The sequence below is a fragment of the Shewanella sp. DAU305 genome (assembly GCF_026802235.1).
GTDB classification, from domain to species: domain Bacteria; phylum Pseudomonadota; class Gammaproteobacteria; order Enterobacterales; family Shewanellaceae; genus Shewanella; species Shewanella baltica.
The window spans coordinates 4,207,738-4,265,408 of sequence record NZ_CP113808.1 but is presented as its reverse complement, the minus strand read 5'-3'; the positions used below and the strand labels follow the sequence as shown (position 1 = coordinate 4,265,408).

The following is a 57,671-nucleotide window of genomic DNA, read 5'->3' as shown; positions in this document are numbered from 1 at the left end:
TCATTCTAATGGGCCAAAAGTTAAAGTCAACCGCACAAGTCGTTACCTATGTTTTTGTTTAAATTTAGATTTTAATTAAATGTTAACATTATGATGCTACTTAGGTCTGTGTATGGTTGTTGGACTGCTTGATGAATTTATGTGCAGTGGCTTGTTGTTGATTTGTTTGTTTTATGGGCGTTGGCTGTAATGCTGCCTCTATGAGGTGTCTTTTAGTGGTATCGGATATCGGGCATTGGGTATTGATATATCGGGGCTCGGATATTGATGCGTCGATTAAGTTTGGCTAACACCTTATCTCAAATGGATTATTTGGCATTGATGCGCATCGGGTATACCCTTGTAGTGTCTGTACCTGTGAGTCAAGGTGATCATTCAGACAGGTTCAGACAGGTTCAGACAGGTCGCCGTATTCAGATTTGGAGGTATTAAGCCGTGGCATACAATATCGATGTTGATGAGTTGGACTCCATAGCTGTGGCTGTTGAGCATAATGACATCGCCCAGATGAGAGTCGCCAATATCAAGATCGCCAGTATCAATCTGTTTAACTTTATAGAGCCGCCTTTGGCTTACTACGATTTTGAAAATATCTATAGCCATGGTCAGTGGCAGAAAAAGTGCCAATGGCTGAGTGAGTTTCTCGCCCATCGTCAGCCTGATATTGTCGGATTTCAAGAAGTGTTTAGTCCAGAACCGCTCAAACGAATCGCCAGCGAGCAAGGGCTAGTGCATTTTGCTGTCATTGATGCGCCAACTCTTATCAGTGATTACATTTATCGCAGCCCTGTGGTCGCGCTTGCCTCCCGTTATCCCATAGTGAAAATCAGCAGTGTCGAACCTGATGCGCGCTTAGTGGCGGCGATGGGATTATCGAGTGAATTTACCTTTAGCCGTAAGGTGCTGCGCGCAACCGTTGAGGTGCCGCATATTGGTAAGTGTGATTTTTATGTGGTGCACTTTAAATCAAAACGCGCCGGATTAGCGCTCGAACCTAAGCTATTTGAACATCAGCCACTTGAACCTAAGCGATTTGAAAATCAGCCCCTAGGATTCGATAACTCGGCGCCCGCAGCGAGCATGAAACTGCATTCAGAAACCCAATTACTCACAGAGCAAGCCTTAGGCCGCTGGGCATCAACCATTCAGCGCGGCGCGGAAGCTGCGTTATTATTCAATGGCATATTAGTACGCAGGCAAGCATCTAAACATCCCGTCATAGTGATGGGTGACTTTAATGACAGTCTGACGATGGGCGCCTTAGATGCATTAACGATTCAGGGCGAGAGCCTTCACAGTAATGATATTAAAGCCGCTGGCCTTGGGCATTTATCGGATGCGGCGTTAGCGGCGGTGTTTGCTCAGTATCAACTTAAAGATGCCTATGAGTTATTTATTGAAGCGAACTTGAGGGACAGTTTGACGGGTAATACCGCTTACCATAGGGAACACAGAGCGGCGACCCATTACTATGGCCCCAAAGGTTCTGTGCTGGATTATATTTTGCTTTCGAGTGAGTTTGATGCGAGCCATGGCCGCAGTTTAGCGCAAGTGGTGGATTATCAAACCTGCGACAGGCACTTAGTCAGACCCGAATATGAGCGTGATGCCTACAGTACTGACCATGCGCCAGTGATTGTTGAGTTGGCGCTGCGGAGTTAATTACTCATTCAGTTGAGCTCGCTAAATCAAGCCAAATAAAACAACTTAAACTCACTCAAGTTTATTCACTTTAAATCTGGCTAACACTCAATCCCTCAAACCGATTTGTGCATTATGCGATGTCGCGGATAAGCCCCATTTGAAACCAAGCTTGCAGTGCCTGCAGCACTTGCATCGGCGCCTGCGCGTCGCTATAAAATGCTAACATCATTTCGCATTGTTCGGCAAAGGTGGCACCGCCGATAAATCCCAGCAGCAGGGCGAGTTGATATTCGGATAGGGAAATAAACTCAGTTAATCGGCTTTCGCCGCGCCAAAGTAACCAAGCTCGTTTGCCTTGATAATCGGGACTTGGCGGTGATTCTTGCTGTTTTAATGCTTGCCAAGTTTCAACTGCATTACTGTTGCATTGGAATAGCTGCACGCTGGGGTGAAAACGCAGTTGGCAACTCGGCCATTGCTCGGCAGGCAGTGCTTGCAGGCGCGCAAAAGTGGCGCGCTCGGTATCAAAAGCATCGAAGGCATTCAATAAACGCCGCTCGAAGCGAGCAATATCGGCAATGATCGGATACTGACTGAAAAACGCATCTTGGGTTAAGTAGTCGGGCAGGGCATCGGCAAAACTGCGCAGTGAGGTAAACGCCGATGGCTGACTGGCAATATAACCTTTGGCCATGCGTTCAAAGAGTTCATCACCCAGATAGATGCCAAGCATTTCGTGGTCGGTTTCGAGGGTTTCGGTTAAACGAATGCGATAGGCATTGGCATAGATCTGCATCCGAATATCGGCATTAATGCCGCCTTGCTCGGCAATCTTATCTTTGAAGGTTTGCGTGGTTTTCTCAAGGGTTGACGGCGTATCTACCGCCGCACTCGCCAGCAGATAATCCATAAATGCGTGTTGTAGCTGCTGAAGTTGGCTCATGCGATAACCTTTCCTTCATGCATGTTCTTTCTACCTTTGGCGGCGTTGAGTGGATGTACCTCACCTAAGGTATCGCGGGCGATATTTCTGGCAATCGTGAGTTCGGCTTCGAGGGCGGAAAACTCGGGGATATTGGCGTCGCGCTCTATCATAGTGCTGATGCCGCCAAAACGTTTCAGTGCTGCACAGTAGAGGTCCCACACGCTGCTCGTTACATCATGGTCGTGCGTGTCTATCACATAGTCGCCATAGTCGCTGTGTCCGGCGAGGTGGAATTGCTGCACCCGTTTGGGATTGATTTTATTCAAATAGTCCAACGGATTGAAATTATGATTGCGGGCACTGACGTAAATATTATTGATATCTAACAAGATTAAACAGTCTGTTGCCTCAGCAACGGCATTAACGAATTCCCATTCGTCCATGCTGGAATCTTGATAGGACAAATAGCTAGAAACGTTTTCCATCAAAATGCGGCGACCTAAAAAGTCTTGGACGGTTTTAATCCGCTGCGCCACATGCTTAACGGTTTCTTCGGTATAGGGCAGTGGCAGGAGATCATGGCTGTTCACCCCGTGAATTGAGGTCCAGCAGATATGATCGGAAATCCATTGGGGCTGCACATCGTTGGCGAGCTGCTTTAAGGCTTTAAGGTAATCCATATTGAGCGGATCGGTACTGCCAATCGACAGGGAAACACCGTGCATGACTAAGGGATAACGCTCGCCAATTTCCTTGAGGTAATAGCGGGGTTTGCCGCCGGCAACCATGTAGTTTTCCGAGAGCACTTCAAACCAATCGATATCGGGCTCGGTATTGAGCACGGCATCAAAATGCTGTGTCCTCAGACCTAAGCCAAAACCTAATGGTGCTTGCGTGATGACATCTTGCGCCACATTGACTCCTTATCCTTAAGTCTTCTGCTGAATGTGTGGTAAACAGGGGGATAAACGTGACCAGCACAAACTGGTCACGATTTTTAATCAGCATATTGGCGTTTAAGCGCCTGCTTTGCCGCCGATATCACCGCAGGATTTTGCCGGTGCTGCGACAAAACCACTGCCTTTACAGCTGGCGTGGCCTGCACAGGCATTGTCGGCAGTTTTACAATCGTTATGGCCTTTACAGGTGTTAACGCCATAGCAGTGAACCAATTCGGCGTTGGCAATTTTGCCCACCCAATCATCAGCGACTTTACCGCCGACATCACCACAGCTTTTTGATGGCATAGCCACAAAACCACTGCCTTTGCAGCTGGCGTGTCCGGCACAGGCGTTATCGGCGGTTTTGCAATCGTTATGGCCTTTACAGGTATTCACGCCATAACAATGTACGAGATCGGTACTGTCGGCGCCAGCCATAGGTTCGGCGGCATTGGCATAACCCGCCATGCTTGCCATTGCCATCGCTAATGCGGCGCCAGTCAGTGCAGTTTGTGTTTTCTTATACATGGTTCTAATCCTTTTGAGTGTGACTGCTAATGAGTAATCTTGATTTGGTTGCTTTGATAACGACTGCTGTAAATCGACGACTTATAAAGCATTGACTAATAAACACAGGAGTAAGCCTAGTTGTTATCGAGCGATTCGTTTGAATATCTTGTGCGCGGGCTAAACGAGCCTTTCGAATGCGCAGAGCTTTTTCCTGTTGCGATAATGAGACCCGCACTTAGACCAATAACTTTCAACTTAAGTTAAAATGATGTTGTGAAAATCGAGACCAGCGCGATCGAGAGAGCAGAGAAATTGCCCAATTTATGGAAAAAATGGCGTTTCTTGCGCAGGTTTCGTGGCGCAAATAAGGTATGATCGGCAACCCGTGGATGATGGCAAATAAGCGCTGCGGCGCGTTCGGTACTCGCACTCAGGTGACATTGGGTATATCATCCGTTTCCAATTTTTTAGACTGCAGCCATTTTTTAGTGGCGGCACTATTTTTAAGGCAACTATGGCTATCAGAATCAAACTTAAACCCGGCCGCGAGAAGTCGCTCGAGCGTCGCCATCCTTGGGTATTTTCCAATGCTATTCATAACATTAAGGGAAAACCAGAAGCCGGTGAAACAGTCGATGTGGTCGCGCATGATGGTCATTGGTTAGGTCGTGGTGCTTGGTCGCCTGAGTCGCAAATCCAAGTGCGGATTTGGACTTTTGATCGCGAAGAAGAAATTGATCGCGAGTTTTTTGCCAGACGTTTACAGCGGGCGCAAATTGGCCGTAATGATTTAATCCGCGAGCAAGGCTTAACGGGTTATCGATTAGTGGCTGCTGAGTCCGATGGTTTACCTGGGATCACCATCGACAGATATGCCAATGTGTTGGTGTGCCAGTTACTGAGCACAGGTGCTGATTTATGGCGTGATACCTTAGTTGAGTTATTGGCTGAGCAATATCCTGATTGCGCTATCTATGAGCGCTCCGATGTTGATTCCCGTAAGAAAGAAGGCCTGCTGCCTGTTACGGGTTTACTACACGGCACGCTGCCAGAAATGCCGGTGATTATCGAAGAAAACGGCATCAAGATCGCCGTCGATGTGATTAAAGGCCATAAAACAGGTTTCTATCTCGATCAACGTGATAACCGCGCCATTGCCGCCCGTTTTGTGAAAGATAAATCGGTATTGAACTGTTTCTGCTACACAGGCACCTTTGGTTTGTACGCCGCGAAAGCAGGCGCTGCCAGCATAGAAAACGTCGATGTGTCTTCTTTAGCATTAGCGACGGCGCGTCTAAACATGCAAGTGAACGGTTTGAGTGATGACAATGTGCATTACAACGAAGCCGATGTGTTCAAGTTGCTGCGTCTATACCGTGATGAAGGCAAAACCTTCGATGTGATCGTGCTCGACCCGCCTAAGTTTGCCGATAACAAGGCACAGTTAAACGGGGCATGCCGTGGTTATAAAGACATCAACATGATTGCATTGCAGTTGTTGAATCCAGGTGGGGTGTTATTGACTTTCTCTTGCTCGGGATTAATGCCTGCGGATCTGTTCCAAAAAATCGTAGCCGATGCAGCGCTGGACGCAAAACGCGAAATCCAGTTTATCGAACGCTTAAGCCAAGCGAGCGATCACCCAATCGGTAGCGCCTTCCCAGAAGGATTCTACTTAAAAGGCTTAGTCGCAAGAGCTTGGTAAGAGTCGCCAGAGCTTGGTAGATAGTCGCTAGAGCTTAAGCTAAGCGCTTGATATAAGTTGCCTGCGATGTGGGTTTAGTTAGAGAATAGGCCTTAGTTAGGGAATAGGCGGCTTAGTCAGAGAATAGATGGCTTAGTCAGATAACATTTAACCCTAAAAAGAACCATAAAAAATGCCAGCCCTTGAATAAAGTGGCTGGCATTTTTGTCGCGTATTTTAACCGTGTTTTTTACATCTGCAGCCGTGTGACTGGGATGTAAGTGTTAACGCTTAACTTATTCGGCGGTAAAGGTTTTTACACCATCAGGGGTGCCGACTAACAACACATCTGCGCCGCGTTTAGCGAACAGACCGTTAGTGACGACACCGACGATCTCATTGATCTGACTTTCCAATTCTTTTGGATTAAGGATCTTAAGATTGTACACATCGAGGATCACGTTGCCGTTATCGGTCACAACGCCTTCACGGTACACAGGATCGCCGCCTAGCTTAACTAACTGACGTGCCACATAAGAGCGCGCCATAGGGATGACTTCAACTGGCAGTGGGAATTCACCTAGGATGTCGACTTGCTTAGTGTTATCCACGATACAGATAAACTTTTCAGCCACAGCCGCGACAATTTTCTCACGAGTTAACGCCGCGCCGCCGCCTTTGATCATATCCATACGGTCGTTGATTTCATCGGCACCGTCCACATAGACAGATAAACGATCAACGCTGTTTAAGTCATAAACGGGAATACCCAGCGCTTTCATTTTCTGAGTTGATGCCTCAGAGCTAGAGACTGCGCCTTCGATATCAGCTTTCATGGTCGCCAGTGCATCAATAAAGTGATTCACAGTCGAACCAGTACCAACACCAACAATACTGTCTCTTTCAACGTACTTGAGTGCGGCCCAACCGGCAGCTTTTTTCATTTCATCTTGAGTCATGTTGACATCCTGTAACGGCAAATGAGTAAAAAATTCTGCCCTTAGTATACTCTTTTCCGATAAATAATGTGGCGCAATTCCGCCTTAGGTGTGATCTAGATTGCAGGCTTGTCGACATGAGTCAGTGATCCCAATAACCTAAGTAACTGAAGCAGTTAAGTTAGAAAGCATTTCGCTATACGCCACTAATCTAACTAAGCTACTATGGCAAAAGCAGAATGGTTTATAGATGATTGGTAGAGGGATTTAGCATGGCTGGCGCAAGTTTATTAACCTTACTTGACGATATCGCATCGATTTTGGATGACGTAGCGGTAATGAGTAAAGTGGCGGCAAAGAAAACCGCGGGTGTGCTTGGGGACGATTTAGCCCTCAATGCCCAGCAAGTCACAGGCGTGAGTGCCGAGCGTGAATTACCTGTCGTTTGGGCGGTAGCTAAGGGATCGTTTCGTAATAAATGCATTTTAGTGCCCGCAGCCCTGCTGATCAGCGCCTTTATTCCTTGGGCGGTAACACCGTTATTGATGTTTGGTGGACTGTTTTTATGTTACGAAGGGTTCGAAAAACTGCACCACAGCTATAGCCACAGAAAAGGCCAGCCACACAGCGAAACGCAGGAGGAAAGCGAACTCCCAGACATCAAAGATTTAGCCGCTTACGAGGCTGAAAAGGTCAAAGGCGCGATTCGCACCGACTTTGTGTTATCGGCGGAGATTATCGCGATTACCTTAGGCATAGTGGCGGACAAATCCCTGTCGACGCAGTTTTTCACCTTATCCGTTATCGGGATCATCATGACCATAGGTGTGTATGGTTTAGTGGCCGCGATTGTGAAAATGGACGATGCGGGTTTGTACTTGAGTCAGCGTGAAGGCGAGTCGGCATTAACGCAAATGAACCGTAAACTGGGTTTTGGTTTATTGAGCGCCGCACCTGTGCTGATGAAAAGTTTAACCATTATCGGCACTGCGGCCATGTTTATGGTGGGCGGCGGGATTTTAACCCATGGCTTACACATGATTGGCGAGCAAATTCACCATGCTGAGCAAGCAGTCGCGGCGATGAGTTTTGTCGGACCTGTGCTTGCCGTGCTGACGCCAAGTGTGCTCAATGGCCTATTTGGCGTCGTTGCTGGCGCAGTCGCACTCGCTGTGATGACAGGGATACAGAAACTGCGTGGCGAGTGAGGTGCGCGCATCGACAATCGAGGATTAACTCAACAAGGAAGGGCGACGATGAAGTTAATGAAATACTGTATCTCCCCGAGTAAGTTGGCTTGGTTACGCAAAGAATTGGGTAAAGATGCCAACGGCTTGATTGCGGCAATGGATGCTGCGGGCACAGCTTATCTCGGTAAGCTCAATGCATCGACCGAGGCGTTAGAGGGAGAGCCGCTAGAAGGTGAGGTGGTGGCCGAGACTGACACGTCCACCAATGCGAAGACTCAGACTCAGCGGCAAGCGCAGCGTCAGTTGGCGTATTTGTGGTTGCAGCAGCGGATTGCCTTAGCGACTCGCATCGATGATGCTGACATGGCGGCATTAGCGGCCTTTGAATTTCAACAGTTCCACATTGAGGTGGTTCAACCATCGGAGTTTGATGCGGTTGTCGCGCGATTACAGGCTGAGCAAGTCTTAGGTTTTGATACTGAAACCCGTGCGAGTTTTGAGCGCGGCGTACAACATCCCCTGAGCCTTATCCAAATCGCGACGGCGGATGCTTGTTATCTATTTCAACATGCCATTTTAGGTGAGCAATTTGCACAGCTAAAAAGCTTGTTAGAAGATGAAAGCATACTCAAAGTCGGCGTCGGCTTACGCGGTGATATGCGAGCGCTTAAGCGGCAATGGGGCATCAATGTCACTTCAAAGTTAGATTTAAACTGGGCGCTGGCGCAACTTGGGGCGGAGAAAGAAATGGGGACGCGCCAGTTGGTGGCGACTCTGCTGGGCACTCGTATCGATAAACCGAAAAAAATCACCCTATCGAATTGGCAGCATGTGCCATTATCTGGCGCGCAAATCGATTATGCCGCCGCCGATGCCTTGGCGGCACTCATGTGTTTCAATGCGTTAATCACTCAGCTGACGCCTTTTTATCATGCATCGAGTGCCACAAAAGCCGCGCCGTTAATCCCATCAAGCTTAGTGGTACCATTAGCGAAATATTTTAAGGATGTTGAATGAAGTGCAAAACCCAAGATGCCGCAAAGGAAAACATCAGGCCATCACACTCGGATATGAGCTCGCAGGGCACCAGTACTTTAGGTTTGATTTACCGCGTGCTGGGCATGTTGATCCTGTTAGCGATGATCACCCTTGGGGTGAATGCTTGTGCTTAGTGATTTTGTGAGCATCAGTGCCAGCAGGCAAGAATAAAGGAGAACGCTATGTTAGATGCCATTTGTGAACTCGAAACAGAGGATCATTTAACAGCGAGAACCACTTACAGTGTTTTTAAGTTTCAACAATTATCCGATGACGATATCGAGCGTTTGCGGCAATGGTTAATTTGCCCTGCGTGCGGCGGTAAAGCGTATTTTCGTAAAGCTTCAAAGGATGGCAAAGCCGCCTGTTTCGGCTCGCGTTATCACCAAGTCGATTGCATTGAATTTAAACCCTCGGCGCAAAAGTCCCGCGAGGAGCAAGATGCCATCGAAGTGCATCAGCAGCTGGTGGACGCCGATGCGTTAATGATCGATTTTAGTCGCAAGCCCCGCCGCCATTCTCCCGCAAACAAAGCGCCCACCGCGCCATCGGAAAGTAATACAGCGCCAACGTCTAAGTTGTCTTCTATATCTGAGTCATCTGCTATATCTGAGTCGCCACCAGTACCTGTTGCATCGTCAGCGGACGGTCAAGTGCAAGAGTCGAAAACAGACTATCAAGTTAACACTGCTGCGCGCACAACCGAGAAACGGGTGCCAAGCCAAGGGCTCGAAAAGTTACTGCACAGTTTATTGCGCGGTACAGATTTGGCGAAATCTGATCTCTGGGTATACACAGACACTGAGCGTAAATACCGTTGGCGGGCGAAGAACCTGTTCGTCAACTTTGCCGATGCCGACCCGCTCGATAACAAACCCCACATGTATTGGGGCACTATCTCCCACACTGATCCGACCATGAGCTGGCTTAATCCCGCTGACAGTAAAGATATCGGCATTCCTATCGATGGGATAAAACAGCCATTATTGGCGCAATTTGAAATAGAAGATAAACGCGATCTAGAAGGGGCGGGATTGATTTTATTTGGCAAATGTTTTTGGAATAAAGAAAAGACCCGCAAAATTATTCAGCTGTGGAATAACGATTTGCAGCGGATTTTTATCTCGAAGCTGGAAGATTAGCTTTGGGCAGAAACTAGAATTGGGGAGAGAAAAGGGGCTATTCCCGACGTACAAAAACGTCACGGCAAAAGTCCCTATCTATTTTTCGCTGATTAAAGCGCTTACTTGCCGCAGCACTTCTTGAATTTTTGACCGCTACCACAAGCGCAAGGCTCGTTACGATTCGGTTTTTTCTCGAACGTTGTGGTCTTAGGCTTATTCAATAAACCTTCTAACTCAAGGATATCTTCAGCCACATCGGCATTGACTTCGATATTAGCAAACAGTTGGTGTTCGGCAACAATCGCAGCAACTTCGAGTTTACGCGCTTCATCTGCAACGATTAATTGCAGAGGTAAGGCTTCTGTACCCGGTTTAGCGGCACGCTTAGTGTTGTAGCCAAAGCTCTCATGCTTTGGCTTAGGTGTTTTACGACCTTTGAAGAAAAATTTGTCAGACATCTTGGTTCCGTCGAGCAGTGTATGAAATTGACGATGCTTATACTATAAAACGCCGATTTTATAAATCGAACTCAGATCTTTTTTCGATAAATGCGTGGCTTTTACCCTTAAGCGGCCCAAAAATTGCCGAAACAGCCATATCCGTCGAATTTATTGCAGCGATTTGCCTTGGAACATTTGGGCGCTAACTCTCTTGATAATGTATCCATTAAAACATTAAGCCCAATATGCGGCGGCTTTTTAATCTCAGTGGTAATTAATTCAACAGTAACTGGCTAACTTGTTTGAAAAACCTTCAGTTAATGAGTTTTGTCATAAAAAGTACTTTACCTTTGGAAGTGCTTTTAGCATAATGCCCCACGTCAACAGGGGTGTAGTTCCAATTGGTAGAACAGCGGTCTCCAAAACCGATGGTTGCGGGTTCGAGTCCTGCCACCCCTGCCAAATTCTAGAAGGCCTAGCAGAAATGCTAGGCCTTTGTCTTTTCTCTGTTTCTAATTTTTTATTCAACATTCCGGTCCATATTCCGACTCTGACCTTACTCTGCAATATCCCATTTATCCCGTTGAAGATCGAGCGCCTTATCTCTCCTGTCTTTTTCAATTTACCTTCCTTGAGTAACATCTTTCCATAAACCTATTTACCCTGTTTTCCCTTTATTCCTTCTGGCTCGTTTGCGCTATCTTGATGCAGTCAGCTGGAGGGAATGCGCGATATTAGGGCGGGAAACGCCAACTATCACAATTTAGAATAAATTTTAATCCATTTTGAAACATGAATTTACCCTATATTTACCCATTATTGTGCAAATTGGTGTGGAAAACGTTTACCCTTGGTGTTATAAATTAGCCCCAGATGGATACATCTAATTAACAAAATGGTTGTCACGCTCTCTACTCTACACAAATGAATGTTCAGAGAATGGATAAGATAATGAAAAATAATAAATTCAAGCTCAGCAAAGTCGCAATTGCATTGCTCCCTTTATGCTATGTAACCCATGGCTTTGCTGCGGAAGATGAAACTAAAAAAGACACCACGCCAGTTGCGGCTACTGCCGAAGAAAAAGTTGAGGTGATAGAAGTTAGGGGATTTGCCTCAACCCTAAAACAATCGCTGTTTAGCAAGCGTACTTCATCGCAAACGGTGGAAACGATTTCTACCGATGATCTTGGCAATATGCCTGATGTGACCATTACCGATGCACTTGCTCGTCTGCCTGGGGTGGCAGCCGATCGCGATCGCGGTAACCCAAGTCGTATTTCAATTCGTGGTATGGGACCACGTTTGAATATGGCAACGATGAATGGCCGTGAAATTGTTAGCGGTGAACCAAGCCGTGATGTGCGCTACGAACAATTTCCCGCAGAACTGATTAATGCGGTACAAGTTTATAAAAGTCCGACGGCAAGTAATATCGAAGGCGGTATTTCTGGCTTAGTGAATATGGACTTTGTGAGTCCATTAGCGCAAAGCGAACGTAAAGTGACCTTGAGTGCCAATGGCATGTATTACGATCTGGCCGATGAATTGCCGGACGGACAAACTACAGGCTCTAAATTGAGCTTTAGTATGGTTGATAAAATCACCGATGATTTAGGCTATGCCTTTGGTATTGCTTATCAAGATCAGCCTTCTGTGCAACGTGGAACTAAGAGCTGGAATTACAATAATGGCGCAGATAGAGGCGACATTAATGGTAATGGCATCCAAGAGTCTGCGCCTTGGGGCGGGCAATCTGGCACTAAAATCGGTAATAACAAACGCTTAGGCACTATGGGGATCCTAGAGTGGCAAGCAAGCGATAAGCTAAAACTCAAATACGATCTGTTTTACTCTAAGTTTAAAATTGAAGAACATGAAGATCAGATGTACTTCAATAATTTAGGTAACTATCAAAGCGGCCAAAATTGGAACTACAACCATTCTGCAGCTCAGCCTGACATCATTACCAAAGCCGATGGCAGCGAGCAGTTAGTGGGAGGTGGATTGGCTTATGCCAGTCACGAAGTGCATAACGCGACTTGGTTCCAAGAAAACCAATTGCTGAGCACAGGTTTGAATGCCGTATGGGAAGGGGACGTTTGGCGAATTAAGGCCGATGTCGGTTTTTCTAAGGCGCAAATCGATTCTGTCTGGGTCGATATCATCTCTAGCTACAACGGCCCAAGCTATGACTTAGGTTGGAGTGTGGCCGATGGTAATAGTTTTAGCGCAGAAGTACTTGATAATCCTGCGGAAGGATTAAGCGCGATAGACATAGCTAACCCAGATTATTACACCTTAGGTGCAATGAAATGGGTGGAAACCACACCAGGTGTTTGGGAAGAGCAAAACATTGGCATGATCGGGGATAACGACCGTGATCTGTCGGATAAAATGGTCAATACCCGTTTAGACTTCGAGCGTTATGTCGATTGGGGAGTTTTCGATCAGCTGAGCTTTGGTGTGCGTTATTCGGATAGAGATAAACAAAACCGTGTTGTCGATTGGCAAAAAGCCGTTATCGCGGGCAATGGTTTAAGCAACTATGGCAGCAGTTATACCCTTGGAGGCGATTATAAAGTCCCTAACCTTTATGCTCTGAAGGATTGGGATAATGTGGCGAGTGTTGCCTTTGGTGGTCGAGGCACAGCGGATTACTCACTGCAAAACAATGCTGACAAACTTGCTTCTTGGGGGCTGACTGAAAAGAACAGTGCTGCTTATGCCATGTTGAACATCAACAGTGAATGGGGTGATATGCCTTATTCGGGCAATATCGGCATTCGCGTTGTCAACACGCGTTCAACCTCAGAAGGCTATGAGCAGTTGCTCGATGGCTCTCTCGCCCCAGCAAGTGTCGATCATGAATACACTGAGGTGCTGCCGTCACTTAACTTGCTGTTTAATGTGACTGATGATTCGCAAATCCGTTTTGGCCTAGCTCGTACTATGTCACGTCCTCCATTGATTGAGATGCGCACCGGTTTCTCCATCGATACCACAGTGACGCCCAATACCGCTTCTGGCGGTAATCCTGAGTTAGACCCATATATTGCCAATCAGGTTGACCTTGGTTACGAGTATTACTTCTCTGACAGTGGCGCCATGACAGTGTCTTTCTTCTACAAAGACATGCAAAGCCATATAGGTATCGCGACCAGCACTAAAACCTTAGAAGGTGTCGATTATGAATATAGCGGCCCAATTAATGGTGATGGTGGAGCGATTAAAGGTTTTGAAGTCTTGTATCAACAAAGCTTTGATTTCTTACCTGCGCCCTTCGATGGTTTAGGTGTTTATGCCAACTACTCCTATACAGATTCTGCCGTGGAAGAGTTCACGCCACAGGATAATCCATACACTTTGGCGGGTTTGTCTAAAAATGTGGGCAACGTGACCTTATGGTATTACAAAGAAGGATTTGAAGCTCGAGTGGGCTACGACTACCGCAGTGAATACACTGGTATCAATAGCTGGGATCCGAGTCAAATCTCTTTATATGATGCTCAAGGTACGGTTGATGCGAGTATTTCTTATCAGTTCACCGATAACTTTAAAGTGATGTTGCAGGGCCAAAACCTGACCAACGAAGCGTCAACAAGTTACTGGGACAACGATAAAACCCGTCTAGCAGAAAATGTGGAATGGGGTCGCCGTTACGTGCTGGGCTTTACGCTCGCGATGTAATGGTCACTGGGGCGCCCGCCGAGGCGGGCGCCTTATTTCATATTGTTTCCCTTACGGGATTTCTGGTTATTCCGTCAATAAGGTACCTTGGTATGTATTTCAAGTTGTTGTTTGCAATAGCATTGCTGTGTATCTCCAGCGTGCAAGTGCAGGCTTCGCCACAGGCGCAGACTGCCATCAAACTGTCGTTCAACGAAGATTGGCAATTCCAAAAGTCACCCGCCCACGCTACCGCGTTTCAGCCTGAGGCTAAAGCATGGGAAAAAGTGAGCTTACCCCATACACCAAAGCTTGAACCCCTACTGGTCAATGACCAATGGCAGGGTATTGCCCTGTATCAAAAGCAATTTAATGCTCCTAAATCTTGGCAAGGACAGCGTCTTTACCTGCGTTTTGAAGGTGCAATGAACCACACTAAAGTCTGGTTAAACGATAAACCTGTGGGTGAACATTTAGGCGGATACCTTCCTTTCAGCATTGATATTTCAGCTGCGGTTAATTATGGTGCGGACAACCAGTTACGGGTGGCGTTAGACAATAACGACAATCCAATTACCGGTCCTAAACCACTACATTTACTCGACTTTAATACCTATGGTGGTTTGTACCGCGACGTTAATTTATTCATTAAAGCACCGCTGCACATCAGCGATGAGATGCTGACGAATTTACCGAACCGTGGTGGTTTAGTGATTTCGAGCAAGATCGACGATAAGGCTAAGGCGAGTGTGGCCGTTCAGGCCGATATCCGTAATCAAGGCAGCAAAGCGGCTCAGTTCACCTTAAAACAGGTGCTTGAGTTCGACGGTAAAGCGATTGCAACAACAGCGCAAAGCTTCACTTTGGCAGCTAATAGCCAGCAAGTTTTCAGCCAGAACTTAACGGTAAAACAACCAAAGTTATGGCATCCAACCCATCCGAATCTTTATCAATTGCAGACTGAACTCTGGCAAGGCAACACCTTGCTCGAGCGAAGCAGTAATAAGGTCGGTATCCGTGAATTTGCCTTCAATGCCAAACATGAATTGTTGATTAACGGCGAACCCTATTTCCTGCGCGGTATAAATCGTCATCAAGATTATCCCCATGTCGGTTATGCCACCTCAAAACAAGCCGATTACCGTGATGCCATCAAGATCAAAGAAGCCGGATTTGATTATGTTCGCTTATCTCACTATCCCCATTCGCCCGCCTTTATGGACGCCGCCGATGAAGTTGGGCTAGTGCTGATTGATGCCGTATTAGGTTGGCAGTATTTCTCACCTGAGCCTGAGTTTGCTGAGCATGTGTATCAGTCTTGCAGAGATCTACTGCGCCGCGATCGTAACCACGCCAGCGTGTTAGCGTGGGAATGCTCGCTCAATGAAACTCCAATGCCAGTGGCCTTTATCGACAACCTGAAAGCCATCATTCAGGCGGAACTTCCTGGTGCAATGTCTGCAGGTTGGCAAACGCAATACGATATCTATCTGCAAGCTCGTCAACATAGAATGCAGCATTATCAAACACCGACTCAGCCATACAATGTGTCTGAATACGGCGATTGGGAATACTACGCCCAAAATGCAGGCCTAAACCAACAGGCGTGGGCCGATCTTAAGGATGATGAACGCACCAGTCGCCAGTTACTCGGTGCCGGTGAAAAGCGTTTACTACAACAGGCAATGAACCTACAGGAAGCCCATAACGATAATTTGCACACGCCCGCGTTTGCCGACGGTTATTGGGTGATGTTTGACTATAACCGTGGCTATGCGAATGACTTAGAGTCCTCGGGCATTATGAGCATTTATCGTCAACCTAAGTTCAGCTATTACCTGTTCCAAAGCCAGCGTGATCCCGCATTAACGTCAACCCAATACAATGCCGGACCTATGGTGTATATCGCCTCAGATTGGCAAGCGGACTCTTCGCCAAATGTTCGGGTGTTCAGTAACGCGGATGCCGTCGAGTTATGGCTAAACGGCAAATTAATTGCCCGTCAAATACCCGATAACGGCGCGAATACCGACAAGCTGCCCCATCCACCTTTTACTTTCCATCTGCCCAGTTTTGAGGCGGGAGAGCTAAGTGCTAAAGCCTTTATTGGCAATCAGTTAGTCGCGACGCACAGCGTTCGTACTCCCCAAGCGATTCATGCGCTTGAGATTTCACTCGATACCGCAGGTGTGCCGATTAATTCCGCCGGCAGCGATGTGCTATTTGTGAATGTCAGATTGGTTGATGCCAATGGCACCACAGTGCCAGTTAATGACAAGGTGGTGAGTTTTGAAGTCAATGGCGCGATTCAAGTGCTCAATCCGGATGCGATAGTGACAGAAAAGGGCGTTGCCAGCGCATTGGTGCGAGTGCATAACGGTGCAAAAGGCGCGCACTTAAAAGCCTCTTTTGCGGCAGAAAACACAGCTGCGCCGTTAACTGCTGAGCTGAAATTCTAATTTCCATGAATGAGTTGAGTAATATCATGAACACTGAATTTGATCCGACTGAACATCCTCATCGCCGCTTTAATCCGCTGCTCGGGGAATGGGTTTTAGTGTCGCCCCACAGGGCAAAACGTCCTTGGCAAGGCCAAGTGGAAGCGGTCGATGACGCGCCAAAACCGAGTCATGATCCAAACTGTTTTTTATGCGCAGGTAATACGCGTATTAATGGTGAGGTGAATCCGAACTACGCAGATACGTTTGTATTTACCAATGATTTTGCGGCATTAAAAGCGGATACACCTAAAGCGCAGCAGGATTCTCCGCTGTTTCGCATGCGTACCGAACAAGGTGAGAGTCGCGTCATTTGCTTTTCGCCCGACCATGCGAAAACCTTGCCTGAGCTATCAGTCGATTCAATCATTAAGGTGATTGGCACATGGCAGCGTCAGTGCGCCGATTTATCCCTGCGTTATATTTGGGTGCAAGTGTTTGAAAATAAAGGTGCCGTTATGGGCTGTTCTAATCCGCATCCCCATGGTCAAATTTGGGCACAAACCCAATTACCCACGCTGGTTGCGCGTAAACAACAGAGCCAGAGCGAGTACTTCAAACAACAGGGTAAAGCTTTGCTTGCCGATTATGTTGAGCAAGAAGTCGCTAGCGGTGATCGTTTAGTGGTGAGCAATGAAGATTGGGCTGTGGTGGTGCCTTATTGGGCCGCTTGGCCATTCGAAACCCTGTTATTGCCGCGCTTTGCGATTCAACGTATGACGGAATTGACCGCCAGCCAGCAGGCGAGTTTGGCCGATATTCTCAGCCAAATCACTATTCGTTATGACAATTTATTCCAGTGTTCATTCCCGTATTCCATGGGGTGGCACGGCGCGCCCTTTGATGGCGAACCACACGATGAATGGCAATTACATGCCAGTTTCTTCCCACCACTGCTGCGCAGCGCTTCAGTACGTAAGTTTATGGTGGGCTACGAAATGCTCGCCGAAACCCAGCGCGATCTCACCCCTGAGCAGGCCGCCGAGCGCCTACGTCAGTTGTCACCCGTTCACTATAAAATGAAGCCCTAAACATGAATCAAGATACGTTGAACCTTACTCAACATAGTGCTAACGATATTAATACCCATGCTATGAGCCAATCCGTGACTAAGTCAGATATTCTCGTCCAGCTTGAACAGGCGTTTGTACAACACTTTGGCTATACGCCCCAGCAAGTTTGCCATGCGCCAGGTCGAGTCAATTTGATAGGTGACCATACTGATTACAACGGCGGTTTTGTATTACCCGCTGCGATCAATTTTGGTACTTGGGTGGCGGGTCATACTCGAAACGACCGCATTATCAATGTGGTGGCGTTGGATTGTGCTGGCGAGCGCGTCAGCTTTTCCCTCGATGACATCAGCTTTGATGAGGTTTCACCTTGGAGCAACTATGTCCGCGGCAGCTTAATCGCATTAGCCAAAGCCTTGCCTGACTTTGGCGGCGCCGATTTAGTGGTGAAGGGTAATGTGCCTCGCGGTGCGGGATTAAGCTCATCGGCCTCATTTGAAGTGGTGATCTTAAAGACCATGGCAGCACTTTACGACTTGCCCTTGTCCGGCGTGCAAGCGGCGCTGATGGGGCAGCAAGCAGAGAATGAGTTTGTGGGGTGTAACTGCGGCATTATGGACCAAATGATTTCTGCCATGGGTAAACAGCACAACGCTATGTTACTTGATTGTCGCAGCCTCGAAATCCAATACGCCCGCATGCCTGCAGATCTCGCCATCATCATAGTTAACTCCAATGTGAAGCGCGGTTTAGTCGATAGCGAATACAACACGCGCCGTGGTCAATGTGAACAAGTGGCGGCCTTTTTAGGAAAAGCCTCACTGCGTGATGTGACTTTGGCTGAGCTTAATGCCGCTAAAGCCGAACTTGAACCTGTGCTTTATCGCCGCGCCCACCATGTGATCAGTGAAAGTATTCGTACTTGCGACATGTTAGCCGCACTGAATCGCCACGACATGGCAGAGATCAGTACGCTGATGGCGCAGTCCCATCGTTCACTCAAAAATGATTTCGAAGTCACAACCTCACAGTTAGACATTCTAGTGTCCTTGTTGGCCGACAAGCTCGGCGAACATGGCGGTGCTCGCATGACAGGTGGTGGTTTCGGTGGTTGTGTGGTCGCGCTGACTGAGCGTAGCCATGTGGATAAGGTGCTTGCCACATTAGCCGAGGACTATCACGCGGCGGCAGGGCTTAAGGCCGATATCTATTTATGCCATGCGGTCGATGGGGCCTTCGTTGCTGTTTAGCGTATCAACATAAGATAAAACAATAATAAGAGTACAGAATATGAAGCTCGCCACACTCGATATAGCCATCATAGCCATTTACGCCATTGGTCTGTTGTTGGTCGCGTTATGGATTTCACGCTCGGAGAAAAATCACGAACGTAATACGGAAGATTACTTCCTCGCCAGTAAAGCCTTACCTTGGTGGGCGATTGGTGCCTCGTTAATTGCTTCAAACATCTCGGCCGAGCAGATCATCGGCATGTCAGGTTCAGGTTATGCCATAGGTTTGGCCATTGCCTCCTATGAATGGATGGCGGCGATTACCTTGCTATTGGTCGGCAAGTATATGTTGCCTATCTTTTTGAAAAACAAGATTTTCACTATGCCGCAGTACTTAGAGCAGTGCTTCGATAGCCGAGTGAAGACAGTGCTGGCACTATTCTGGCTTGCCGTGTATGTGTTTGTAAACTTAACCGCTGTGCTGTGGCTCGGTGGTTTGGCGATTCAAACGGTCACGGGAATCGATTGGTTTACGGGCATGATGATGCTGGCAATCTTTTCAACGGCATACTCGCTATATGGTGGCTTAAAAGCCGTTGCCTACACCGATATCATCCAAGTGGTGTTATTGGTGTTTGGTGGATTGATATTAAGTTATTTGGCCTTAGATGCGGTGTCCGATGGTGCGGGTGTGATAGCCGGTTTTGGTGTGCTGACCGAGAAGTTACCTGAACATTTCGACATGATCTTAAGCAGTGATAATCCAGCTTACATGAGCTTACCCGGCATTTCTGTGCTGGTGGGCGGTATGTGGATCATGAACTTAAGCTATTGGGGCTTTAACCAATATATTATTCAACGCGCATTGGCGGCGAAAGATATCCGCGAAGCCCAAAAAGGCATGGCGTTTGCGGCTTATTTAAAGCTACTGGTACCGGTTATTGTGGTGTTGCCTGGTATCGCCGCTGTTGTGTTATATCCTAATCTTTCAGCGCCGGATCAAGCTTATCCGTCGATGATAGAGCTGATGCCCGTTGGGATTAAGGGATTAGTGTTTGCGGCGCTAGTGGCGGCAATTGTTTCGTCATTAGCCTCGATGACCAACAGTATTTCAACCATTTTCACTATGGATATCTATCGTCACCTCAAACCAGCTAAATCACAAACTCACTATGTGTTTGTGGGCCGCGCGGCTACCTTAGTTAGTCTAGTTATTGCGATGATCATGGCTGAGCCGCTACTGGGTAAATTTGACCAAGCCTTCCAATATATTCAGGAATTTACTGGCGTATTTACGCCGGGTATTGTGGTGATTTTCTTACTGGGCATGTTCTGGCGTAAAGCGTCACCTGCGGGCGCCATTGCGGCGGCTCTCGGATCTGCCGTGGGTTCATTTTTGCTTAAGTTTACTTGGCCGACATTGCCTTTTATGGATCGCATGAGCGTGGTGTTCCTTTTGTGTTTAGGACTCGGTGTGTTGGTGTCTTTACTGCGCCCAAGATCGCAGCCAAGCAAGACGGTGGATTTAAGCCAAGTGTCTTTTGCGACCACGCCATCCTTTAATCTGCATACTGCGATTATCGCGATTATCTTAATCGCACTGTACACAACTTGGTGGTAACACGATGAAAGTATTAGTGACAGGTGGCGCTGGCTACATAGGTTCGCATACCGTGTTGGCATTATTACAACAGGACCACCAAGTGGTGGTGTTTGATAATTTGTGTAATGCCAGTGAGGTGCCGTTAGCACGAATCGAAGCGATGACGGGTAAACACATCGAGTTTTTCCGTGGTGATATTCGTGATGTCGCGGCATTAGATGCCGTGTTCGGGGCGCATCAATTTGATGCTGTGATCCATTTCGCCGCGCTCAAAGCGGTTGGCGAATCGACACAAAAACCGCTGGCCTATTATCAAACCAATGTACACGGCAGTGTGTGTTTGCTTGAGGCCATGCAGCGCCATCAAGTCACTGATTTTATTTTTAGTTCATCGGCAACTGTCTATGGTGAGCAGGCAAGCGTGCCTTATCTTGAGTCAATGCCGCTAGGGTCTCCTTCGAGTCCCTACGGTGCGACTAAGGTGATGGTCGAGCGCATTATGGCCGATTATGCGGCCGCTAACCCTGAATTCAGGGGCGTATCCCTACGTTATTTCAATCCTATCGGTGCTCACGAAAGCGGTAACTTAGGCGAAGATCCTAAGGGGATCCCGAATAATTTATTACCTTATTTAGCCCAAGTCGCAGTGGGTCGCCGCGCCCATTTAAGTGTCTTTGGTGGTGATTATCCAACGCAAGATGGCACCTGTTTACGGGATTATCTGCATGTGATGGATTTAGCCGAAGGCCATACGGCGGCGCTTAATTGGTTGGCAGACCATCCACAGCAGCGTGGCATTGAAGCGTTCAACTTAGGAACGGGTCAAGGTGTGTCAGTGCTGGACATTATCGCTGCCTTTGAACAGGCGAGTGGTGTGCCCGTTCCCTATGAGATCTCACCACGTCGCGCGGGCGATCTCGCTGCATTTTGGGCCAATGCCGATAAAGCCAGCACTGTGCTAGGTTGGCAAGCTAAACGCAATCTCACCCAGATGATGCAGGATACTTGGCGTTGGCAAAGTCAAAATCCTTCGGGCTACAGTGAAGAATAAAAGGAATTGTGCATGAAATTACTCACCAAATTAGCAGCAGTACTTGCGTTATCACCTTTGTTACCGTTATTGAGCGCGAGTGTGTTTGCGGCTGATGCGAAGGTTGAAGACGGAGTGTTATACCTAGACGATGGCAGTGAAGTGCGTAACTTTGGCGTGAATTACTCTGCGCCATTTGCCTTTACCTACCGTGCAATGGTTAAAAGCGGTGTTGATATGCACGCCGCTATCGACATGGATGTGGCGCATCTTAAGCGTCTTGGTGTGACGGGCTATCGCGTGCACGTTTTTGACAGAGAAGTTTCCGATGCAAAAGGGAACTTAGTCGATAATGTTCATCTAGAACTGCTGGATTATTTACTGAATAAGCTTGCCGCTAATGGTATTCGCGCCATTATTACCCCGATTGCGTGGTGGGGTAATGGTTATCCAGCGCCGGATACAGAGACTCAAGGATTTGCTAATGGCTTTACTAAAGCGCAGATGAATACTGAGCCTAAGGCTATTGCGGCGACGCATACTTATCTGAAACAATTCTTTGCCCATAAGAACCGTTATAGCGGTGTGACCTATGGTCAGGATGCCAACATTATTGCCTTTGAATTGTTTAACGAGCCGAGTCACCATGGCGATGTTTATCAGAGTCAAAACTATATCAATGGCTTAATTAAGGTGAGCCATGAGAGTGGCGTAACGAAACCGCTGTTTTATAACATTAGCGAGCAGGGCGACAACCCAGCCTTTGCAAAAGCGGTATGCGATTCTAATATCGATGGAGTTGCCTATCAGTGGTATCCGACTGGGCTGGTAAAAATGAGCCGGATTAACAGTAATACTCTGGTCAATGTTGCCCATTACACTAATCCTTTCGCCGATATTGAAGCTTGTAAGACGAAGGCGAAAATGATTTATGAGTTTGATGCTGCAGATGTCACGGGCAGTGTCATGTATCCGGCAATGGCACGCAGTTTCCGTGAGGCAGGTTTCCAATGGGCGACCCAGTTTGCCTACGATTCAGCTGTGATTGCTAACAGTAATGCTGAGTACAACACCCATTTTCTCAATCTGCTGTATACCCCATCCAAAGCCATCAGTTTTTTGATTGCAGGTGAGGTATTCAGGCAAGTTCCCCGCGGTTTTGAGGGCGGTGCTTATCCGCAAAGTAACCATTTTGCTGATGTGACTTTAGATTATGGCCACGATGTCAGTGTATTAAATCAGCCAGCGCGTTTTTATTACAGTAATAGCACAGATGAAAAGCCACAAGCGCCTACAAAACTTGAGCATATCGCTGGCGTTGGCAGTTCTGCGATCGTTAATTATGACGGCAATGGTAGCTACTTTTTAGATAAGCTCAGCGATGGGTTATGGCAATTAGAAGTGTATCCCGATGCCTTAGCCCTAACCGATCCACATCAGAACTCGAGTTTAAAGCGTGAAGCTGTGCGTTTGTATCAAGCTTCGCGGCATTTTAATCTGGCTCTGTCGGATTTAGGCCAACAATATTGGCTGCAAGGTGTCAATCAAGGTAATCGCGCTTCGCTACAAGCCAGCAAAGGCACAGTGCAGTTAACGCCGGGCAAGTATTTAGTCGCTAAAAATAAATCCTTACTTGCTTCAACTCAGTCCAAGATTGATGACCATTATTATCTGCCGCCTATGCCGCATCAAACCTTAGCCTTAGTGCACCAAAATCTGCAGGCGCTGAATCAAGGTGATGCACTCACCTTTAGCGCTAGCGTGATGGATGCCAAAGCCATAGATAAAGTTGAGCTTTATGTTCGCTATCTTGGTGATAGTGAGTTTAAGGTTTATCCGATGGAGGCCCATGGCAGTGTCTATCGTCAAACCCTCACTGATGTCAAAAACTGGCAGCGAACAGGGGCGATTGAGTATGCCTTTGTAGTGACTCAACAAGCCTCTGGTCAAACAAGCCTCCCCGGTAATGCCGAGGGAAATCCGAATGAGTGGGATTTTGTGAAGAGTAGCGGTGCAGCTTTTTATCAATTTGAGTGGCGCGCGAAAGGCACTCCGGTGAGCTTGTTTAATGCTTCGCTCGATAGGGACAATTTAATCTACCCACAAAATGCCCGTAGTGAATGGCGTTTCCAAAGTGGTGTGCGAGATCAAGGGCTTGGGTTGCAACTTTATATCCCAAGTCTAGTGACATCTGCTACAGGTTCAGAGGCGGACAATGTGCTCGTGCGTATCTCACCCGCTAAGGATAATGCGCTGTCACAACGCAACCTTAAGGGATACGATGCCGTGCAACTACGTATCTATGCCGACCAAGCTAATGAGCTTGTGTCTGTCGCACTGTTAAATGAGCATGGGCTCGCCTATGGCACGGTTGTGACATTGCAGGCTGGATGGCAATCCATTACCATGCCTGTAGCCGATTTATCACCCATGCCGACTGTATTAACAAAGGCTTATCCTATGTTTATGCCGATGAATTATCCTCATTCTGAACCCTATACGTTCGACGCTGAGGCGCTGAGCAAATTACAGGGCGTGCAGTTGGGGTTTGTGGCAAAGGATTATGAAATCAAGGCGAGGGATAAAGGCCATAATCTCGTCTTATCTGAAATAAATTTAATTAAGAGGTAAGGGCTATATCGATAAGCCACGCGAATAAGGCTAACAGGGCTCCGCGAGAAGATAACTCTGCGAGTGATGCCGTAAGTCATAGCCTAGATTTAGCGCCTAAAAAGCACCTGCAATGGGTGCTTGGTGCAGGCTTTTTCGCGGCATTTATCGCCCAGCAAGGGTTAGTCGCGTTAGCCTTACCCTATTATCAAATGCTGCGTGGCTTAGATCCCTTACTCTTAGGCGCTTTGCTGAGTTTACCTATCGTCTGTGGTGCCACGCTTTCGGGGCGAATTATGTCGTTGTTGCAGCGACAATTGTGGACCGAACGGCGGATAATATTAACCTGTGGTTGGGTAACCGCCGTGTTATTTGGCTTCTTGTGGATGGTCCCAGCAGATTGGCCTATGGCTTGGCAGTGGTCTGTGTTAGTGGCGTTGTGTTTGTGCTACAGCCTTTCAATGACAGTGCTGATCCTCACCTTAAAGCTATTAGCCTTTCGTTTGGCTTTGATGAGCGGCGATGGGCAAGGGGTGTTTAGTCACATTACCTTGTTCGAAAAGATTGCCGCCGTTTTGTACTTTTGGTTATTCCCATTAACTCAGCTGGCCTTTTTTACTGATGCAACGAGCGGTGTACGAATAATAGGTTGGCTGGTGGGCTTAGGCTTAATCGGCAGTTTATGTACTTTAGTCGCTTGGCAATTCGCCCCTGAGCGGGTGCGATTAGGCGATAGCCGGATGAAGATCGCAACAGAGATGGCGCCAACCTTGAGCGCGCATACTCAAAGGCAGGTCAACCGATTACTGTGGATCTCGGCATTGCAATTTGGCGCCGTGGGGATTTGCATCAGTTTTGATTATTACTTACTGGTGTATTTTGTGGCTGCAGGTGACGTGACCGAAGGCTCAACGCTTAAGGGCGCGTTATCGAGTGGCTATGCGATAGCGGGAGCCTTGTATTTACCTTTGCTCGCCCGTGGTGTTAAGCAGTGGGGCGCGGTGACGACATTACAAAAAGTATTCGTATTTACGGTTTTAGGCAGTTTGCTCAAATGGTATGTGTATACGCCGTATGGTTATTGGGCATTGTGGATAGATGCTGTGATTGGTGCCGCTATTTGGACGGCGATGACCAGTATTATCCCCAATATGCTCACCGAACTGGGTCGCGATACAGGACAAGATATCAGTCCTTATTTAGTCAGTCGTCACCACACAGTGATCAGCATGAGCTTAGTGCTGGCAATGCTAGGGTCTGGTGAGCTACTTAATTTAGTTGGTTTTGATGCCAGTTTAGCGGGCAATCAAACGGATAGTACCTTGTTTGCTATGCGTTTATTATTGTCTTTCGGCAGTTTTATTTTTACCCTTGGTGCCCTAATGATCTTGTCTCGATACAAGGCCGATAGGTTAATTAATTCATAGTACGATTTCCGGTTAAAGGGGATAAATTGGCTACCATAAAAGATGTCGCGAGAGTGGCGGGTGTCTCAATTGCAACTGTATCACGGGTTGTTAACGGTCAGGGCAAGGTTGGCGCCCAGTGCCGCACACGGGTGCAGAAGGTGATAGAACAACTTAACTATCGCCCAAACTCGAACGCTAAAGCGCTTGTTAAACGCAGTACTAATACGATTGGTATCGTCACGCCGAATTTATCTATGTCGTTTTTTAGCAGCTTAGCCTGCGGCGCGGAACGTGCTGCCCGTGAGCGTGGTTATGGCTTGATTATGCGTAACTCGCTTTATGAGACTCAGTCTGAAATCGATGCGATTGAATCCCTGCGCGATCAAAACTGTGACGCTATTATTCTCCACAGTGAGTATTCGGATGAGTCGACCTTAATCGGCCTCACTGAGCAAATCCCCGGCCTTGTGATCATCAACCGCTTTATCCCTAAAATTGCCGATCGCTGCGTTTGGCTCGACAATGTGACCAGTGCCCAAGAGGCGACTAATTACTTACTCGACCGCGGCCATAAAGATTTCGCTGTGATCACCAGTATTTACCAAAACCGCGATCCTGCTTCACGCATATTGGGGGTACGCCAAGCTCTGTTGTTGCGGGATATGAAGTTGCCATTGGATGCTATCGAAGAGTCCACCGCCAATATGGAAGGTGGCGAAGCCGCAGTACAAGCCTTACTCGCAAGAGGCACACCATTCACGGCCATCTTAGCTTATAACGACTTAATGGCGATTGGTGCGATTCATGCCTTATTCGCGGCGGGAATTAGGGTGCCAGAAGATGTCTCTGTGATTGGTTTTGATGACTTATCCATTGCCCGTGCTTGCCGTCCTCGATTGACGACCATGCATTACCCGATTGAGGAAATGGCCAATTACGCTACAGATTTAGCCATTAAGTTAGCCTCAAATGCCACGGCGGAATCACGCAATACTCACCTATTTTTATCCAACTTAGTCGAGCGAGACTCGGTTGCGGCCTTAGTTTAAACACGCCCTCGCTATTTTTTTGATGGCGGAGTCAGGCTCGAATCCTCCCTCATAAGGCGAAGCGACCTGACTCTATGATGCTGTGATGAGGTGCTTAGAGTGATTTCGCTCCAACAAAGCCTTTCAACGAACTCCTTCAACAAACTGTCGTATACCTCTTGTAACATTTAAGCCCTGCGGCTTAGGTAAATCGGTTTGCAACTTTAGTTGTGCTTAACATACAATCGCCTGCCAAATTATTTGAGGAAGTATGGTTTGAATAGTGTGATGCAAACAAGACGCACCCTAGCGATATGGCTTGCTGCCATGTTGGTGCTATTGTCTGTGGCCATTGCTGTTCACAGTATTTCCCATGCCAATGAAGACCCTAAGTCCCATTGTTCGCTGTGCTTACATCAGCACCAGTTGCAACATGCGATAACCAGTACGCCCTTTCATTTTCAATTGGCTCAGCAGAGTTATATCTCGGTTGAGTTCCAAGCCATTTCCTTTAAACGACCTTTTAGTCGTTTCTTCAATAGTCGTGCTCCGCCCATAACAGCATAAGTTACTGTTTATTCAATTTATCTTAATTAACTTTGAGCGCCTTGGCTTAGCTAAGGCGCCGATGCTGTTTATTTTCGGAGTGAAAATGACCTCTTTTTATATTCCCAAGCGCGTTGCGCTTTTGCTGGGCGCCTTGTTTGCGCTCAATCCTATTTCAATGTTGTTGGCTGCGGAGGATGCTCAATCTGGTAATGCTATTTTAGAGACTGACATTGAGCGTTTAAGTATCCACTATCGCCAAGCTTACCGTGGCAATGTGTCTGCAACTGAGCTTCCCCAAGCGATCAGTGTGTTAGATGAGCAATTGATCAAAGATGCAGGGCTGACGCGGTTTCAAGATGTACTGGATTATTCCGCCAGTGTGGCGCGGCAAAACAATGGCGGCGGTTTGTGGGATAGCTTTTCCCTGCGCGGCTTTCCGGGCAACGAAAACATGCCATCGGGCTATTTAATTAATGGTTTTAATGGCGGTCGAGGTTTTAGTGGTCATAGAGATTTATCGAATGTGGCCTACGTGGAGATCTTAAAAGGCCCTGGTTCGGCGCTTTATGGTCGCTCTGAGCCCGGCGGTACAGTCAATATTGTGACTAAGAAACCTCAGTATCAAACCAGCGGTTATTTAAAGGCATCGGCAGGAAGTTTCGATCAATATCGATTAGAGGGGGATGTGACTTCCGGCTTGACCGACAATGTGGCATTTCGAATTAACGGCGCGTGGCAGGAACACGATAGTTTTCGCGATTATGTGTTCAGCGATAAAAAAATCGTCACGCCGTCAGTGCGTTGGCAGATTTCCGATAAAGCCTCGTTACTTTATGAAATGGAATACCTCAAGCAAGAACAGTTATTCGATCGCGGCATTATTGTGCTTAACAATACTATCAATACTGTGCCACGGTCGCGTTATTTAGGTGAACCTAATGATGGCGCAACGGAGGTGAATGCCACAGGGCATCAGCTGACCTATGACTATGAATTAAATGATGATTGGTCATTAACTGCTGGCTATAACTACCGAGACTCTAGCTTGAAGGGGTATTCGTCTGATGCCGAGTTGGCAAAGGGGCGGCAATCACTATTTGATGATGGTCGCACGCTTACCAGACAGCACAGATACCGAGATTATGCCTCCGAGGATAATTCACTGCGTCTAGAGTTAAGTGGGCATGTGGATACGGGTTTTATTCGCCACAATTTGCTGCTCGGCGCCGATGCCTATCACTACAGTTTAAAGACAGGCTTGTATCGCTATCGCGGCAAAAAGGGCGAATATGCCATTGATATTTATGAGCCGCAATATGGTGGGCCTCAGCCAGAGGTGAGTTTGTTGTATGAGAATAACGAAACCCAAAAGGCGTGGGGCACATACCTGCAAGATCAAATGGATCTTACTGAAAAGTGGAAGTTGCACCTTGGGTTAAGGTTCGATAGCTATCAGCAAGATATCAGTGAAGTCGCGAAAGACACGCTATCAGAGCAAACCGATAGTAGGGTTAGCCCCAAGGTGGGTCTGGTGTATTTATGGTCCGATGCCCTAAGTTTCTATAGTTCTTATTCTGAAGGCTTTTTACCGCTTTCGGGAACCGACTTTGCGGGTAAACCCTTCGAAGCCGAAGAGAGCAAATCGGTTGAACTAGGAATAAAGTTTAATGGTACTTGGCTAAACGATCTTCCTATAAACGGTAGTTTAGCCGTGTTCGATGCGCAAAAGAGCAATATTTTGACCTCAGATCCTATCAATGTTGGTTTTTCTGCCACCTTAGGTAAAGCCAAAAGTAGCGGGGTTGAACTCGATGTAGCCGCCGAGCTGACGGAGGATTTACAAGCAAAATTATCCTACGCCTATTTAAATACCCGCACCGCCAACGATAGCTTGAACCCCGACTGGGGCGTGCTTATCCCTGCGGGAAGTCCTCTGGTTAATGTGCCAAAACATACTGCGAGCGTGATGCTGAAGCGGGATTTGAATGCATTTTCTATTGATGGACATTTAGGCATGAGTTGGCGTTATGTGGATTCTCGTCTGGGTGATTCTGCCGATCCGAGTTTCCAATTACCGTCGTATCAGTTAGTTGGACTGTTTATGAATACTCACCTGAGCGATAACTTCATCTTTGGCGTCAATCTGGACAACTTATTGGATGAAGATTACATCGCCAGCAGTTATTCAGCGCTCTGGGCTGTGCCGGGTGAGCCACGTAGCATTAAAGTGAGTGTTAGCTATGAGTTCTAATATCAGTTCGAATTCTGCGCTGTCAGTCCATTTTTCGGAACAAGCATCGGCCCACACATCGGAACAAGTATCGGAACAATCATCAAATCGGGCGCTTGGTCGAAGCCGTATCAATAGTATCGATATGATGCGCGGCCTGGTGATGCTCATCATGCTGCTCGACCATGTGCGGGAACGGTTTTTCCTGCATATGCAGGTGAGCGATCCTATGGATTTGAGTTCGACCTCTTGGGGACTGTTTCTAAGCCGCTTTGCCGCGCATTTTTGTGCGCCAGTGTTTGTGTTTCTAACGGGTGTTTCAGCATGGCTTTATGCCAATCGCAGTCATGGCGAGCCGCGTTCAGCGCGGGCGTTTTTGATTAAACGTGGTTTGTTTTTAATCGCGCTCGAAATTGTAGTGATTAACATCTCTTGGATGGGTAACTACCACACGCTTTGGTTGCAGGTCATTTGGGTGATCGGCCTGAGCATGTTAACGCTGGCGGCGCTGATAAATCTGCCTAGAGCTTGGATGGCACTTTTAGGCTTTGCGATTGTTTTTGGCCATAATCTGTTGACGCCAATTCATTTTCAACCCAATGAGTGGGCTTACGGCCTGTGGACCCTATTGCACGATCGTGGATATCTTGTCAGTGAAGGGGTATTAAAGATCAAAGTGAGTTATCCCGCGCTGCCTTGGATGGGCGTGATATTACTGGGCTATGTCGCTGGGCCCATTTTCAGCAATAAATCGAATAACAACTTGCTTGAAGCATCGCAGCGCCAGCAAACACTGTTGCAGTTAGGGATAAGCTGTTGGGTACTTTTTGCTGTGCTACGCGGGTTTAACCTCTATGGCGAAACCTTGCCTTGGCAGGCGGGGGCACATTTGGGTGAAACCTTAATGTCGGTATTCAACTTAACCAAATACCCACCATCATTAAGCTTTTTACTGGTGACCTTAGGCGGCATGTTCTTTAGCTTAGTGGCGTTTGAGCGGTATTTTGCATCAAGTGGCAAAGTTGGAGGGAGATTAGCGCGAGTCGGCCACGGGTTGTCTGTGTTTGGCTCAGTCCCTATGTTCTTCTATATCTTACATTTGTACGTTCTGTTACTGCTTTATCGCTTAGCGAAATTCATCTTTGGCGCAAACCATGGTGAGTACTTTGGGGTGAATAGTATGGGATGGATTTGGTTCATCACGGGCATGTTAGTTATTGCGCTGTATTATCCCGTTAAGTGGTTTAGTGAATATAAAAAGCACAGTACTCAGGCTTGGATTAAGTACCTCTAAATTTAAGTGCCTCTAATTTAAGTGCCTCTAAATCTAAGCACTTCTAAACTTGAGTGATATCGCTTTAAAGGAAAAGTCGCCAAGCGTAACCGCTTGGCGACTTTTTTGTTTTGGTTAGCGAAATAATACGGCTAGCGAATTATTCCGTTAATAAGCTGCGTAGCATCCAGGCATTTTTTTCATGCAGCTGGATACGTTGGGTAAGCAGATCCGCAGTCGCTTCGTCATTGGCTTGATTCACCAGTGGATATAGGGCTCTGGCGTTACGGATCACTAACTCTTGATCGTTTAACAGTTCGCGGATCATGGTTTCGGCTTTGGTGACGCCCTGATCTTCTTTAATTTCAGTCAGCGCGGCATAGGCCGAATAGGACCCTAGCGCTCTGGCGCCTAGTGCACGCACCCGCTCTGCGATAAGGTCAACCGCAAGGGCAAGCTCGGTATACTGCTGTTCAAATAGCAAATGCAGGCTAGTGAACATGGGGCCGGTAACATTCCAGTGAAAGCTGTGGGTTTTAAGATACAGGCTGTAGCTGTCGGCCAAGAGTTGGTTGAGGCCAGCGGCGATTTCTTCTCTGTTGGCTTGATTGATACCTATGTTTATCATGGCGTTCTCCTGCTATTGTCTTACTGAGTGTGTTCAGTCTAATCTTCTGATATTAAATGTAAAATGAGTAAATTAGATTTTATACATCTATAAATCCGATTGAACTTTCCTGCGTTAAACGCCGTAATGGTGCTGTCATTAATCGGCTTGATATCAGCTCCATTAGCCGCGTGGCAGTAACAATGCCTAGGCAGAACTGCTATCCTAGCGGCATATTGTGAGTCGATACTTGAATTGAATAAAACTGACCCTAATGAATAAATCAGCCTATTTAACCGCCATGAATGTGACAACTTGGCGAGTGCGCGACAGTAAGGTGAAACCTTATTTAGTGATTTGGGATGAAAACGGTGAGTTACCCGAGGCTGAACCGCTTATCGAAGCTGTGCTAAAGCTTATCGACGTCAAACGCGAAGAGTGTGATTTTGATTGTGAGCCCCATACGGGTAAACAGATTGTCTGGGATTTGCGACGCCATAAAGTCAGGCCACGCACCGCATGGTTAGTATCTGAACCCTTAGCCGATTTATTAGTGGGTTGGCAGGCTAAAAGCGCACTCTGGCAGCAGATTTACCAATGGCGCGAGCAAGTTAGCGGCCAAGCTCCAAGCAAGTCTTGATCTTTACTCGTAAATATCATTAATAACCAATACTTTGGAATACCAGCGTTGAACATCCCACCAGAAGATAGTCTATTCACAACACCCTTCGCAGCACAATTGACAGCAGGTTTGCCTGTTGAGCTTGTGGCACTCACGCTTAAAGATGTTCCTCAAATGGCGCAGCTTGAATCTATGGCCCATAGCCACCCCATGAGTGAGGGCAATCTTGCTGATTGTTTCGGGCATTTATACCGAGTTCTAGGTTTAAAGCAGGCGAAACCTAACGCAGCTTCAGTTTCGGATTCGGTTGATGGCCTTTTAGGCTTTGCAATAGTGCAGCAAATTGTTGATGAAGTGACTTTATTGGATATTTGCCTATTACCAAGCCAGCAGGGTAAAGGCTACGGCAAGTTATTACTGAATGCTGTGGTGGCTTCGGCCAAGGCATCAGCCGCCGTGGTGCTTATGCTAGAAGTGCGAGAGTCCAATCTTGCCGCTCGCGCTTTATATCAAAAGGCCGGCTTTATTGAATCAGGACGCCGCAAAGGTTACTACCCAATAGCAGGCGGTAAAGAAGACGCTATCTTGATGGATTTAGCGATAACCCAAGAATAAGCTGAGCATTTGCATTCATGTCGTAAAACGATAGCAATGCTAACAGTTTTTATAAACGGCAGTCATAAAAAATTCCATAAAAAAAACAGCGCTTAAGCGCTGTTTTTTATTTGGATAACCCTGAACTCTATATCACTTAAATTCAGCATCACCTGAAGTTTGCATCAAGGTTATCCGCATCTAAGTCAGAAGGTTATTTCACTTCTTTACCTTGGGCTTGCAAGTCTGCATGGTAGCTTGAGCGCACTAATGGGCCACAGGCTGCATGGGTAAAACCTAGCTCATCGGCTAAGGCTTTAAGCTCGTCAAACTCTGCTGGTGGCACATAACGTTCAACTGGCAAGTGGAACTTAGACGGCTGTAGGTATTGGCCTAAGGTCAGCATTTCAACCTTGTGCTCACGCAGATCACGTAGCACTTGGGCGATTTCTTCGTTGGTTTCACCTAAACCCATCATCAGGCCAGATTTAGTCGGCACATTGGGATGACGTTCTTTAAAGCGTTTTAGCAGATCGAGCGACCATTGGTAATTTGCACCCGGGCGCGCTTTACGATAATGCATTGGCGCTGTTTCTAAGTTGTGGTTGAACACATCAGGCGGCTCAGTCGATAAAATATCTAAGGCGGCATCGATACGACCACGGAAATCAGGCACTAAGGTTTCGATCTTGATATCTGGATTCAGTTTACGAATTTCGCGGATACAATCGGCAAAATGCTGGGCACCACCATCACGTAAATCGTCACGATCTACCGAGGTAATGACCACGTATTTCAGCTTCATATCGCGGATTGTTTGCGCCAATTTAACCGGCTCTTCGGCGTCAGGCTTAAGCGGACGACCATGGGCTACGTCGCAGAATGGGCAACGACGGGTACAAATCGCACCCAAAATCATAAAGGTCGCTGTGCCGTGGTTAAAGCATTCGGCGAGGTTAGGGCAAGAAGCCTCTTCACAGACCGAGTGCAGGCCATTTTTACGCAGTGCTTGCTTGATATCTAAAATGCGTTGATTCGATGCCGGCAGTTTAACCCGTAACCAATCGGGTTTACGCAACATAGTGTCGCGCTCTGAGGGGACGATTTTGACCGGAATACGAGACACTTTATCGGCATCTCTTAATTTGACTCCGGGTTGTAAACGTTCAGGCCTATTCATGACGCTGCTAATCCTTGATGATGAACTAGGTGTTGATAGCCCAGTAATTGGCTAAAAGTAATGGTGAGTTGCTCGCCTGCTTCAATCACGGTTTGTGGTCCGCCAAGCGCTTTGCATTGCACCATTTCAAGACCGGCATAACCACAAGGGTTGATGCGGCGAAATGGCGCCAGATCCATGTCGACATTGAGGGCTAATCCATGGAATGAACAGCCTTTACGAATGCGTAATCCTAGGGAGGCGATTTTGCGTTCATCCACATATACGCCCGGCGCATCGGCCTTGGCATAAGCGTTAATGTCGTACTTGGCGAGCATATCGACAATGCTTTGCTCTATATGGGTGACGAGTTGACGTACGCCGACTTTACTACGTTTTATATCGAGAAGAGGATATACCACTAGTTGGCCTGGGCCGTGGTAAGTGACTTGACCGCCGCGGTCCACTTGGATAACCGGAATATCGCCAGCATTTAAAATATGCTCGCTTTTGCCGGCTTGGCCTTGGGTAAACACGGGCGGATGCTCGACAATCCACAGTTCATCATGGCTTTCGCTGTCGCGCGTATCAGTGTAATGCTGCATCGCATGCCACACTGATTCGTAATCTTGTTTTCCAAGATGTCGAATGTGCAAAGTCGTGTCTTGCAAGGGCAACCTCTCCCCTTAGAAATGAGTGGGCTATTATACGCTTATTGGCCATAAATGTAAGACAGATCACATTTCATGGCCTTGAGGAATATTTATAGTACGCGGCGTACACCTTCGATGGCGGCAAGTTCAGTGTACAAAATCTCGATATGATCTTTGCTGGTGACTGTCACGCGAATCGTGATGGAGTGATAGCTACCTTTGCTCGACGTTTTGGTCGACGGAGAGTAATCACCTGGTGCATGTTTCTGTACCACAGCCACAACTTTGTCAGTTAACGTTTCATGGGCTTCACCGACGACCTTAAAAGGAAATGCGCAGGGGAAATCCATCAGTTCATCAAATTTAGTGTCTAACATACTCAGTACTCTTAGCGGCTATATTGGGATATATATGGTGACGATTATACCCGATTCAAGGGCGATGCACTCCCCAAAAAAATAAAGCCACCCGAAGGTGGCTTTATTTATGTGACTTAGCTTAGCTAAACCATCCAGAAAACATCTGCTTAAAGTAATCTACTAATTTACTAAACCAGCTGCCTTCGTTGACTTCTTGCAACGTCACCAGTGGGAACTGGGCGATGTCTTTACCATCAAGTTGGAAGAATAGACGGCCAACAGTTTCACCTTTCTTTAAAGGTGCATCTAATGGTTTAGTCAGCTCGAAGTTAGCTTTCAAGTCTTTACCACGGCCACGGCTGATGGTGATAGGTGTGTCAGTTGCCACGCCTAAATCAACCGTGCTCTTGTCGCCGTACCAAATTTGCTGAGTGATAAAGCTATCGCCCGCCTTGTATGGTGTTACGGTTTCGAAGAAACGGAAGCCATAGGTCAGTAATTTCTTACTTTCAGCTTTACGGGCAGATTCACTTTGAGTACCCATCACCACTGAAATTAAACGCATGCCATCTTTGGTTGCTGATGCTACTAAGTTGTAGCCTGCACCTGAGGTGTGACCGGTTTTGATGCCGTCCACGTCCATGCTGTTATCCCACAATAAACCATTACGGTTGTATTGTTTGATACCATTGAATGTATAGAATTTTTCGCTATAGATGTGGTATTCATCTGGCACGTCGCGGATTAACGCTGCGCCCAGTAATGCCATATCATAGGCGGTTGATTTGTGGTTTTCTGCATCTAAACCGTGGGCGTTTTCGAAGTAGCTATCACGCATTCCCAGTTGCTTCGCCCATGAGTTCATCATGTCAACGAAGGCGCCTTCAGTACCGGCAATGTGCTCGGCCATCGCCACACACGCATCGTTACCCGATTGAATGATGATACCGCGGTTTAGATCGCCCACTTTAACCGTAGTGCCCACTTCAATGAACATCTTAGAAGAGTCAGAGAAGTTTTTAGACCAAGCATTTTTACTGATAGTCACATCATCATCAACGGAGACATTGCCCGCTTTGATTTCTTGACCGATCACGTAACTGGTCATCATCTTAGTTAAACTGGCTGGGTTAAGGCTTTCGTAAGCGTTACTTTCAGCAATAATCTGACCCGAATTATAATCCATCAATACGAACGCCTTGGCGGCTACTGAAGGTGCATCAGGTGTAATAATAGGCTGCGCAGCATAAACGGGGAGAGAGGCACTGGAAATTAGCAGCAATGTTTTAATGGGACTTTTTACAAAATTCATCATTAACTTGGCACGTCTTTTAGTTGTATGAAATGGAAAGGATTCGAGAAGATCTTCAACAGTGTACCACTTTCCGACAGTGGGTTTTAGTGAAGGTTCCTTCATCTCTATTTTTAAATCAATTCTGATCAGAGCAAACGGTCATTATTCATGGACGATATAGCCCTCAGGAAAACCGTTTTGCTTGACGTTATTGAGTAGCTTGTCGGCTAACTCTGGCTGGCCTATGGGGCCGAGCTGTAGTCTAAACATATTGTTTGCCGCTTGTACACGGGTCTTGACCTGATATTTCTGTTCAAGCTCTTTCGCCATGGCATTGAGTTTGGCCCTATCTTTGGAGGCAACTAACTGAATGTAATGATTGCCCGTATCTTGCGCGCTGACTACGCCAGAATTAGTGGCTGCAACACTGCCAACATAAACCACATCCAGTTTGATCCGCGCTGTGCCTTTGCCGAGCATACCGAGTTTATAGGCGGCGGCGTAGGAGACATCGAGAATACGATCTGAGTGGAATGGTCCACGGTCGTTGATGCGAATGATCACTTGCTTATTGTTATCTAAGTTAGTGATCCGAGCGTAACTTGGCAGTGGCAGTGTCTTATGGGCGCCTGACATGGAATACATGTCATAGGGCTCGCCATTAGAAGTCTCGTAGCCATGGAATTTCTCTCCATACCAAGAGGCGCGGCCGGTTTCACTAAAGCCTTGGCCTGTGTTCATCACAGTATAAGACTCACCGTAAACCGTATAGGGCTTGTTGCCACGGCGGCTATAAGGCTCGTACTTAGGCGTCGCGTTCGGCACATTATCCACATTCGGTGGATTCAGCGGCAGCTTGTCATTCTTCAGCGAATAACGGCCCTTGTTCGGGTCCATGTTTTTCTTGCTGGCGTTGTTTGGGCTTGAAGAACACGCCGCAAGGGCGAAGCACATAACCAAGGCGGCAAGCTGTAAAAGATTATTTTTTAGAGGCATGCTGTTCTTTTAATTGTTGGCTAAATTGATAAACGGCCATTGAATACAAAGGGCTACGATTATAGCGAGTGATAACATAAAAGTTATTTAAGCCAAGCCAGTAGTCACTGTGATCCGCTTGTTCAAGCTCAATCAGTAAGCCTTTTTGCGAAACATCTAAGTCCCGCGCATCGGCTAAGGCTAAGGTCGGCGTTAAAATATCTGCAACTTTATAGTTCAGCTTTTCACCTGCCCACACTTTCGCTTTAGGTGCAGTTTTGCTGTTATTCACTAACGGTAAAGCGACCGGCGCATTGGCTTGCCAACCGTGTTCGTGGAAATAATTGGCCACACTGCCGATGGCATCCTCAGGACTTTGTAATAAATCGCGGTTGCCGCTGCCATCGAAATCAACCGCGTAATGGCGGTAACTTGAGGGGATAAACTGGCCATAACCCATAGCACCTGCATAGGAGCCCTTGAGGGTATCGATATCTAAATGTTCTTCTTTCACTAACTTCATTAACTCGCCAAATTCCTTACGGAAAAAGGTGGCGCGCGGCGGATAGTGAAACCCTAAGGTATAGAGGGCATCAATCACAGGATAATTGCCCGTGTATTGGCCGTAGAAGGTTTCAATACCGATAATGGCGACAATAATCTGTGGGTCAACTTTGTACTTGGCCGCGGCTTTTGCGATGGTTTTCTCGTGTTTTTTCCAAAAGGCGAGACCAGCGTCGAGGCGTTTCTCGGTTAAGAAGATGGGATAATACACATGCCAAGGTTTTGCTTCCCATGGACGGGTCATCGCATCGATAACCCCTTGGTTGTATTTTGCCTTGTCGAGAAAAGCGAGCACTTCTGCACGAGTAAAACCTTGTTTTACTTGAGCTTGGATAAACTCTTCTTTGAGTTCAGCGGGAATTGTGGGCGCGACTTCAGCGGCCGGAGCCACTGGCGTGCTTGGAACGGGTGCCTGCGCGGGTGTCGGTTCGTTCGCCGTGGTACAGGCGACTAACAATGAGCTAAAACACAGTAAACCGAGTGGAGCTAGAAAAGCTCGGAGAGTAGGCATGAAAAGTCCCTAAAAATTATCTATCTACGAAACGTCTATGGGTATGAATGCTCATAAGAATGCCAAACCCTGTCATCAATGTCAGCATGGAGGTTCCACCATAACTGACAAGGGGCAGTGGTACACCTACCACGGGCAGGATACCTGAAACCATGCCAATATTCACAAAAACATAAACGAAAAAAGTTAGCGTGATACTACCGGCCAGTAGTCGAGCGAAGCTGGTTTGGGCGCGTGAAGCGATGACTAAGCCGCGGCCAATAATATAGAGGTACATAATTAACAGTAAGATACTGCCAATTAAGCCAAATTCTTCACCGATCACCGCAAAGATAAAATCGGTATGACGTTCAGGGATAAATTCAAGCTGTGACTGAGTGCCGTCGAGCCAACCTTTGCCCCAGAGTCCACCAGAGCCAATAGCGATTTTCGACTGAATAATGTGATAACCCGCGCCGAGGGGATCTTGCTCAGGATCGAGCAGGGTTAATACCCGCGTTCTTTGGTAATCGTGCATCAAGAAATACCAAAGGATAGGCAGGAAGGCGAGCACTGCGGCGATAAAGCCGCCAACAATGAGCCAGCTCATGCCCGATAAAAACAGCACGAAAATGCCCGATGCGGCCACCAGAATCGATGTGCCGAGGTCGGGTTGTTTAGCGATAAGTAGAGTCGGCACCAGCAAGATCACCGCCGCACCCGCAAGATAGCGTTTCTTCGGCGGCAGAGGGAACTTACTGATATACCAAGCCATAGTGATAGGGAAGGCGAGTTTAATCAGCTCTGAGGGTTGAAACTCCATAAAGCCTAAGTTCAACCAGCGCTGTGCGCCTTTGTTGATTTCACCGAAAAAGTGCACCCCAAGCAGCAAGACAATCCCTGCCAGATAAATGGGTAAGGCCCAGCGTTTAAGCGCTTCAGGATTGATTTGCGCCATAGTGAACATGATGCCGAGCGACAACACCATACGGAACAACTGCCGCTCCATCATCTCTAAATCTTCGCCGCTGGCAGAATAGATGACGAACAGGCCAAAGCCCATCACAGCCAATAGGCCGAGCAATAATGGCAAGTCTATGTGTAAGCGTTGCCAGATGTTTTGATATTGGCTATGGGTACTCATGGTTGCGGTTTCCAAGTATCTCTAAGCATATATTCATCGAGCATGGCGCGAGCGACGGGGCCAGCATTTGCGCCACCCCAACCTGCGTTTTCCATCACGACTGCGAGGACGATTTTAGGATCTTCGAAGGGCGCATAGGCCACAACTAAGGCATTATCGCGGAAATGTTCGGCAATTTTACTCGCATCGTATTTGGTATTTTCTGCTACGCCAATAACCTGCGCCGTACCTGTTTTCATCGCGGCGGTGTAAGTGGCATCGGTAAAGCGTGATTTATTCGCCGTCTGGCGCATCGCTTCGTTGATGATATTCCAGTTACGGGGACTATTAAGCTCAATCGGCGGTAACTCATTAATCGGTGAGTCAATCTTGGCCGTATTGTCTTTAATGGACTTCAGCAGATGCGGCGGAAAACGACGGCCTTTGTTAGCCATGATCCCAACGGCATTCGCCAGTTGTAATGGGGTTGCTGTCCAATAACCTTGGCCAATACCGACGGAAATGGTATCGCCTATGTACCAAGCTTGATTGTACTTTAAGCGTTTCCATTCTTTGGATGGCATGTTGCCGGAGGATTCTTCAAAGATATCGATTCCGGTATTTTGACCAAAGCCAAATTGCTCCATAAAGCGGGCAATATGGTCTACCCCAACTTTGTAGGCGAGTTCGTAGAAGAAGGTATCGCAGGATTCGGTAATGGCACTGTAAACGTTAACCCAGCCGTGTCCCCAGCGTCTCCAGTCACGGTACTTACGTTCGACACCGGGAATTTGCCAAAAACCTGGGTCCCACACACGGGTGCTCTCGGTAATGACTTTTTCATCTAAACCTAAGAGTGCGAGATGGGGCTTGATGGTTGATGCGGGCGCATATTGACCTTGGGTTGCGCGGTTGATCAAGGGGCGTGATTTATCGTTGAGTAAGGCGCTGTAATCTTTGTTATTAATTCCTTGTACAAATTGGTTTGGATCATAGCTTGGGCTCGACACCATAGCTAAAACGCCACCGTCACGGGGATCGATTGCAACAATAGAACCGCGCAGACCTGTGAGTAGCTCAACCGCTTTTTGCTGCAGCTTCAGATCTAACGTCAGGTAAATATCTTGCCCCGGCTCTGGCGGCACAATTTTTAAGGTGCGAATCGCGCGGCCTCGGTTGTTCACTTCTTCTTCTAAGTGACCCGGTTTGCCATGCAGTAGGGATTCATAAAATTTTTCAATGCCTTGCTTACCAATGTCTTTGGTAGCCGCATAGTTTTTCCACAGATCGCTGCGCTCTAACTGGGCGCGATCTCGGGTGTTAATCTTGCCAACATAACCCAGCACATGGGTGATTTGCGCGCCATAGGGATAATTACGCTTCAGGCCAGCTTCTACGGAAATGCCTGGAAATTTATGTTGGTTAACACTGAAAATCGCCACTTGCTCTTCGGTGAGCTGGTTTTTCAGCGTCAGTGGCTTGAAGCGGCGATGAAATTTCAGCGCTTCGGTAAAGGTTTCGCGCTCATCCTCACTGATCTCAATTAACTTGCCGAGCTCATCTAAGGTCTCTGACATGTTACTGATTTTTTCGGGAACTAGATCGAGGGAATAGAAGGGTAAGTTTTCAGCTAATAGCACGCCGTTACGATCGTAAATAAGACCACGGCTCGGGGCAATTGGGACAACGCGGATACGGTTATCATTCGAGCGAGTTTCATAATCCTTATAGGATTCAACCTGTAAATGATAAAGGTTGGTAACTAACACGCTTAATAGGGCGAAAACGCAAAAAAAGGTGAATAGCGCTCGGCGCTTAAAAAGAGACGCCTCGGCGGCGTGATCATGCATTGTTATCCGCTTTTTTGGCGACACTTATGCTATCTCCGGCTGATCCCATGACGGGTGGTTGACACTCGTTAACATCAAGATCCCGCTATTCTCTATGGTAGGGGTGATTCGTGTTCACGCTCCACGCGCGGTACAAACTTTCGGCGACCACAACCCGTACTAGGGGATGAGGTAAGGTTAATGCCGACAGGCACCAACTTTGGTTTGCCGCTTCTTTGCAAGCTGGCGCTAATCCTTCCGGTCCGCCAATCAGTAAACTGACATCGCGACCATCCAGTTGCCATTTAGTCAACGCGGTTGCTAGCTCGGGGGTCGTCCAGTTTTTGCCGGGGAGATCTAAGCTAACAATATGATTGCCTTTGGGAATAGCCGCCAACATTTGTTCGCCTTCCTTTTGAAGGATCCGGACAATGTCGGCATTTTTCCCCCGCTTTCCAGCGGGTATTTCGATGAGCTCCAGCGCCATATCACGGGGAAAACGGCGCTGGTATTCTTCGAAACCACGGGTAACCCAATCGGGCATCCGTGTTCCTACTGCGATGAGCTGTAACTTCATCAGTCTTGCTTTTCTGACCAGAGCTTTTCAAGCTGGTAGAAATCACGGGTTTGATCTTGCATAACGTGCAGGATCACATCGCCCATGTCCACAAGAACCCATTCGCTGCTTTCGCGGCCTTCAACACCTAAAGGTGGAATACCGGCTTTTTTCGCTTCAACCACAAGGTTTTCAGCGATAGCTTTAACGTGAGTCTTTGATGTACCTGAACATATGACCATGTAGTCAGTGATGTTAGATTGCTTGCTGACATCCAGAACAACAACGTCTCTGGCTTTCAAGTCGTCGATCTTGTCGACAACAAACTGTTTTAATTCCGCGCTCTGCACGCTGGCGTACCTCATTAATTTTAAATAGCGCGGTAGTATACCAGTGTTGCTGCTGGGAATACATTGCCATTGGCAGTTGAGTTGGCGATATCTGCTTACGGTTCGAGCTAAGGTAAGTAAAGTCGTTGATTTTGGATGTAATCTAGCGTGATGGGCATGAGTAAATCGGCGGGAATTTCGCCTTTTGCCAGTTGTTCGCGGATTTGAGTCGAGGAAATATCCTGTGGCGTAATTGTCACAGGGAAAATCTGCCCACTGTTTTTATGGGTATTTTTAGCATGCCCTTCGTGTGTTTCTTGGTGCGCGTGACTGCGGGCCGTCAATATCTGCTGCATAGGATGCGCAGCATCGAGCTGCCAACCGGGGCGCTGGCAGACAACGAGGTGGGCAAAGTCGAATAGGCGTTGCCACTCATACCAGCTTTTTAATTGGAGGAAAGAGTCCATCCCCATGATAAAAAACAGCTCATCTTCAGGATGTAAGCTTTTCAGTTGCTCAAGGGTGACCACTGTGTAGGAAGGCGTGTCGCGTTTAGCTTCGATATCGCACAGCTCAAAGCCATCAAGCTGCGAGCAGACATCGGCAACCATCTTGAGCCGCTGCGCTGTGGTTAAGTTAGGCTGATGTTTATGGGGCGGAATATGGTTCGGCATCAGCAGGATTTTATCCAAGGCTAATGCGTGTTTCACTTCAATCGCCGGACGGATATGACCATAGTGTATCGGGTCGAAGGTGCCGCCTAAAATACCAATGCGCATATCAACTCTTTGGTTAACCTATGATTAGTCTATGGCTATATGTGCCAGATGCCGATGGGCTCGAGGATCAAATAACAGACACAGGTGGCTCAGCCCAGTCCAGTCCTCTTTACCCTGCTGCTTTAAGTTGAGCTCAAGTTTCGAGGCAAGGGCGAGCATGTGTTCGAGCTGTTCGAGGCTGAGCCGTTGCAGCGCCGCTTGATAAAGAGGCTTACGTTTATCCCAAATTCGATGTTTACTCCAGAGCGCACTCAGCGCGACGCCTTGGGCTTGCTCGCATTTCAAATTGAATAACAAGCCGAGCTCTTTAAACAAGGCCCACAGCAGGATAGGTAAGGCTGTGCCTTCGCCATTGAGCTGGGCCAGCATGTGCTGCGCGCTATCCTGTTTATTATTCAGTAATGCATCCGTGAGTTGGAATACGGTGAAGCGCGACTGATCCTCAAAATAGTGGCTCAGTTCATCGGCACTGACGGGATTTGTTGGACTCAGGAGTTGCAGCAACTGCATGGCTTGATCGGCAGCCAGTAAATTGCCTTCATAAAGCGAATGCAACATAGCGCGGGCATCCGGCTGCAGATTGAGCTTAAAGTGCTTGATGCGGCCATCAAGCCAGCGCATAAACTGATCGCCCTCTGGCGTGGCGCAGGGCAGATACATGCCATGGGCATCTAAGGTCTTAAACCATTTGCTGTTGGTTTGCTCGTTGGCGAGCTTTGGCCCTTCGATAATCAACAGCATATCGGGATTGGGCGTCTGCAATAGGGCTTGCAGTGTGCTTGAGCCTTCGGCACCGGGCTTAGATTGTGGAAGGATTAACTCAATCAGACGCTTACTGGAAAACAGGCTCATGGCCTGCCATTCCTGAGTCAAGTCGTTCCAATTAAAGCCCGTCTCTTGAATGAGTTGGACTTTTTCATCGAAACCCTGACGCTTGGCAAATTGGCGGATCTGATCTTTGGTGGTTTCAATCAACCAAGGATCATCACCAAAAATCAGATAACAAGGAAATAACTGGTTAAGGTGGCGGGAGAGTTGATCGGGATAGACTCTCATTTAGTAGATTATCCGCATTTAATTGATGACTCGCATTAATTCACCTCAGTACTGGCCATCGCTTGCAGAATACGATCGGCTGCTTGGATACGCATTTCCTTCGTCAGTAATTCCATTTCACGACTCTTTGCCAATGCGGTACGTGGATCGTCTAAGTAGTCGCGGCGAATTTCAACCTTGAAAGGCTGCGCTTCTTTGCCCGGCAATGCCACAGCAAATTCGACTAAATAAATCAGCTCATACTCGGCGACGTTACCTGTGGGGTATAAAGATAAGGTCGAGCGTTCTAGGGAGTCGGTGATTAACCTTAATACTGGAACGTCATCGGCGGCGTCGACAACTTGGATATTGTTCAAGCGCAGGCGTTCACGAACCAAACGGGTGAGTTCGCTGTATTCATCCGCGCTGCTCAAACTCAAATGATTGAGAACATCGGGGATCTGATAACTGCGTTGAAGCTTAAAACCGCAACCGGCGCTGGTCATAATTACTAGCGCCATGATTGCGAAGCATATGCGTTTGATTAGCATAGATTTCGCGGTTTCCTATTCGTTGTATACCTGCTGGCTTGAAGCGGCAGCTTTGTTGGCGGCTTTCAAGCAACCCAATCACTTAGAAAACTTAAGCTCATGGGCTGTTCTTAATTGCCGCCTTGCTACCACTTCAATAACTTAGGGTATAGCTAGTTATTAGCAGCGGTTAATTGGCCACTATGCTAAGCAGTTTACCCGGCACATAGATCACTTTACGCACAGTCAGGCCGTCTAGGTATTTGATCACGTGCTCATCACTCATGCCTAAGGCTTCTACTGATTCTTTATCAGCATCGGCAGCCACTGTGATTTTTGCGCGAACTTTACCGTTAACTTGCACAACGATGAGCTTGCTGTCTTCAACTAGCGCAGCTTCATCAACGACTGGCCATTGGCTGTCTTCGATGTTGCTTGCATTGCCTAACTCGTTCCACAGGTTAAAGCTAACATGCGGAATGATAGGGTACAGCAAACGCACTATGGCCGATAAGGCTTCGCCGATAATGGCGTTGTCTTGACCTGTGGTTTGTGGTGCTTTTTGCAGATGGTTCATCAGTTCCATCACGGCGGCAACCGCAGTGTTGAACATCTGACGGCGGCCGATATCGTCGGTCACTTTAGCGATAGTCTTGTGGACTTCACGGCGCAGCGCTTTTTGGTCGCTTGTTAACTTGCTGGCATCTAAGGCTTCGCTGTTATCTTGGTTCACATGCTCGTTTGCCAATTTCCACAGACGTTTAATGAAGCGGTGTGCGCCTTCAACGCCAGACTCTTGCCATTCCAGAGTTAATTCTGGTGGTGAGGCGAACATCATAAATAGGCGAACGGTATCGGCGCCGTATTTTTCAACCATGACTTGAGGATCGATACCGTTGTTTTTCGACTTAGACATCTTGCTCATGCCGGTATAAACCAGCTCGTTGCCGTCTTTGTCGATAGCCTTAGTAATGCGGCCCTTGTCGTCTTTTTCTGTGGTCGCTACATCTAAAGGAGAAACCCATACACGGGCGCCTTTTTCGTTGATGTAGTAGAAAGCATCGGCCAACACCATGCCTTGGGTCAGCAGTTGTTTGGCTGGCTCGTTAGAGTTAACCAGACCTGCATCACGCAGCAACTTATGGAAGAAGCGGAAATATAACAAATGCATACAAGCGTGTTCGATACCGCCAATGTATTGATCCACGGGTAGCCAGTAGTTTGCTTTAGCCGGATCTAACATTTCGTCCGCATGCGGGCTGCAGTAACGGGCGTAATACCAAGACGATTCCATAAAGGTATCGAAGGTATCGGTTTCGCGCAGCGCATCTTGACCGTTGACTTGGGTTTTCGCCCATTCTTTATCGGCCTTGATTGGGCTTTGAATCCCGTCCATCACCACATCTTCTGGCAGTAATACTGGCAGTTGATCTGCTGGCGTTGGGATCACAGTGCCGTCGGCTAAGGTCACCATAGGAATAGGTGCGCCCCAGTAACGCTGACGTGAAACACCCCAATCGCGCAGGCGATAGTTGACTTGGCGCTTGCCTTTACCTTCGGCGACTAACTTGTTAGCGATGGCATTAAAGCCCGCTTCAAAGTCTAAACCGTCAAACTCTCCCGAGTTAAACAGTACGCCTTTTTCGGTATAAGCGGCTTCGCTGATATCAACGTCGCCATCAACTGGCTTGATCACAGCTTCAATCGCCAGACCGTATTTTTTCGCAAATTCGAAGTCACGTTGATCGTGGCCTGGAACTGACATCACAGCGCCTGTGCCATAGTTCATCAACACAAAGTTAGCTGCCCAAATCGGGACTTGCTTACCAGTGATAGGATGAATGGCGAAAAGCCCTGTAGCGACACCGCGTTTTTCCATGGTCGCGAGTTCGGCTTCAGATGTTGTGCTGTTTTTGCACTCATCGATAAAGGCGGCAAGCTCAGGATTATTGTGCGCGGCGATTTCAGCCAATGGATGACCTGCGGCAATCGCCACATAAGTCACGCCCATTAAGGTATCAGGACGCGTGGTATAGATATCGAAGCTTTTATCGTGGCCTGCGACGCCGAAGGTCATTTCTACACCTTCGCTGCGACCAATCCAGTTACGTTGCATGGTTTTGACCTGATCAGGCCAGCCATCTAAGGTATCGATATCGTTTAATAATTCTTCTGCATAGGCAGTGATCTTAATGAACCACTGTGGAATTTCTTTTTGTTCCACAGGGGTATCACAGCGCCAGCAGCAACCGTCTTGAACTTGCTCGTTCGCCAGTACGGTTTCATCGTTTGGACACCAGTTGACTGAAGCTGTCTTTTTATAGACTAGGCCTTTCTCGTACAACTTAGTGAAGAACCATTGTTCCCAGCGATAATATTCTGGGGTACAAGTGGCGATTTCACGGCTCCAATCGTAACCAAAACCCAGCAATTTCAGCTGGTTCTTCATGTACTCTATGTTTTCATAGGTCCATGGCGCAGGCGCAGTCTTGTTGTTAATCGCGGCATTTTCTGCGGGCAGACCAAATGAGTCCCAACCGATAGGCTGGAGCACGTTTTTGCCTTGAAGACGTTGAAAGCGTGCAACTACGTCACCTATGGTATAGTTGCGTACGTGTCCCATGTGGAGTCTGCCAGAAGGGTACGGAAACATCGAAAGGCAATAAAACTTTTCTTTGTTTGCGTCTTCAGTGACTTCGAAGGTTTTGTTGTCATGCCAGTGCTTTTGCACTAAGGCTTCAATTTCTGAGGGATTATATTGCTCTTGCATCACTCTATTTCCGGCAGTGCCGCCTATTATTTGATCTAACGCCATATCAGCGCGAGTAAGATCTGCATAGAATAAACTAGAAGCGATGCATTAAAAAGGTTCGTATGAAGGAGTATTGGTTATGAATGATAGAAGTAACGTGTTACTAGGACTGTATCAAGCCTTAATTACCGAAGTGAAAGCTCAATTTGCAGAAGATAACACGCTGACTGTAAAGAACTTATTTAACTCTGTCACTCAAGGTAAGGAGTTTTTACGTCTTAAACAGCAGGCTGGAGAAGATGAGCTCGCTTTAGTAGAACAATTCTTAAAACGTGATATTACCAGTTTTCTTCGCGAGCAGAACGCCGATAGTCTGAGCCACAGCCAAACTGTGATTACTTTGGAGAATACGCTTTGGCATTGGTTGGGTGAAATAACCGATCGTAGCCAAGTGGAATGGCATGAATTAACGCAAGATTTTAAGCAAAATGGTTATTACAAAAGTGGCGACATAGTAAGTCAGGGCATCATGGTATGCACTAACTGTGGCAATGAAATGAGTATTGAATTTCCGAGTCCCATCCCTGATTGCCCAGAGTGTGATCACGAAGAATTTACCCGTGAGCCGCTAACGCCTTAGTCGCGTTAACGATCTTATTTCGTTAAAACGACGCATCTGCGTCGTTTTTTTTGCTCAATTAAACCGAAATCACCGCTATCTTAGTTAATCAGACAATATCAACTGTTCGTACGACAGTAACTGAGGATTTGGCCACCGAAAGGCGCCAATAAGAATTCAGTGTGAATGGGTTTATGTTGTGAATGTTCGTAACCTAAGGTGACCATACGTTTACTGAATTTGGCATGATTACCACGACCGGGATCAACCAAGACCACATCGCAAACCGGTTTAGCATGCTGCTCAATAAATTGTGACAACAGATCGGCATGTTCTTGTTCGTACAAGAGATCGCTACCAATGATCAGATCAAATAAGCCTAAATTCGTTTCTGCATCTGCCCAGCCAGTACGCACAAACGGGATCGCCCGACCATGATTTAAATCGACATTTTGCTTAAGGAAATTTCCTGATTCTGGGTGATAGTCTGTAGCTGTGATATCGGCGTGCCTATGATTAAGCACTAGACTCGCGAGCCCAATGCCACAGCCCACTTCAAGAATACGTTTATTGCCAATCTTGTAGTCTGCCATGTAGTGCGAGAGCACTTGGCTCGATGGCCAGACTATGCCAAATAACGGCCAAGTTGCGGAGGAAATACCGAGCTTTTCAGCTTCGCCATCGATGTCGTCAAATTCCTGATTGTCTCTTAGGGTTCTGACATGAATATCGAGATCGCCAAACTCGTGGGTTTGGTAGCGCACGCGAAGCAGTGCCATAGAGTTGCCTTGATGTGTACCTTAGTTAAGGAACGAGGTAATGGTACCAATCTATTAGCTATGCAGGCACAGTAACTATGAACAGTAACTATGAACAGTAACTATGAACAGTAACTATGAACAGTAACTATGATTGGTATAAGGCCACGTCTAATCGTTCACCTTAACGTGGAACGCGCAATCAGCCTAATCTATTCGCAGACAATTGCGGGATAACACAGGTTAACTGAGTGTCAGCCTAACAACCTTGGGTGTTGATATCATATAGCGGCGGGGTGTTGGCATCGCTGGCTTGGGTGTAGCGGAAATAGCATTGATCGTCATCTACTAAGGTATTGTTGTTAAGATCGTAACCTATGTAAGTGATATCAACGCCTTGATATTGAATGATGAGCTTATCATCTGAGGTGATCCAGTTTTCCACATCGGTATTATCTAGGTAACCCCATTTCAATCTGGTATCGGGCGTGCCATCACCATTGAGGTCGATATCAATAATATCGTCGCGGCCTGCAACGGCTTGGCTTCGCAGGCTGGGCATTTGGTTTTTTGAGTAGGCCAGTGTGTTGGCGGTTTTTACGCTGGCTTTTAATTGGCTCAAGGTTTGTACCCGAGCCTCTTTACTCAAACCGATAAATTTAGGCGCGGCAATCACTGCCAAGATCCCAAGTACAATAATCACCACGACCAGTTCAATCAAGGTAAAGCCAGCCGCATCTTGTTTATTGATTGGGTAACACATGGTCTTGATCCTATTGCGCTTTTACACGTCGGCCAAAGCCGAGTAATACCAGTAAACCACAGAGCAGTAGCAGGGGTGTTTGACCTAATTTTGCGAACCAAGTTTGGCCTGTTACCAAGGGAATGGTTGCGCTTAGCACGCCGGTTTCAAACTGGGGTAAGGATGCGGTGATATTGCCATGCTCATCGACTACCGCTGTCACGCCATTGTTGGTTGCCCGCAATAAAGGGCGCCCCAATTCAACTGCGCGCATTTGGGCGATTTCCATATGCTGTAATGGGCCGTTTGAACTACCAAACCAAGCATCGTTAGAGACAGTTAACAGTATATCTGTCCCTTGATTAACGCTGTCGCGTAATTGCTCTGGGAAGGCAATTTCATAACAAATCGCGGGCGCGATTTTATGGCCTAGGGCACTTAGATTTGGCTGTTGATATTCGCCTCTGGCAAAGGAGGACATAGGCAAATTAAAGAAAGGCGCAATCGGGCGCAGTAGCGCTTCAAAGGGCACAAACTCGCCAATCGGCAACAGATGATGTTTCTTAAATTGATTGCTACCATCGCCCTCATAGTCAGGGCCTGCTTGTTGTTTCTGATTATGATTACCAAGCACAATTAATGAATTATAAAACTCATTGTTTTGATGGCTGATAATGCCAGTGATGATTGACGTATGGTTTAGATTGGCGACTTTATTGGCGTTATCTAAAAAGTCCTGCACCATAGATTCTGGCGCGGGAATCGCCGCTTCTGGCCAAATAATGATATCGGCATCGAAATGTTCGCGGGATAAATCCATGTATTTTAAAAGGGTCGGCCACAGGGCATCGGGTTCCCACTTCATGCTTTGGGGAATATTGCCTTGCACCAGTGCCACTTTAACATTTTCACCCGTAGGATGAATGTCGGAAATCTTAGGTGCAGCCCAAACAGCCAAAATACTGAGTGGCAGTAGAAGCAGTAAACTCTTATAACGCTTAGTAAAACAAAGGGCTAATGCACCTGCGAGCATGGCCAGTACAAAGCTTAACCCGAGTGCGCCTATGATACTGGCAAGGGTTTTTAGCGGCCCTTGGGTTTGCGAGTAACCGGCCCATAACCAGGGGAAACCTGTCATCACCCAGCCACGAGCCCATTCGGTCAAGGTCCACAGGGCGGGGAACAGGGCGAGATTACGCCAAAGGCTAAACGTGGTTTCGCCATTTTTACTGAGTGTTTTAGTTAACCAAGCCAGCGCTAAACCTGTTAGTGCCGGATACAAGGCTAAATACAAAGCCAACAAGGCCATCAAGCCAACAGAGGCGATGAGCGGCATACCACCAAAGGTATCCATACTCACATGTACCCAACTGATCCCTACGGCAAAACAGCCAAACCCAAAGCTTAACCAATAGTAAAAGCTCGCCTTAGCGTCAAGCGCTCGGCTATGCCAGAGGGCAATCGCCATGGCAAACGGATAGATGATCCAAATGGAATAGGGCGCAAATGAAAGCGCCGTACTGGCGCCAAGGGCAAATGCCAGTACGAGTCTCAAAGCACTAGGTCGGGACTTTTGTTGGGCAAAAGCCCGGATTTGTTTTAGCACGAGTGATTATTCTACGTCTTCGCCAGTATTAGGATCGGGGAGTTTAACTCTGAGTTGGATTAAACGCCTTGTGTCAGCATTGATAACTTTAAATTCAATGCCTTCAATGATGATGCTCTCGTTGCGTTCTGGCAGATGACCAAAGGCGTGTGAGACTAAGCCACCGACGGTATCAAACTCTTCATCGCTGAATTCAGTGTTGAATTCTTCGTTGAAATCTTCAATTGGCGTCAAGGCCTTAACCATATAAACCGTGTTGCCGACTTTGCGGATCTCGGTTTCTTCCGTGCTATCGTGGTCGAATTCGTCTTCAATCTCACCGACAATTTCTTCCAAAATATCTTCGATAGTCACCAGACCTGACACACCGCCGTATTCATCGACCACAATCGCCATATGGTAGCGCTGTGAGCGGAATTCTTTTAGCAATACATCGACGCGTTTGCTTTCGGGTACAACCACAGCAGGACGGATCACGCGATCCAGTGAGAAGGGCTCATCGCTGTTGGAAAAACCGTAAGGGATCAAATCTTTAGCAAGCAATATGCCTTCGATATGGTCTTTATCTTCGTTAACGACGGGGAAGCGCGAGTGACCTGAACCAATCACTGTGGCGAGTAATTCTTCGACCGAGTTGTCTATCTGTAGGGCGACAATTTGAGCTCTTGGGATCATGATATCCCGAACACGCATATCAGAAACGTCTAATACACCTTTTATCATCTCGCGGGTGTCTTGAGTGATCAGATCGCGCTGTTCTGCACCATCAATCACATCGACTAAATCTTCGCGATTTTGAGGTTCGCCCTGAAATAGCTGACTTACTCTATCAAACCAACCTTTCTTGTGGGCGTTCGTACTCGGGGGATATCGTCACTCATAGTTTTCTCATTAGCTTTTGATAGGGATTATCTTAGCTAACTATTGTTCCTTATATGGGTCAGTAAAGCCTAAGCCTTCAATGAGTTGGGTCTCTAACGACTCCATCTCTTCAGCTTCTTCATCTTCGATGTGATCATACCCTAGCAGATGCAAGCAACCATGTACAACCATGTGTGCCCAGTGCGCTTCTAAGGTTTTTTGTTGCTCACGGGCTTCATTTTCAACGACTGCCGCGCAAATGACAAGATCTCCTAGTAAAGGAAGTTCAATTTCTGGCGGTGCCTCAAAGGGAAATGACAACACATTGGTCGGTTTGTCTTTGCCGCGGTAGGTGCTATTGAGCATCTGACTCTCGCGGCTGTCGACTATACGTATAGTTAATTCAGCTTCATCCATGCTATTGCCAATCGCGGTTGTGGCCCAAAGGGCGAATTGCTCGTCCGTTGGCAACCAGTCGCAGGTGGTGGCATGTTGAATATCTAAGGCTAAATCAAGACTCATGTGCTGCGGCTTCCTGTTGTTTCAGGTATTGGCTTTCTTTCTTGGCCTTTAAGGTTTGCTCTTTTAAATCAAAGGCCTCATAGGCTTCGACGATGCGAGCAACCACAGGATGGCGCACGACGTCTTGGGAGACGAAAAAGTTAAAGCTGATTTCTTCTACTTGGCTTAACACTTCAATCGCGTGGCGTAGGCCGGACTTTTGATGTTTAGGCAAGTCGGTTTGCGTGATGTCGCCGGTGATCACGGCGCGGGAATTAAAGCCGATACGGGTAAGGAACATCTTCATTTGCTCGATTGTGGTGTTTTGGCTTTCATCGAGAATAATAAAGGCATCGTTCAAGGTGCGACCGCGCATATAGGCAAGCGGCGCCACTTCGATGACGTTTTTCTCAATTAAGCGTTCCACTTTTTCAAAGCCGAGCATTTCGAATAGTGCGTCATAAAGTGGACGTAAATAAGGGTCGACCTTTTGACTCAAATCACCGGGTAAGAAACCAAGTTTTTCACCCGCTTCTACCGCTGGGCGAGTCAGCAAAATACGGCGCACTTCTTGGCGTTCTAACGCATCCACTGCTGCTGCTACCGCAAGGTAGGTTTTGCCGGTTCCCGCAGGGCCGATACCAAAGGTAATGTCGTGGCGCACAATATTGGCCACATATAGGCTTTGGTTTGGATTGCGTGGCTTAATGACACCGCGGCGGGTTTTGATATTAATGCTGCTGTCGTCGCTCGCGTCTTCTTGCTCTAGGGCAATGGCTTCTTGAATGGCGATATGGACTTGTTCAGGCTCAAGATCGGGCGTGCTGCCTTTAACCGTTTGGGTCTCGATGTAGAGTTCTTTGAGTAAGTTGTTGGCGCTTAAACAATTGCGTGGCAGTCCGGTGATCTGAAAATGATTGTTCTTACGGACGATTTCAACGCCAACGCGACGTTCTATCTGCTTGATATTGTCATCGAATGGACCGCACAGTGAAGCCAGACGGCGTGTTTCTGCGGGTTCGAGATACAGATTCATGGTAGTTAATTTACTGGACAAATAGCACTCCCAATAGCGAATAAGAAAGCAAGGTACGAGGTTGGTTAACCATCGCAAGATAATTTTAGTTTACGAGCCATGGCCGATAATTGCTAACGGAAAATAGCAATTGCCTCGGTAGACTTAAACAAAAGTGCGTGAAAGCAAAAGGGCGACTAAGTCGCCCTTTTCTATATAGGTACTGTTTAAGCCGATTTAAAGCTTATGGCTTAAATTGAGTCACGCCCAGCTCATCATCTTGCTTGCGCTTGGCCAGAATTTCAGCCGGACGCAGGCTACGACGTAGATCCATTTCATCTTCGCCGCGGATAAAGACACCGCGCAGTGAGTTAGTGTAAACGTCGACGATTTCGACATCCACGAAAGTACCAATGTGTTTTGGCTGACCTTCGAAGTTCACCACTCGGTTGTTCTCAGTACGGCCGCGCAGTTCCATTGGATTTTTCACCGATGGACCTTCAACCAGAATACGTTGCACTGTGCCCATCATGTGGCGGCTGTAGCGCATGGCTTGCTGGGTGATGCGGTCTTGCAGAATCGCCAGACGTTGCTTTTTCTCTTCCATATCGACGTTATCGGGTAAATCCGCCGCTGGCGTGCCCGGACGTGCGCTATAGATAAAGCTGAAGCTGTGGTCGAAACCTATGTCTTCAATCAACTTCATGGTATCAGCAAAGTCTTCTTTGGTTTCGCCTGGGAAGCCAATGATAAAGTCTGAGCTGATTTGAATGCCTTCACGGGCTTTACGCAGGCGGCGGATGATTGACTTATATTCAATCGCCATGTGGCCACGTTTCATCGCCGTGAGAATACGGTCAGATCCCGATTGTACTGGCAAGTGTAAGAAGCTCACTAGCTCTGGGGTATCTTCGTAAACGTCGATAATATCTTGTGTAAATTCAATCGGGTGACTGGTCGTAAAGCGAATACGGTCAATACCGTCGATGGCTGCCACGAAACGCAGTAACTCAGCAAAGGTACAGATAGCGCCATCGTGAGTTGCGCCGCGATAGGCATTCACGTTTTGACCTAGCAGGTTCACTTCGCGCACACCTTGCTCCGCCAATTGGGCGATTTCAAGGATAATGTCGTCCGATGGACGGCTGACTTCTTCACCGCGAGTATAAGGTACCACACAGAACGAGCAGTACTTGCTGCAACCTTCCATGATAGACACAAACGCGGTTGGGCCTTCGGCGCGGGGTTCCGGCAGACGGTCGAATTTTTCGATTTCAGGGAAGCTGATATCGATAACCGCTTTGTCACCACGGCGCACTTGCTCGATCATCTCGGGCAGACGGTGTAACGTTTGTGGTCCAAAAATAATGTCGACACATTGGGCTCTGTCTTTAATCGCTTTGCCTTCTTGTGAAGCAACGCAGCCGCCTACGCCAATAATCAAATTGGGATTTTTATCTTTAAGCGTCTTCCAGCGTCCTAGCTGATGGAACACTTTTTCCTGCGCTTTTTCACGGATTGAACAAGTATTCAGCAGGAGAATGTCTGCCTCAGACGCTTCTTCAGTCAAGGTATAACCTTGGTATTCGCCTAACAGATCAGCCATCTTGGATGAGTCATACTCATTCATTTGACAGCCCCAAGTCTTGATATGGAGTTTCTTACTCATCAGTTGTGTCGCCCTAAGATGACCAATAAAAATAGCGCGACATTTTACCTGCTGTTATGGCTGCTGACCAGCTTTGTCCTCACTTTTACCTGTTGGCTTTTGCCGAGGGTGATACCCATACAAATGCTAGGTTTTTATTACTGGCTTGTACTTTGGCGAGGTTAAGACGGTTAACATGCTGAGCTTTGGCCATTTCCATCAAGCTATTACGTGCTTGAATGCCGATGTCTTCACGAATTTCGAGTCGAAATGCGCTCAACATTTCCGTGGTATGTTGATATAAGGCATAATCGAGCGGGTCGCGATAGGTCACTGTGATGGTTTCAATGTTTGGGCTCGCGACTGAGTTAGTTGCTGAGCTAGCCGCGATGGCTTGGCCTAGCGGTGCAATGCCTAATATGAGTGCAGTGCCCAATGTAAATGCTGTGCCTTGCGTAAGTGCGCTGCAAATTAATAAGCGACTGGCTATGGGTAAAAGAGTCAGTGTTTTCATGACATCCTCGCTAATCTATACGGTGGATTCACTTGTTAACTCGTCCAATACGGCTTAGAGCTGGGTGCTAGTTAAGTGAGAGTGTTCAGCACGCATGACGCCAGCCAAATCACAAAATCTCGATTAAGTGATTTTGGCTATGATGCCCGTGCCACTTGAGTTTAGTCAGTGTTGAAACGGGTAAATCTTGTCTTTGTAAGCAACTGTGAGCAGACGGGGTGATAGCAACATTTGCTCACGTTTGAGTGCTAAGAGACATACTTTTGATACAAAGTTCGTGGCTTTCTCCTGCGTCAGGTTTGGTCAATGCTGTCTGGGTAAAATAGCTGGCGCATAGACTTGCGCATAAATAGTGTAAAGACGTCGCTTGGGCAGCAATAAACATGGCAATAAAGGTGGTAACTAAGGTGGTAAGTAAGATGAGCCAAATTGATGAAGCAAGTGCACCGATGACATCTGATACAACTCATTCAGACGTCACTCATGTTGAAGGCACTCATGTTGAAGACGCTGAGTTCGATATCATTCTCGTCGGCGGTGGTATGGTCGGTGCGGCCACAGCAATTGGATTAGCCCAGCAGGGCTTGCAAGTGGCGGTGATTGAATCATTTGCGCCAGAGGCTTATCAAGCCGAGCAGCCGTTAGATGTGCGAGTCTCGGCCATCAGTGTGGCCTCTGAAACGCTGCTTGAACGTCTTGGCGCCTTAGATTCACTGCTGAAGATGCGCAATGTGCCTTATCTTGGCTTAGAAACTTGGGAGCTTGATGGCTGCATCACCCAATTCCACAGCTCGCAAATTGGCGCTAGTCATTTAGGCCATATCGTTGAAAACCGTTCAATCCAACTTGCCCTGTGGCAACAAATGACGCAATTGACTGGCATCACTTTATATTGTCCCGATAAAGTGGAGGCATTTTCCCGCGATAGTGACGGTGTAAGTGTGCACTTACAATCGAATCGTAAACTTAACGCTAAGTTATTGGTCGGTGCCGATGGTGCGCACTCGCAGGTACGCCAATGGGCGGGGATTGGTATTTCAGGGTGGGATTATGCTCAATCGGCGATGTTGATCAATATCAACACCGCACAGGGCCAGCAAGATGTCACTTGGCAACAGTTTACGCCTAAAGGACCGCGTTCATTATTACCTCTGCCCGGCAACAACGCGTCGCTGGTGTGGTACGACGATGCCAACCGAATAAAACAGTTAATGCAGCTTAATCACAAACAGTTGGCCGAACAGATACGTTTGCATTTCCCTGCGCGCTTAGATGCCGATTTCACCGTTGAGAATAAAGGCAGTTTTGGCCTCACTCGTCGCCATGCCCAGCGTTATTATAGTCAGAACGTGGTGATTTTAGGGGATGCCGCCCACACTATTAATCCGCTCGCTGGCCAAGGGGTGAACCTTGGGTTTAAGGATGTTGAATCGTTTTTGGCGGTCATCAAGGATGCATTGGCCCAAGATAATATCTGGTGGTCAAATGAAGTGCTGGCCCAATATCAGCGCAAACGCTATCGCGACAACCAACTGATGATGACGGCGATGGATTTGTTTTACGCAGGTTTTAGCAACGATATCCTGCCGTTAAAGCTGCTGCGTAATGGCGCTTTAAAGTTGGCAAACATCAATTCTCCAATCAAAAAGACCGTTCTTAAATATGCAATGGGGCTTAGTTAATCCTGAGTTGTTCTGCGTTCTGACTCAGTGCGATGACGTGGCATTTGTTGACTTGGGCATTGAGTGCTAAAATGCCGCGTTTTTAGCAGCTATGGTCAGTTCAGTCGGCGCTTTGCGCGGCTGCCATCGACGAAATAACGATATTGAGTGTCATGAGCGAAATAAAATTAATAGTTGGTCTGGCTAACCCAGGTGCTGAATATGCGCACACTCGCCATAATGCGGGGGCTTGGTACGTACTAGAGTTGGCTCGAATTTGCGGCGTGACTTTAGTGGCCGACAGTAAGTATTTTGGTTTGACCGCTAGAGCTGTATTGCACGGTAAAGATGTCCGCTTATTGATCCCGACGACTTATATGAATTTAAGTGGTAAAGCCGTGGGTGCTTTGGCGAATTTTTTTCGTATCACACCGGAAGAGATTCTGGTCGCTCACGATGAACTCGATTTGCCGCCCGGCGTAGCTAAGTTCAAGCTCGGTGGGGGCCATGGCGGTCACAATGGTTTGAAAGATATTATTGCTAAACTGGCTAACGATAAAAATTTCTACCGTTTACGCTTAGGTATCGGTCATCCCGGTGATAAAAACCAAGTGAGTGGTTACGTACTGGGAAAAGCGCCAGCTAAAGAGCAAGAGCTTATCGATGCGGCGATAGATGAAGCCGTGCGTTCTACCGAGATTTTGTTTAAGCAAGACATGGTGAAAGCCATGAACAGATTACACTCCTTTAAAGCGGAGTAGGTTTTGCCTTTGGCGAGACTCAAGTTAATTAACTAATTAATTCAGTAATGTGCTGCCATAGGGCAGGACGACTAAACCTCGCTGATGAGTGTGACTTGTCAGCCAATAATCGAGAGAAAGGTAAGCATATGGGTTTTAAATGCGGCATTGTTGGTCT

51 protein-coding genes, 1 tRNA gene and 1 pseudogene (1 of these 53 running past the window's edge) are annotated in these 57,671 nt (G+C 47.4%); 25 read left to right on the top strand and 28 right to left on the bottom strand.

From position 1 onward, the window contains the following. Positions 1-435 precede the first annotated feature (435 nt). A complete protein-coding gene (locus OX890_RS18150; protein ID WP_268649683.1) occupies positions 436-1,662 on the top strand; it encodes an endonuclease/exonuclease/phosphatase family protein in 1,227 nt (408 codons plus the stop codon). 112 nt (positions 1,663-1,774) lie between these two features. On the opposite strand, the gene OX890_RS18145 is transcribed toward OX890_RS18150, so the two are convergent. The 3 genes from OX890_RS18145 to bufA2 all read right to left on the bottom strand — a co-directional run bounded on the left by OX890_RS18145 (position 1,775) and on the right by bufA2 (position 4,038). After that, complete coding sequence (locus tag OX890_RS18145; RefSeq protein WP_012586994.1) at positions 1,775-2,587, bottom strand: HvfC/BufC N-terminal domain-containing protein; 813 nt, start codon at positions 2,585-2,587, stop codon at positions 1,775-1,777. Beyond that, complete coding sequence (bufB, locus tag OX890_RS18140) at positions 2,584-3,483, bottom strand: MNIO family bufferin maturase (RefSeq protein WP_268649682.1); 900 nt, start codon at positions 3,481-3,483, stop codon at positions 2,584-2,586. Before bufB ends, OX890_RS18145 begins: the two co-directional genes overlap by 4 nt. 102 nt (positions 3,484-3,585) lie before the next feature. Then, entirely contained in the window at positions 3,586-4,038 is a 453-nt protein-coding gene (gene bufA2 / locus OX890_RS18135) for a BufA2 family periplasmic bufferin-type metallophore (RefSeq protein ID WP_268649681.1), read from the bottom strand. Positions 4,039-4,534: 496 nt separating this feature from the next. On the opposite strand from bufA2, the gene OX890_RS18130 reads away from it, so the two are divergent. Continuing rightward, positions 4,535-5,725 (top strand): class I SAM-dependent rRNA methyltransferase, encoded by a 1,191-nt coding sequence (locus tag OX890_RS18130; RefSeq protein WP_006083894.1) that lies wholly within the window; start codon positions 4,535-4,537, stop codon positions 5,723-5,725. A 275-nt stretch (positions 5,726-6,000) separates the two neighbouring features. Here OX890_RS18130 and rpiA read toward each other — a convergent pair whose 3' ends face one another. After that, complete coding sequence (gene rpiA / locus OX890_RS18125; RefSeq protein WP_006082772.1) at positions 6,001-6,663, bottom strand: ribose-5-phosphate isomerase RpiA; 663 nt, start codon at positions 6,661-6,663, stop codon at positions 6,001-6,003. A gap of 251 nt (positions 6,664-6,914) precedes the next feature. Here rpiA and OX890_RS18120 point away from each other — a divergent pair, with 251 nt between their 5' ends. The 4 genes from OX890_RS18120 to OX890_RS18105 are packed head-to-tail and all read left to right on the top strand — an operon-like array spanning position 6,915 to position 10,012. Beyond that, entirely contained in the window at positions 6,915-7,850 is a 936-nt protein-coding gene (locus tag OX890_RS18120; protein WP_011847549.1) for a DUF808 domain-containing protein, read from the top strand. A 48-nt stretch (positions 7,851-7,898) separates the two neighbouring features. Next, entirely contained in the window at positions 7,899-8,849 is a 951-nt protein-coding gene (locus OX890_RS18115; RefSeq protein ID WP_268649680.1) for a 3'-5' exonuclease, read from the top strand. Beyond that, positions 8,846-9,004, top strand: a complete 159-nt coding sequence (locus OX890_RS18110) for a hypothetical protein (protein WP_268649679.1) — start codon at positions 8,846-8,848, stop codon at positions 9,002-9,004. Before OX890_RS18115 ends, OX890_RS18110 begins: the two co-directional genes overlap by 4 nt. Positions 9,005-9,052: 48 nt before the next feature. Beyond that, positions 9,053-10,012, top strand: coding sequence for a hypothetical protein (locus OX890_RS18105; protein WP_268649678.1), 960 nt, complete (start codon positions 9,053-9,055; stop codon positions 10,010-10,012). 101 nt (positions 10,013-10,113) lie between these two features. Here OX890_RS18105 and OX890_RS18100 read toward each other — a convergent pair whose 3' ends face one another. After that, positions 10,114-10,452, bottom strand: a complete 339-nt coding sequence (locus tag OX890_RS18100) for a PBPRA1643 family SWIM/SEC-C metal-binding motif protein (RefSeq protein WP_012089999.1) — start codon at positions 10,450-10,452, stop codon at positions 10,114-10,116. A gap of 367 nt (positions 10,453-10,819) precedes the next feature. Between OX890_RS18100 and OX890_RS18095 the strand changes: the two genes are divergently transcribed. The 13 genes from OX890_RS18095 to OX890_RS18035 all read left to right on the top strand — a co-directional run bounded on the left by OX890_RS18095 (position 10,820) and on the right by OX890_RS18035 (position 30,599). After that, positions 10,820-10,896: transfer RNA gene (locus OX890_RS18095), tRNA-Trp, on the top strand. Positions 10,897-11,385: 489 nt separating this feature from the next. Continuing rightward, positions 11,386-14,124, top strand: coding sequence for a TonB-dependent receptor (locus tag OX890_RS18090; protein ID WP_259213414.1), 2,739 nt, complete (start codon positions 11,386-11,388; stop codon positions 14,122-14,124). Positions 14,125-14,216: 92 nt separating this feature from the next. Further along, positions 14,217-16,562 carry a glycoside hydrolase family 2 TIM barrel-domain containing protein gene (locus OX890_RS18085; RefSeq protein ID WP_310473105.1) on the top strand — a complete coding sequence of 782 codons (2,346 nt, stop codon included), beginning with the start codon at positions 14,217-14,219 and terminating at the stop codon, positions 16,560-16,562. Positions 16,563-16,588: 26 nt separating this feature from the next. Then, complete coding sequence (locus OX890_RS18080) at positions 16,589-17,632, top strand: UDP-glucose--hexose-1-phosphate uridylyltransferase (RefSeq protein WP_268649676.1); 1,044 nt, start codon at positions 16,589-16,591, stop codon at positions 17,630-17,632. 62 nt (positions 17,633-17,694) lie between these two features. Continuing rightward, positions 17,695-18,864, top strand: a complete 1,170-nt coding sequence (gene galK, locus OX890_RS18075) for a galactokinase (RefSeq protein WP_442800911.1) — start codon at positions 17,695-17,697, stop codon at positions 18,862-18,864. A gap of 40 nt (positions 18,865-18,904) precedes the next feature. Then, a complete protein-coding gene (locus OX890_RS18070) occupies positions 18,905-20,467 on the top strand; it encodes a sodium/sugar symporter (protein ID WP_268649674.1) in 1,563 nt (520 codons plus the stop codon). Positions 20,468-20,471: 4 nt separating this feature from the next. Continuing rightward, complete coding sequence (gene galE / locus OX890_RS18065; RefSeq protein ID WP_268649673.1) at positions 20,472-21,500, top strand: UDP-glucose 4-epimerase GalE; 1,029 nt, start codon at positions 20,472-20,474, stop codon at positions 21,498-21,500. A 12-nt stretch (positions 21,501-21,512) separates the two neighbouring features. Beyond that, a complete protein-coding gene (locus tag OX890_RS18060; RefSeq protein WP_268649672.1) occupies positions 21,513-24,110 on the top strand; it encodes a hypothetical protein in 2,598 nt (865 codons plus the stop codon). A gap of 116 nt (positions 24,111-24,226) precedes the next feature. Continuing rightward, positions 24,227-25,516 (top strand): MFS transporter, encoded by a 1,290-nt coding sequence (locus tag OX890_RS18055; protein WP_268649671.1) that lies wholly within the window; start codon positions 24,227-24,229, stop codon positions 25,514-25,516. A 26-nt stretch (positions 25,517-25,542) separates the two neighbouring features. Beyond that, positions 25,543-26,547, top strand: a complete 1,005-nt coding sequence (locus OX890_RS18050; RefSeq protein ID WP_012089951.1) for a LacI family DNA-binding transcriptional regulator — start codon at positions 25,543-25,545, stop codon at positions 26,545-26,547. Positions 26,548-26,802: 255 nt separating this feature from the next. After that, positions 26,803-27,093, top strand: a complete 291-nt coding sequence (locus OX890_RS18045; protein WP_126492582.1) for a DUF2607 family protein — start codon at positions 26,803-26,805, stop codon at positions 27,091-27,093. A gap of 85 nt (positions 27,094-27,178) precedes the next feature. Then, the gene (locus OX890_RS18040) at positions 27,179-29,326 is read left to right on the top strand and encodes a TonB-dependent siderophore receptor (protein WP_126492581.1); all 2,148 of its coding nucleotides are present in this window, start codon (positions 27,179-27,181) and stop codon (positions 29,324-29,326) included. Then, entirely contained in the window at positions 29,316-30,599 is a 1,284-nt protein-coding gene (locus OX890_RS18035) for a DUF1624 domain-containing protein (protein WP_126492580.1), read from the top strand. Before OX890_RS18040 ends, OX890_RS18035 begins: the two co-directional genes overlap by 11 nt. Positions 30,600-30,738: 139 nt before the next feature. Here OX890_RS18035 and dpsA read toward each other — a convergent pair whose 3' ends face one another. After that, a complete protein-coding gene (gene dpsA / locus OX890_RS18030; protein WP_006086968.1) occupies positions 30,739-31,206 on the bottom strand; it encodes a DNA starvation/stationary phase protection protein DpsA in 468 nt (155 codons plus the stop codon). A gap of 253 nt (positions 31,207-31,459) precedes the next feature. Between dpsA and OX890_RS18025 the strand changes: the two genes are divergently transcribed. Both OX890_RS18025 and rimI read left to right on the top strand, forming a co-directional pair. Next, on the top strand, positions 31,460-31,825 hold the full coding sequence (locus OX890_RS18025) for a hypothetical protein (RefSeq protein WP_268649670.1): 366 nt from the start codon (positions 31,460-31,462) through the stop codon (positions 31,823-31,825). A 48-nt stretch (positions 31,826-31,873) separates the two neighbouring features. Then, positions 31,874-32,422 (top strand): ribosomal protein S18-alanine N-acetyltransferase, encoded by a 549-nt coding sequence (gene rimI, locus OX890_RS18020; RefSeq protein WP_425347531.1) that lies wholly within the window; start codon positions 31,874-31,876, stop codon positions 32,420-32,422. 193 nt (positions 32,423-32,615) lie between these two features. On the opposite strand, the gene lipA is transcribed toward rimI, so the two are convergent. The 14 genes from lipA to leuS form a co-directional block, all read right to left on the bottom strand. Continuing rightward, on the bottom strand, positions 32,616-33,581 hold the full coding sequence (gene lipA, locus OX890_RS18015) for a lipoyl synthase (protein WP_028761485.1): 966 nt from the start codon (positions 33,579-33,581) through the stop codon (positions 32,616-32,618). Beyond that, positions 33,578-34,231: a lipoyl(octanoyl) transferase LipB gene (lipB, locus tag OX890_RS18010; protein ID WP_006082759.1), complete on the bottom strand. Its 654-nt coding sequence runs from the start codon at positions 34,229-34,231 to the stop codon at positions 33,578-33,580. The genes lipA and lipB overlap by 4 nt, the downstream gene beginning before the upstream one ends. Before the next feature lie 92 nt (positions 34,232-34,323). Further along, positions 34,324-34,590 (bottom strand): DUF493 family protein YbeD, encoded by a 267-nt coding sequence (gene ybeD / locus OX890_RS18005; RefSeq protein WP_006082758.1) that lies wholly within the window; start codon positions 34,588-34,590, stop codon positions 34,324-34,326. A gap of 121 nt (positions 34,591-34,711) precedes the next feature. Next, complete coding sequence (locus OX890_RS18000) at positions 34,712-35,887, bottom strand: serine hydrolase (RefSeq protein ID WP_012587015.1); 1,176 nt, start codon at positions 35,885-35,887, stop codon at positions 34,712-34,714. A gap of 141 nt (positions 35,888-36,028) precedes the next feature. Next, complete coding sequence (locus OX890_RS17995) at positions 36,029-36,862, bottom strand: septal ring lytic transglycosylase RlpA family protein (RefSeq protein WP_012089943.1); 834 nt, start codon at positions 36,860-36,862, stop codon at positions 36,029-36,031. Continuing rightward, on the bottom strand, positions 36,846-37,916 hold the full coding sequence (gene mltB, locus OX890_RS17990; protein WP_126492578.1) for a lytic murein transglycosylase B: 1,071 nt from the start codon (positions 37,914-37,916) through the stop codon (positions 36,846-36,848). Before mltB ends, OX890_RS17995 begins: the two co-directional genes overlap by 17 nt. Positions 37,917-37,932: 16 nt before the next feature. Next, positions 37,933-39,039, bottom strand: a complete 1,107-nt coding sequence (rodA, locus tag OX890_RS17985) for a rod shape-determining protein RodA (RefSeq protein ID WP_006082754.1) — start codon at positions 39,037-39,039, stop codon at positions 37,933-37,935. Further along, on the bottom strand, positions 39,036-40,892 hold the full coding sequence (mrdA, locus tag OX890_RS17980; RefSeq protein ID WP_006082753.1) for a penicillin-binding protein 2: 1,857 nt from the start codon (positions 40,890-40,892) through the stop codon (positions 39,036-39,038). The genes rodA and mrdA overlap by 4 nt, the downstream gene beginning before the upstream one ends. Positions 40,893-40,953: 61 nt before the next feature. Next, entirely contained in the window at positions 40,954-41,424 is a 471-nt protein-coding gene (rlmH, locus tag OX890_RS17975; RefSeq protein ID WP_006082752.1) for a 23S rRNA (pseudouridine(1915)-N(3))-methyltransferase RlmH, read from the bottom strand. Beyond that, positions 41,424-41,753 (bottom strand): ribosome silencing factor, encoded by a 330-nt coding sequence (gene rsfS, locus OX890_RS17970; RefSeq protein ID WP_006082751.1) that lies wholly within the window; start codon positions 41,751-41,753, stop codon positions 41,424-41,426. The genes rlmH and rsfS overlap by 1 nt, the downstream gene beginning before the upstream one ends. Before the next feature lie 107 nt (positions 41,754-41,860). After that, complete coding sequence (nadD, locus tag OX890_RS17965; protein WP_006086962.1) at positions 41,861-42,511, bottom strand: nicotinate-nucleotide adenylyltransferase; 651 nt, start codon at positions 42,509-42,511, stop codon at positions 41,861-41,863. Positions 42,512-42,535: 24 nt separating this feature from the next. Beyond that, complete coding sequence (gene holA, locus OX890_RS17960; protein WP_006086961.1) at positions 42,536-43,567, bottom strand: DNA polymerase III subunit delta; 1,032 nt, start codon at positions 43,565-43,567, stop codon at positions 42,536-42,538. A 35-nt stretch (positions 43,568-43,602) separates the two neighbouring features. Further along, positions 43,603-44,097, bottom strand: coding sequence for an LPS-assembly lipoprotein LptE (locus OX890_RS17955; protein ID WP_006086960.1), 495 nt, complete (start codon positions 44,095-44,097; stop codon positions 43,603-43,605). Between the two features lie 169 nt (positions 44,098-44,266). Further along, a complete protein-coding gene (gene leuS, locus OX890_RS17950) occupies positions 44,267-46,846 on the bottom strand; it encodes a leucine--tRNA ligase (protein WP_126492577.1) in 2,580 nt (859 codons plus the stop codon). Between the two features lie 121 nt (positions 46,847-46,967). Between leuS and OX890_RS17945 the strand changes: the two genes are divergently transcribed. Then, positions 46,968-47,468 carry a zinc ribbon-containing protein gene (locus tag OX890_RS17945; protein WP_006082746.1) on the top strand — a complete coding sequence of 167 codons (501 nt, stop codon included), beginning with the start codon at positions 46,968-46,970 and terminating at the stop codon, positions 47,466-47,468. A gap of 98 nt (positions 47,469-47,566) precedes the next feature. Here OX890_RS17945 and OX890_RS17940 read toward each other — a convergent pair whose 3' ends face one another. From OX890_RS17940 to OX890_RS17905, 8 genes and pseudogenes are all read right to left on the bottom strand, one after another. Further along, the gene (locus tag OX890_RS17940; protein WP_126492576.1) at positions 47,567-48,226 is read right to left on the bottom strand and encodes a class I SAM-dependent methyltransferase; all 660 of its coding nucleotides are present in this window, start codon (positions 48,224-48,226) and stop codon (positions 47,567-47,569) included. A 238-nt stretch (positions 48,227-48,464) separates the two neighbouring features. Continuing rightward, positions 48,465-48,968, bottom strand: coding sequence for a pilus assembly FimT family protein (locus OX890_RS17935; protein WP_268649669.1), 504 nt, complete (start codon positions 48,966-48,968; stop codon positions 48,465-48,467). Positions 48,969-48,978: 10 nt separating this feature from the next. Next, entirely contained in the window at positions 48,979-50,553 is a 1,575-nt protein-coding gene (gene lnt / locus OX890_RS17930) for an apolipoprotein N-acyltransferase (RefSeq protein WP_126492574.1), read from the bottom strand. Positions 50,554-50,559: 6 nt separating this feature from the next. Beyond that, a pseudogene (gene corC, locus OX890_RS17925) lies at positions 50,560-51,434 on the bottom strand (CNNM family magnesium/cobalt transport protein CorC). A gap of 40 nt (positions 51,435-51,474) precedes the next feature. Beyond that, positions 51,475-51,936: an rRNA maturation RNase YbeY gene (gene ybeY, locus OX890_RS17920; RefSeq protein WP_012587022.1), complete on the bottom strand. Its 462-nt coding sequence runs from the start codon at positions 51,934-51,936 to the stop codon at positions 51,475-51,477. Beyond that, the gene (locus tag OX890_RS17915; RefSeq protein WP_259503669.1) at positions 51,926-52,972 is read right to left on the bottom strand and encodes a PhoH family protein; all 1,047 of its coding nucleotides are present in this window, start codon (positions 52,970-52,972) and stop codon (positions 51,926-51,928) included. Before OX890_RS17915 ends, ybeY begins: the two co-directional genes overlap by 11 nt. Positions 52,973-53,174: 202 nt before the next feature. Continuing rightward, complete coding sequence (gene miaB / locus OX890_RS17910; protein ID WP_006082739.1) at positions 53,175-54,599, bottom strand: tRNA (N6-isopentenyl adenosine(37)-C2)-methylthiotransferase MiaB; 1,425 nt, start codon at positions 54,597-54,599, stop codon at positions 53,175-53,177. Positions 54,600-54,684: 85 nt separating this feature from the next. After that, entirely contained in the window at positions 54,685-55,092 is a 408-nt protein-coding gene (locus tag OX890_RS17905) for a hypothetical protein (protein WP_268649668.1), read from the bottom strand. Between the two features lie 419 nt (positions 55,093-55,511). On the opposite strand from OX890_RS17905, the gene OX890_RS17900 reads away from it, so the two are divergent. The 3 genes from OX890_RS17900 to ychF all read left to right on the top strand — a co-directional run. Next, positions 55,512-56,774 (top strand): FAD-dependent monooxygenase, encoded by a 1,263-nt coding sequence (locus OX890_RS17900; RefSeq protein WP_268649667.1) that lies wholly within the window; start codon positions 55,512-55,514, stop codon positions 56,772-56,774. Between the two features lie 152 nt (positions 56,775-56,926). After that, positions 56,927-57,514: an aminoacyl-tRNA hydrolase gene (gene pth / locus OX890_RS17895; RefSeq protein ID WP_006082736.1), complete on the top strand. Its 588-nt coding sequence runs from the start codon at positions 56,927-56,929 to the stop codon at positions 57,512-57,514. Between the two features lie 128 nt (positions 57,515-57,642). Further along, a protein-coding gene (ychF, locus tag OX890_RS17890) for a redox-regulated ATPase YchF (RefSeq protein ID WP_006082735.1) crosses the window boundary here: on the top strand, positions 57,643-57,671 show its beginning. Its footprint extends 1,063 nt past the window's final position; 29 of the gene's 1,092 nt are visible here — the first part of the coding sequence; the start codon lies at positions 57,643-57,645; its stop codon lies beyond the right edge, outside the window.

Coding starts and splice junctions, on each gene's coding strand:
- OX890_RS18040 (WP_126492581.1), top strand. CDS start 27,179: ATGACCTCTTTTTATATTCCCAAGCGCGTTGCGCTTTTGCTGGGCGCC.
- nadD (WP_006086962.1), bottom strand. CDS start 42,511: ATGCGCATTGGTATTTTAGGCGGCACCTTCGACCCGATACACTATGGT.
- leuS (WP_126492577.1), bottom strand. CDS start 46,846: ATGCAAGAGCAATATAATCCCTCAGAAATTGAAGCCTTAGTGCAAAAG.
- OX890_RS18090 (WP_259213414.1), top strand. CDS start 11,386: ATGAAAAATAATAAATTCAAGCTCAGCAAAGTCGCAATTGCATTGCTC.
- lipA (WP_028761485.1), bottom strand. CDS start 33,581: ATGAATAGGCCTGAACGTTTACAACCCGGAGTCAAATTAAGAGATGCC.
- OX890_RS18085 (WP_310473105.1), top strand. CDS start 14,217: ATGTATTTCAAGTTGTTGTTTGCAATAGCATTGCTGTGTATCTCCAGC.
- OX890_RS18105 (WP_268649678.1), top strand. CDS start 9,053: ATGTTAGATGCCATTTGTGAACTCGAAACAGAGGATCATTTAACAGCG.
- OX890_RS17955 (WP_006086960.1), bottom strand. CDS start 44,097: ATGCTAATCAAACGCATATGCTTCGCAATCATGGCGCTAGTAATTATG.
- OX890_RS18130 (WP_006083894.1), top strand. CDS start 4,535: ATGGCTATCAGAATCAAACTTAAACCCGGCCGCGAGAAGTCGCTCGAG.
- OX890_RS18080 (WP_268649676.1), top strand. CDS start 16,589: ATGAACACTGAATTTGATCCGACTGAACATCCTCATCGCCGCTTTAAT.
- ybeY (WP_012587022.1), bottom strand. CDS start 51,936: ATGAGTCTTGATTTAGCCTTAGATATTCAACATGCCACCACCTGCGAC.
- bufA2 (WP_268649681.1), bottom strand. CDS start 4,038: ATGTATAAGAAAACACAAACTGCACTGACTGGCGCCGCATTAGCGATG.
- miaB (WP_006082739.1), bottom strand. CDS start 54,599: ATGAGTAAGAAACTCCATATCAAGACTTGGGGCTGTCAAATGAATGAG.
- OX890_RS17995 (WP_012089943.1), bottom strand. CDS start 36,862: ATGCCTCTAAAAAATAATCTTTTACAGCTTGCCGCCTTGGTTATGTGC.
- galK (WP_442800911.1), top strand. CDS start 17,695: ATGAGCCAATCCGTGACTAAGTCAGATATTCTCGTCCAGCTTGAACAG.
- OX890_RS18070 (WP_268649674.1), top strand. CDS start 18,905: ATGAAGCTCGCCACACTCGATATAGCCATCATAGCCATTTACGCCATT.
- rodA (WP_006082754.1), bottom strand. CDS start 39,039: ATGAGTACCCATAGCCAATATCAAAACATCTGGCAACGCTTACACATA.
- rpiA (WP_006082772.1), bottom strand. CDS start 6,663: ATGACTCAAGATGAAATGAAAAAAGCTGCCGGTTGGGCCGCACTCAAG.
- OX890_RS18120 (WP_011847549.1), top strand. CDS start 6,915: ATGGCTGGCGCAAGTTTATTAACCTTACTTGACGATATCGCATCGATT.
- OX890_RS18110 (WP_268649679.1), top strand. CDS start 8,846: ATGAAGTGCAAAACCCAAGATGCCGCAAAGGAAAACATCAGGCCATCA.
- galE (WP_268649673.1), top strand. CDS start 20,472: ATGAAAGTATTAGTGACAGGTGGCGCTGGCTACATAGGTTCGCATACC.
- OX890_RS18000 (WP_012587015.1), bottom strand. CDS start 35,887: ATGATGAATTTTGTAAAAAGTCCCATTAAAACATTGCTGCTAATTTCC.
- OX890_RS17940 (WP_126492576.1), bottom strand. CDS start 48,226: ATGGCACTGCTTCGCGTGCGCTACCAAACCCACGAGTTTGGCGATCTC.
- OX890_RS17945 (WP_006082746.1), top strand. CDS start 46,968: ATGAATGATAGAAGTAACGTGTTACTAGGACTGTATCAAGCCTTAATT.
- OX890_RS18035 (WP_126492580.1), top strand. CDS start 29,316: ATGAGTTCTAATATCAGTTCGAATTCTGCGCTGTCAGTCCATTTTTCG.
- mltB (WP_126492578.1), bottom strand. CDS start 37,916: ATGCCTACTCTCCGAGCTTTTCTAGCTCCACTCGGTTTACTGTGTTTT.
- OX890_RS18025 (WP_268649670.1), top strand. CDS start 31,460: ATGAATAAATCAGCCTATTTAACCGCCATGAATGTGACAACTTGGCGA.
- OX890_RS18060 (WP_268649672.1), top strand. CDS start 21,513: ATGAAATTACTCACCAAATTAGCAGCAGTACTTGCGTTATCACCTTTG.
- OX890_RS17935 (WP_268649669.1), bottom strand. CDS start 48,968: ATGTGTTACCCAATCAATAAACAAGATGCGGCTGGCTTTACCTTGATT.
- holA (WP_006086961.1), bottom strand. CDS start 43,567: ATGAGAGTCTATCCCGATCAACTCTCCCGCCACCTTAACCAGTTATTT.
- OX890_RS17905 (WP_268649668.1), bottom strand. CDS start 55,092: ATGAAAACACTGACTCTTTTACCCATAGCCAGTCGCTTATTAATTTGC.
- pth (WP_006082736.1), top strand. CDS start 56,927: ATGAGCGAAATAAAATTAATAGTTGGTCTGGCTAACCCAGGTGCTGAA.
- ybeD (WP_006082758.1), bottom strand. CDS start 34,590: ATGTTAGACACTAAATTTGATGAACTGATGGATTTCCCCTGCGCATTT.
- OX890_RS18145 (WP_012586994.1), bottom strand. CDS start 2,587: ATGAGCCAACTTCAGCAGCTACAACACGCATTTATGGATTATCTGCTG.
- OX890_RS17900 (WP_268649667.1), top strand. CDS start 55,512: ATGAGCCAAATTGATGAAGCAAGTGCACCGATGACATCTGATACAACT.
- OX890_RS18115 (WP_268649680.1), top strand. CDS start 7,899: ATGAAGTTAATGAAATACTGTATCTCCCCGAGTAAGTTGGCTTGGTTA.
- OX890_RS18100 (WP_012089999.1), bottom strand. CDS start 10,452: ATGTCTGACAAATTTTTCTTCAAAGGTCGTAAAACACCTAAGCCAAAG.
- rlmH (WP_006082752.1), bottom strand. CDS start 41,424: ATGAAGTTACAGCTCATCGCAGTAGGAACACGGATGCCCGATTGGGTT.
- dpsA (WP_006086968.1), bottom strand. CDS start 31,206: ATGATAAACATAGGTATCAATCAAGCCAACAGAGAAGAAATCGCCGCT.